The 41,922-nt window shown below is 44.7% G+C and carries 40 protein-coding genes and 12 tRNA genes (1 of these 52 running past the window's edge); 28 read left to right on the forward strand and 24 right to left on the reverse strand.

Annotated features, from left to right (window positions below):
* Positions 1–534: the 3' portion of an adenylate kinase gene (gene adk / locus IX95_RS13475; protein WP_006957391.1), read on the forward strand. Its footprint begins 111 nt before the window's first position; 534 of the gene's 645 nt are visible here — the last part of the coding sequence; its start codon lies beyond the left edge, outside the window; the stop codon is at positions 532–534.
* 132 nt (positions 535–666) lie between these two features.
* Positions 667–1,623, forward strand: a complete 957-nt coding sequence (gene hemH, locus IX95_RS13480) for a ferrochelatase (RefSeq protein WP_006957392.1) — start codon at positions 667–669, stop codon at positions 1,621–1,623.
* 58 nt (positions 1,624–1,681) lie between these two features.
* Here the strand turns inward: hemH and IX95_RS13485 are convergent, their stop codons facing one another.
* From IX95_RS13485 to IX95_RS13500, 4 genes are all read right to left on the reverse strand, one after another.
* Positions 1,682–3,172, reverse strand: a complete 1,491-nt coding sequence (locus IX95_RS13485) for a winged helix-turn-helix domain-containing protein (RefSeq protein WP_038160887.1) — start codon at positions 3,170–3,172, stop codon at positions 1,682–1,684.
* 193 nt (positions 3,173–3,365) lie between these two features.
* Entirely contained in the window at positions 3,366–3,983 is a 618-nt protein-coding gene (locus IX95_RS13490; protein ID WP_021457038.1) for an outer membrane beta-barrel protein, read from the reverse strand.
* A gap of 307 nt (positions 3,984–4,290) precedes the next feature.
* Positions 4,291–4,731, reverse strand: a complete 441-nt coding sequence (locus tag IX95_RS13495) for a DUF411 domain-containing protein (RefSeq protein WP_038160889.1) — start codon at positions 4,729–4,731, stop codon at positions 4,291–4,293.
* A gap of 8 nt (positions 4,732–4,739) precedes the next feature.
* On the reverse strand, positions 4,740–7,433 hold the full coding sequence (locus IX95_RS13500) for a heavy metal translocating P-type ATPase (protein ID WP_038160893.1): 2,694 nt from the start codon (positions 7,431–7,433) through the stop codon (positions 4,740–4,742).
* Between the two features lie 478 nt (positions 7,434–7,911).
* On the opposite strand from IX95_RS13500, the gene IX95_RS13505 reads away from it, so the two are divergent.
* The 5 genes from IX95_RS13505 (at position 7,912) to IX95_RS13525 (ending at position 13,805) form a co-directional block, all read left to right on the forward strand.
* Positions 7,912–9,048 carry a porin gene (locus IX95_RS13505; RefSeq protein ID WP_038160896.1) on the forward strand — a complete coding sequence of 379 codons (1,137 nt, stop codon included), beginning with the start codon at positions 7,912–7,914 and terminating at the stop codon, positions 9,046–9,048.
* A 73-nt stretch (positions 9,049–9,121) separates the two neighbouring features.
* Positions 9,122–9,778 (forward strand): YccT family protein, encoded by a 657-nt coding sequence (locus tag IX95_RS13510; protein WP_038160900.1) that lies wholly within the window; start codon positions 9,122–9,124, stop codon positions 9,776–9,778.
* Positions 9,779–9,897: 119 nt separating this feature from the next.
* Positions 9,898–11,325: a glutamate--tRNA ligase gene (gene gltX, locus IX95_RS13515; RefSeq protein ID WP_038160903.1), complete on the forward strand. Its 1,428-nt coding sequence runs from the start codon at positions 9,898–9,900 to the stop codon at positions 11,323–11,325.
* A 318-nt stretch (positions 11,326–11,643) separates the two neighbouring features.
* Positions 11,644–12,609 carry an OmpA family protein gene (locus IX95_RS13520; protein ID WP_038160908.1) on the forward strand — a complete coding sequence of 322 codons (966 nt, stop codon included), beginning with the start codon at positions 11,644–11,646 and terminating at the stop codon, positions 12,607–12,609.
* Positions 12,610–12,842: 233 nt separating this feature from the next.
* The gene (locus tag IX95_RS13525; protein WP_019274753.1) at positions 12,843–13,805 is read left to right on the forward strand and encodes an OmpA family protein; all 963 of its coding nucleotides are present in this window, start codon (positions 12,843–12,845) and stop codon (positions 13,803–13,805) included.
* Between the two features lie 53 nt (positions 13,806–13,858).
* Here IX95_RS13525 and IX95_RS13530 read toward each other — a convergent pair whose 3' ends face one another.
* Positions 13,859–14,365: a hypothetical protein gene (locus IX95_RS13530; protein WP_006957402.1), complete on the reverse strand. Its 507-nt coding sequence runs from the start codon at positions 14,363–14,365 to the stop codon at positions 13,859–13,861.
* A 215-nt stretch (positions 14,366–14,580) separates the two neighbouring features.
* Here IX95_RS13530 and IX95_RS13535 point away from each other — a divergent pair, with 215 nt between their 5' ends.
* From IX95_RS13535 to IX95_RS13550, 4 genes are all read left to right on the forward strand, one after another.
* Positions 14,581–14,970 carry a glycine zipper family protein gene (locus IX95_RS13535; protein WP_021457046.1) on the forward strand — a complete coding sequence of 130 codons (390 nt, stop codon included), beginning with the start codon at positions 14,581–14,583 and terminating at the stop codon, positions 14,968–14,970.
* 108 nt (positions 14,971–15,078) lie between these two features.
* Complete coding sequence (locus tag IX95_RS13540; RefSeq protein ID WP_038160913.1) at positions 15,079–16,734, forward strand: phosphoethanolamine transferase; 1,656 nt, start codon at positions 15,079–15,081, stop codon at positions 16,732–16,734.
* 97 nt (positions 16,735–16,831) lie between these two features.
* The gene (locus IX95_RS13545; protein WP_038160918.1) at positions 16,832–17,368 is read left to right on the forward strand and encodes a GNAT family N-acetyltransferase; all 537 of its coding nucleotides are present in this window, start codon (positions 16,832–16,834) and stop codon (positions 17,366–17,368) included.
* Between the two features lie 171 nt (positions 17,369–17,539).
* Positions 17,540–18,316 (forward strand): class I SAM-dependent methyltransferase, encoded by a 777-nt coding sequence (locus IX95_RS13550; RefSeq protein ID WP_038160921.1) that lies wholly within the window; start codon positions 17,540–17,542, stop codon positions 18,314–18,316.
* Between the two features lie 78 nt (positions 18,317–18,394).
* Here the strand turns inward: IX95_RS13550 and IX95_RS13555 are convergent, their stop codons facing one another.
* The 4 genes from IX95_RS13555 to IX95_RS13570 all read right to left on the reverse strand — a co-directional run bounded on the left by IX95_RS13555 (position 18,395) and on the right by IX95_RS13570 (position 21,475).
* Entirely contained in the window at positions 18,395–19,216 is an 822-nt protein-coding gene (locus tag IX95_RS13555; protein WP_038160924.1) for a VUT family protein, read from the reverse strand.
* Entirely contained in the window at positions 19,185–19,736 is a 552-nt protein-coding gene (locus IX95_RS13560) for a helix-turn-helix domain-containing protein (RefSeq protein WP_021457051.1), read from the reverse strand. Before IX95_RS13560 ends, IX95_RS13555 begins: the two co-directional genes overlap by 32 nt.
* A gap of 476 nt (positions 19,737–20,212) precedes the next feature.
* Positions 20,213–20,289, reverse strand: a tRNA-Arg gene (locus IX95_RS13565).
* A 52-nt stretch (positions 20,290–20,341) separates the two neighbouring features.
* Positions 20,342–21,475: a flagellar assembly protein FlgT gene (locus IX95_RS13570; RefSeq protein WP_029236009.1), complete on the reverse strand. Its 1,134-nt coding sequence runs from the start codon at positions 21,473–21,475 to the stop codon at positions 20,342–20,344.
* Between the two features lie 164 nt (positions 21,476–21,639).
* On the opposite strand from IX95_RS13570, the gene IX95_RS13575 reads away from it, so the two are divergent.
* A complete protein-coding gene (locus IX95_RS13575) occupies positions 21,640–22,275 on the forward strand; it encodes a FlgO family outer membrane protein (protein WP_019274762.1) in 636 nt (211 codons plus the stop codon).
* A gap of 9 nt (positions 22,276–22,284) precedes the next feature.
* Complete coding sequence (gene flgP, locus IX95_RS13580; RefSeq protein ID WP_038160927.1) at positions 22,285–22,716, forward strand: flagellar assembly lipoprotein FlgP; 432 nt, start codon at positions 22,285–22,287, stop codon at positions 22,714–22,716.
* 66 nt (positions 22,717–22,782) lie between these two features.
* On the opposite strand, the gene IX95_RS13585 is transcribed toward flgP, so the two are convergent.
* The 3 genes from IX95_RS13585 to flgA all read right to left on the reverse strand — a co-directional run bounded on the left by IX95_RS13585 (position 22,783) and on the right by flgA (position 24,365).
* Positions 22,783–23,208 carry a flagella synthesis protein FlgN gene (locus tag IX95_RS13585; protein ID WP_006957412.1) on the reverse strand — a complete coding sequence of 142 codons (426 nt, stop codon included), beginning with the start codon at positions 23,206–23,208 and terminating at the stop codon, positions 22,783–22,785.
* Positions 23,209–23,220: 12 nt separating this feature from the next.
* Entirely contained in the window at positions 23,221–23,535 is a 315-nt protein-coding gene (flgM, locus tag IX95_RS13590) for a flagellar biosynthesis anti-sigma factor FlgM (protein WP_006957413.1), read from the reverse strand.
* A gap of 83 nt (positions 23,536–23,618) precedes the next feature.
* Positions 23,619–24,365, reverse strand: a complete 747-nt coding sequence (flgA, locus tag IX95_RS13595) for a flagellar basal body P-ring formation chaperone FlgA (protein WP_038160931.1) — start codon at positions 24,363–24,365, stop codon at positions 23,619–23,621.
* A gap of 81 nt (positions 24,366–24,446) precedes the next feature.
* On the opposite strand from flgA, the gene IX95_RS13600 reads away from it, so the two are divergent.
* The 13 genes from IX95_RS13600 (at position 24,447) to flgL (ending at position 37,303) form a co-directional block, all read left to right on the forward strand.
* Complete coding sequence (locus IX95_RS13600; RefSeq protein ID WP_006957415.1) at positions 24,447–25,373, forward strand: chemotaxis protein CheV; 927 nt, start codon at positions 24,447–24,449, stop codon at positions 25,371–25,373.
* 10 nt (positions 25,374–25,383) lie between these two features.
* Complete coding sequence (locus IX95_RS13605) at positions 25,384–26,211, forward strand: protein-glutamate O-methyltransferase (RefSeq protein ID WP_006957416.1); 828 nt, start codon at positions 25,384–25,386, stop codon at positions 26,209–26,211.
* A gap of 220 nt (positions 26,212–26,431) precedes the next feature.
* The gene (gene flgB / locus IX95_RS13610; RefSeq protein WP_006957417.1) at positions 26,432–26,830 is read left to right on the forward strand and encodes a flagellar basal body rod protein FlgB; all 399 of its coding nucleotides are present in this window, start codon (positions 26,432–26,434) and stop codon (positions 26,828–26,830) included.
* Positions 26,831–27,247, forward strand: a complete 417-nt coding sequence (gene flgC / locus IX95_RS13615; RefSeq protein ID WP_006957418.1) for a flagellar basal body rod protein FlgC — start codon at positions 26,831–26,833, stop codon at positions 27,245–27,247.
* 16 nt (positions 27,248–27,263) lie between these two features.
* On the forward strand, positions 27,264–27,977 hold the full coding sequence (flgD, locus tag IX95_RS13620; protein ID WP_019274764.1) for a flagellar hook assembly protein FlgD: 714 nt from the start codon (positions 27,264–27,266) through the stop codon (positions 27,975–27,977).
* Between the two features lie 28 nt (positions 27,978–28,005).
* A complete protein-coding gene (gene flgE / locus IX95_RS13625; RefSeq protein ID WP_038160934.1) occupies positions 28,006–29,310 on the forward strand; it encodes a flagellar hook protein FlgE in 1,305 nt (434 codons plus the stop codon).
* A 216-nt stretch (positions 29,311–29,526) separates the two neighbouring features.
* Positions 29,527–30,276, forward strand: a complete 750-nt coding sequence (locus IX95_RS13630; protein ID WP_019274766.1) for a flagellar basal body rod protein FlgF — start codon at positions 29,527–29,529, stop codon at positions 30,274–30,276.
* A gap of 21 nt (positions 30,277–30,297) precedes the next feature.
* Complete coding sequence (flgG, locus tag IX95_RS13635; protein WP_006957422.1) at positions 30,298–31,086, forward strand: flagellar basal-body rod protein FlgG; 789 nt, start codon at positions 30,298–30,300, stop codon at positions 31,084–31,086.
* A 24-nt stretch (positions 31,087–31,110) separates the two neighbouring features.
* Positions 31,111–31,890, forward strand: a complete 780-nt coding sequence (gene flgH, locus IX95_RS13640) for a flagellar basal body L-ring protein FlgH (protein WP_006957423.1) — start codon at positions 31,111–31,113, stop codon at positions 31,888–31,890.
* Between the two features lie 51 nt (positions 31,891–31,941).
* Positions 31,942–33,033 carry a flagellar basal body P-ring protein FlgI gene (locus IX95_RS13645; RefSeq protein ID WP_038160937.1) on the forward strand — a complete coding sequence of 364 codons (1,092 nt, stop codon included), beginning with the start codon at positions 31,942–31,944 and terminating at the stop codon, positions 33,031–33,033.
* 11 nt (positions 33,034–33,044) lie between these two features.
* The gene (gene flgJ / locus IX95_RS13650) at positions 33,045–33,959 is read left to right on the forward strand and encodes a flagellar assembly peptidoglycan hydrolase FlgJ (protein WP_038160940.1); all 915 of its coding nucleotides are present in this window, start codon (positions 33,045–33,047) and stop codon (positions 33,957–33,959) included.
* 263 nt (positions 33,960–34,222) lie between these two features.
* Positions 34,223–36,097: a flagellar hook-associated protein FlgK gene (gene flgK, locus IX95_RS13655; RefSeq protein ID WP_021458638.1), complete on the forward strand. Its 1,875-nt coding sequence runs from the start codon at positions 34,223–34,225 to the stop codon at positions 36,095–36,097.
* Positions 36,098–36,109: 12 nt separating this feature from the next.
* Complete coding sequence (flgL, locus tag IX95_RS13660; RefSeq protein WP_038160943.1) at positions 36,110–37,303, forward strand: flagellar hook-associated protein FlgL; 1,194 nt, start codon at positions 36,110–36,112, stop codon at positions 37,301–37,303.
* Here flgL and IX95_RS26525 read toward each other — a convergent pair.
* A complete protein-coding gene (locus IX95_RS26525; RefSeq protein WP_160175000.1) occupies positions 37,286–37,447 on the reverse strand; it encodes a hypothetical protein in 162 nt (53 codons plus the stop codon). The two genes, flgL and IX95_RS26525, sit on opposite strands and share 18 nt — an antisense overlap.
* Positions 37,448–37,678: 231 nt before the next feature.
* Between IX95_RS26525 and IX95_RS13665 the strand changes: the two genes are divergently transcribed.
* Both IX95_RS13665 and IX95_RS13670 read left to right on the forward strand, forming a co-directional pair.
* Positions 37,679–38,818 carry a flagellin gene (locus tag IX95_RS13665; protein ID WP_038160946.1) on the forward strand — a complete coding sequence of 380 codons (1,140 nt, stop codon included), beginning with the start codon at positions 37,679–37,681 and terminating at the stop codon, positions 38,816–38,818.
* A gap of 503 nt (positions 38,819–39,321) precedes the next feature.
* Positions 39,322–40,455: a flagellin gene (locus IX95_RS13670; protein ID WP_006957429.1), complete on the forward strand. Its 1,134-nt coding sequence runs from the start codon at positions 39,322–39,324 to the stop codon at positions 40,453–40,455.
* Between the two features lie 166 nt (positions 40,456–40,621).
* Here the strand turns inward: IX95_RS13670 and IX95_RS13675 are convergent.
* From IX95_RS13675 to IX95_RS13725, 11 genes are all read right to left on the reverse strand, one after another.
* Positions 40,622–40,706, reverse strand: a tRNA-Leu gene (locus IX95_RS13675).
* Positions 40,707–40,752: 46 nt separating this feature from the next.
* Positions 40,753–40,829, reverse strand: a tRNA-Met gene (locus IX95_RS13680).
* Positions 40,830–40,842: 13 nt separating this feature from the next.
* A tRNA-Leu gene (locus IX95_RS13685) sits at positions 40,843–40,927 on the reverse strand.
* Positions 40,928–40,980: 53 nt separating this feature from the next.
* Positions 40,981–41,055, reverse strand: a tRNA-Gln gene (locus IX95_RS13690).
* A gap of 31 nt (positions 41,056–41,086) precedes the next feature.
* Positions 41,087–41,171 (reverse strand) — tRNA-Leu (locus IX95_RS13695).
* Between the two features lie 29 nt (positions 41,172–41,200).
* Positions 41,201–41,285: transfer RNA gene (locus IX95_RS13700), tRNA-Leu, on the reverse strand.
* A gap of 47 nt (positions 41,286–41,332) precedes the next feature.
* Positions 41,333–41,409: transfer RNA gene (locus IX95_RS13705), tRNA-Met, on the reverse strand.
* A 13-nt stretch (positions 41,410–41,422) separates the two neighbouring features.
* Positions 41,423–41,507: transfer RNA gene (locus tag IX95_RS13710), tRNA-Leu, on the reverse strand.
* 52 nt (positions 41,508–41,559) lie between these two features.
* A tRNA-Gln gene (locus tag IX95_RS13715) sits at positions 41,560–41,634 on the reverse strand.
* Positions 41,635–41,664: 30 nt separating this feature from the next.
* A tRNA-Leu gene (locus IX95_RS13720) sits at positions 41,665–41,749 on the reverse strand.
* A gap of 53 nt (positions 41,750–41,802) precedes the next feature.
* Positions 41,803–41,877: transfer RNA gene (locus tag IX95_RS13725), tRNA-Gln, on the reverse strand.
* Between the last annotated feature and the right edge of the window lie 45 nt (positions 41,878–41,922).

Raw genomic sequence — 41,922 nt, forward strand, 5'->3', positions numbered from 1 at the left:
GCTATCAAGGCAGGTACAGAGCTTGGTAAACAAGCTAAAGCTGTTATCGATGCTGGTCAGCTAGTTTCTGATGAAATTATCCTAGGTCTAATCAAAGAGCGTATTGCTCAAGATGACTGTGAAAAAGGTTTCCTACTAGATGGTTTCCCGCGCACGATTCCTCAGGCTGATGGTCTGAAAGAAATGGGCGTTGATGTCGATTACGTTATTGAATTTGACGTTGCTGATGACGTTATCGTTGAACGCATGGCTGGTCGTCGTGCTCACCTACCTTCTGGCCGTACTTACCACGTAGTATACAACCCGCCAAAAGTAGAAGGCAAAGACGACGTAACAGGTGAAGACCTGGTTGTGCGTGATGACGACAAAGAAGAAACTGTTCGTGCTCGTCTAGGCGTTTATCATGAGCAAACTGCACCGCTTATCGACTACTACGGTAAAGAAGCGGCAGCAGGTAACACTAAGTACCTTAAGTTTGATGGTACTAAACAAGTTGCCGAAGTTAGCGCTGATATTGAGAAAGCACTGGCTTAATTTTGCTAACGGCAGAATTTAAAAGTTTGATATAGTGGAAGCGACCCAGATGGGTCGCTTTTTTATCGCTACATATTGATCGATAAAGAAGTTTCCAACGTAAAGCCTCTTTTAAAGTGTCGACAGGGTCCTATGCAAAACAATAAAAAACAGGGTGTGCTACTGGTTAACCTAGGTACACCAGATGCACCTACAGCTCCTGAAGTAAAGCGTTTTCTCAGCCAGTTCTTGCATGACCAACGTGTTGTGGATATGACACGTTGGTTATGGTGTCCGATCCTACATGGCGTCATTTTGCCTATTCGCTCACCCAAAGTTGCTAAGTTGTATGAGAGTGTTTGGATGGAAGAAGGCTCTCCTCTCATGGTTTACTCTAAGCGCCAAGCTGAGAAATTGGCTAAATCGATCGATATCCCAGTTGAACTTGGCATGACTTATGGTAATCCGAGTCTTCAGTCTGGGATGGAATCCTTGATAGAAAAGGGCGTGGAAGAGGTGATTGTATTGCCACTTTACCCACAATACTCGGGAACAACCACTGCCGCAGTTTCTGATGGTTTAACCAAAGCATTTAAAAATATTCCGGTGATGCCAGGGTATAAAATGCTCCGCGATTATCATGACCATCCAACTTACATTAAAGCGTTGGCAGAGAGTGTAAGGCGCTCTTGGGCAGAAAAAGGACGTGGTGACTATTTACTGTGTTCGTACCATGGTATTCCTCAGCGTTACGCAGACAACGGGGATATATATCCCAAGCACTGTGAGGCGACCACAGAGTTATTAAGACTGGAATTAGGTTTGAACAAAGAGCAGATTGGAATGACCTATCAATCCCGCTTCGGTCGTGAAGAATGGCTGCAACCCTACACCGATAAAACGCTGGAAAAGTTGCCTGAAAAAGGCATTAAGAAGCTGGATATCATGACGCCCGCCTTTTCTTCGGACTGCCTTGAGACTTTGGAAGAGATTTCGGAAGAATGCAGAGACGTATTTCTTGAGCAAGGAGGGGAAGTCTTTAACTTCATTCCATGTTTGAACGATGATGATCTCCATATTCAGATGATGGTTGAACTTATTGGTCGCTAGACAGCTCAGTTTGATTAGAAAATCCACCTCACGAGGTGGATTTTTTGTGCCTCAATAATTAATCGTAAGGTTGGCAGAATTGCTCAATACCTTGCCATAGAACAGACTGCGGCTCTTGAATGTACTTGACGTCTTTTAGTGCCTCACGCCAAAGGTCGAGGCATGACTGTTGTCTGTCGGGGCTAGAGTAATGATCGAGTACCCGCTCAGCTTCAATGGTACTGGTAAGTGCTGAAATAGCTTTGAGATAGTGGGCAACATACATTTGCTTGTTGCCTATTTTTCGGTTGATGTTGGCTTGCAGTAACAAGATCAGCGCATTTTCTGGTATCTCGGTTACATATTCTCGTTGCAGCATTCTTAAACTGCGTTCAACTTCACCCGAACGATAAGTAAGGAGTGCTAGCAGCATATGTAGATCTGGTGGAGGAACTGGAGTTTGCTTCCTCACCTTTTTTATCCAGCTCTTTAATCCGTCACTAGATTGCTGAGTGAAAAGTAACTCTCGAGTATAAAACAGTACTTCAATCCCAGATAGCTGGCGGGAGAGCAGTTGTTCAAGAGTCAGCTCTGATACAGATACAATTTGGCTAGACAACTTCGAAGATAATGGCTTTATCGGCTGTGGGAGCTTGAAGTACTCACTTAAATCCACATTAAGTTGGTTAATCGTTGCAGCTAAGTAGGGAGGCTGAAGATGATATATTTTGCGCCATGCGACTCGGCCAGAAGCAGAGTGGTGAAGAAGGCTCTCCAAGTTCAACACTCCGTTTGTATCTTCCCACAGATTAAAGCTCAGAGTGTAGTCTGAGTCATAAAAGGCTTCAGAGCCGGGGAAGTTTTCATGTTCGCTTAGGCTTTGTAGGTAGTAGGTTGGCGAACTCATATTCGATAGATGGATATACGGAGAACAGCTTTGTGAGTGCAGGATCAGTGCTTTTAATTTGAGAACGGTTTGGTTCAGGCTCTGTTCTTCATGATTGATACTATCGAGAAGCAGCCTAACCTGAGGGATATGCAGAGTATTACTTTTTTTGTCTTCTTCAAAATGAGACCAAGTGTGGATCGCGAACACTACAGCGATCGCACTCAAAATCAAATTTAAACTCCAGGAAAAATAGCGCAGCGCTGTTTGCTTTTTTTCAACGCTCTTTTTAGCGGTTTGCGGAGCTTTGTTCGAGTCCGATGTTTTTGCTACAAGCTGAACGCCGCTTTCTGGAATGTAATAGCCCCGTTTTGGGTAAGTGATGATGATCTTAGATGGATCGGCTTCTTCAGAGTGTTCACGGAAGAGGTTCCGCAATAAGCTAATTCTGTTGGTGACCACATTTTTGGAGATGTACTGACTTTCCCAGACCGACTCTATAAATTCTTCAATTGACGTTGGGTTCCCAACGTTTGTGAGTAAAATTTCCAGTAACGCCAAGTTTCTTGGTTCAAGAGATATTTCTCCTTGTTTGGAATGGAGAGTTTTATCCGCTGGATTATAGGTAAGATCTGCAATAGCAATATTGCATTGTTCTGATTTAGCTTTTTCAAGTAGATTCATGCAGTGCTATCGAAGTACGTCGTGATTGAACAGAGGACGCGAATTCTACCGCAATATCAATGTTGCTTATAAGTCCTGAATGTGACATTAGGTGTCTTAAAAATGAGAACTTGAACCGAGATTGTTTAATTTTAAATGATAGAGATGGGAAATTCAGGTGTGGAGAGTCCAACCACACCTGATAGACGTTAGCTTAGAAAGAGTAGCTAGCGTTTAGGTAACCAGTGTTTGAGGCATCGAAATTAACCTCAATGTTGTTGCCGCTGAAGTTCAATTTGTGTTCATTGCTGAAGTATTGGCTGTGGCGGTAACCTAGTTCCATACTGAAGTTGTCTGTGAAGTGGTAGCCTAAACCTAGGTTTAGCCCAGCAGTCAGTCCTGTATTTGAGCTGTCAGCTGGCGTTACCCCCATTGCTGAAAGTTCAAGCTCACTTTTATAAACACCTAAATTGGCGCCAGCAAGAAGATAAAACTGTTCAGTAACATTATGTAGGTAATCAGCACCTGCACCAATCTCGTTGCTAGAAATCGCGGCTTTCGCTACTGTAATTCCAAACGTTTGGTACTCAACACTACTCTCACCATTAGTTTGAATGTAACCGTATGCTCTCAGGTTTTTGTTGAAGTAGTATCCGCCTTTAAGGCTAAGAAAACCTGTATCCTCAATATCCTGATAAGCTGATGCGCTTGAATCTTGGCCTGAAGTTGTATACGAACCTCCGCCAAGCTCTAGTGCAACGTAGCTTTGATCCGCAAGTGAAGGCATTGAAACCAGTGCAGCTGTTGCCGCTAAAAGTAGAGTTTTTTTCATAGTTTTACGCTCAAGTAATTGTTTGTATTGAGTTGTGATTGCCTGGACTGATTTGATGAGAAACAGTAGTTGCCATCAATTAGCAGCAATATTAGAAATGCGGTACGCATGCTCGCTTTTTCGCCGGAGGGAAGTTAACGGAGGATGTTGAAATAGGCGAAAAATAAATTTACAAATAGTTGAATAGAATTACATTTTTCATCTAACTGCTTGCTATTTCAGGCTTTTTTGTGGTCTGTGTAAAGTGGAAACGCCTGAAAAAATCAGGCGTTTAAAAATATAAAAGCATCAACAGAAATGGTTATTACTAATTTCCAGGGTAAGAGCGATATTCGAATACCTGACCTTGTTCGTTAAACGCATAAACAGAATAGGCATCTTTTTCATTGCCGTATTCCATACCAGGCGAACCCATCGGCATGCCAGGAACGGCTAAACCTTTAGCATTTTTAGGTGGGTTCTCTAAAAAGGCTTTAATGTCCTTTGCCGGAACGTGCCCCTCAAATACAAAACCGTTAATTTCAGCTGTATGGCATGAGGCCAATTGTGGCTTTATCCCCAGCTTTTGTTTGATTGGGTTCATATCATCGTGCAATTTTTCTTCAACCGTGAATCCAGCTTCCTGCATGTGTTTGGTCCATTCTGTGCAGCATCCACAATATGGTGACTTGTGGTTGAGCACGTCTGCCGCCAGCACGTGACCGGACAGTAAAAGAAGGGACGCAAAGGAAATAACTTGAGTTTTCATACACACCTCTATGAACGAATCGAAGATTTAAAGAGCCTTAATCGGTTGGCATTGCTCACGACTGTGATTGATGAGAGCGCCATTGCTGCACCAGCGACGACTGGACTGAGCAAAAATCCGAATGCCGGATACAGTACGCCAGCTGCGACTGGAATACCTAAAGAGTTATAAATGAACGCACCGAATAAATTCTGTTTCATATTTTTAATTGTTGCTTTGGAAAGTTCGATGGCTTTAACAACGGCCAGTGGTGATGAGTTAAGCAAGGTCATTTGTGCACTTTCGATTGCGACGTCGCTACCGCTACCCATTGCGATACCGATGTCTGCGAGCGCGAGAGCCGGTGCATCGTTGACGCCATCACCAATCATAGCAACCCGCTTTCCGCTTGCCTGAATTTGAGCTACATGACCTGCCTTTTCATCAGGCAGTACTTGAGATATCACCTGTTCGATCCCGAGTTGTTTAGCTATCGCCTTAGCAACATGCTGGTTGTCACCAGTTAACATGACAGGAGTAATCTGCATTGCGAGCAGGGCATCCACAGCTTGTTTCGCGTCTTGTTTAATTGGGTCGGCAATGGCGATTAATCCTGTTACCTGATTTTGCTGAACGACGATCACTGGAGTCCAGGCATTGTCTGCACAGCGCTGCAGTTCTTGTTCAAGTTCTTCAAGCTTGAGTTCTTGTTTCTGAGCATAAGGCAAAGAAACCACCGCGATACTTTCATTTTCTAAAACACCAGTCACTCCCATGCCGCGCATGTTATTGAAATCGCGAACTTCACCCAAACTAAGCTGAGCTTCTTGAGCTTGCTTTACGATGGCTTTTGCCAGTGGATGCTCTGAATATTGCTCTAAGCTAGCCGCTACGATTAGCAGCTGTTGATCGTCCTGATTAACAGCAAAGATATGCTGAACGTCAGGTTTTCCCTGAGTTAATGTACCTGTCTTATCAAATACAACCGTATCGATATTGCTTGCAGATTGAAGCACATCCGCATCTTTGATTAAGATCCCCATTTCAGCGGCTTTACCAATACCAACAGTCACCGACAGCGGGGTCGCTAAGCCTAGCGCACAAGGACAAGCAATGATCAGTACGGTGGTGGTAACGACCAACATGTAGCTCGCTTTCGGGTCAGGGCCAACCATAAACCACACTAGTGCAGAGAACAGAGCAATAGCGACAACGACAGGGACAAAGACAGCCGAAATTTGATCTGCCAGTTTGGCGATGGCTGGTTTGCTGCTTTGAGCTTCCCGTACCATGGTAATAATGCGCGACAGCATAGTATTGCTGCCGACTCCCGTTGCTTCAATGACTAAGCTGCCATCCTGATTTAACGTGCCTGCAGAAATCGTATCGCCTGATTGTTTGTAGACGGGGACAGGTTCACCAGTAAGCATAGATTCATCGAGGTAAGACTCACCTGAAACGACGTGCCCGTCGATAGGAGCTTTTTCACCAGGTTTGATTCGCAGCTGCATGCCTTCTGTTATCTGGTCAATTGCAATCACTTGGTCGCCAGACTCGGTAATCAGTATCGCTTCATTAGGCTGAAGGTTAATCAGAGCCTGCAATGAGCGAGTGGTCTTCGCTTTGGCTTTTGCCTCAATGTAATGACCTAAAGAAATCAGACCGACAATCATCGCGCTGGCTTCAAAGTAAACATGACGTGATGCTGGTGGAAACCAATCTGGGAAAGCCACTACTAACATTGAGAACAGCCAAGCGGCACCCGTACCCAACGCAACGAGGGTATCCATGGTTGCACGCTTGTGAGTAAGAGCTTGCCAAGCGTTGGAGAAGAAGCTTTTTCCCGCGGTAGCAAGAAGCCAGAAGCAAATAATCCCAACGACGCCCCAAATTAACTGATCCTGACTGGTACGGATCATCATATTGCCACCCAACACACCCCAAAGCATGAGTGGTACGCCGATCACAATACCAGCCCACGCACTTTTCTTATGATGTGCTTGCACGGCCATTTGTTGGGCCTGTTGCTTCTCTTGTTGTGTTGCTGGATCGTCAACAATTTCAGCCTGATAGCCAGCTTCTTCTACTGCATTGGCTATAGCGTTTATGGTTTTGTTGTCTTTAGAGGTACTGAAAACTAAGGCACTTTGCTCCGCAAGGTTAACCTGAGCTTTGTCTACGCCTTCTACCTGAGTCAGTGCTCGCTCTACAGATGCCACACAACTGGCGCATGTCATTCCTAATATCAAAAAATGAAGGGTTTCTTTGTTATTGGAAGAGTGAAGGTGCGAGCTTGGCTGAGTGGCTTGTGGTTGAGTCTCTGGCTCTTCTATTTCTGATTCAGACTCGCTGGCTTGATAGCCAAGAGAGGCGACAAGATCTTTCACTTGTTGCTGTGTTAGTAACGTCGAAAGAGAAAGCGTGGTTTTCGATACATCAAATTGTCCAATATCGTCACTTTCTTCTAAAGCAGACTCAAGCTTGGCCACACATTTACCGCAGCTTAGTCCTGATAGGTGGAACTGATACTGATGACCTGCCTGATACCCCAGAGATTGAATTGATTGTTCTAAATCTACAAAGGGGCTGTCGCTATCCAGAGTGATATGTTGTGGCGTTAAATCATGGATGTTAACCCGATGCTGAGAGGTAAGTTCTCGCTCAACTTTCCGAGCGCAACCCATACAGCTTAAACCTGATAGTGGAATATCGAACTGACGCATAACATAACCCTCAACGATGAACTGTTGCTGAGAATAAACCTTACCTCAAGGGGAAGGTCAAGCACTGTCAATGAAGAAATACCAAAACGTCAAAACCCTCGATAGAACAGTGTTTTCTTTGTCTTATCTTGCGAGACATTTCAAATTTTTTATAGGGAATATATCAATTGAGGTAAATCACTCAAAATTGGGCGTGATCCGATAGGCAAATATAGTGAGAGCAAGGTTGTTAAAAAGATTAATAGTTCAGTTTTGACGTTTTTATTTCTTTGCCTTTGATTTCAATGTTCTGATTTTAATGGATTTATTGTTTTTTTTCTTTTTAGACTTTGACGCTAATCAGATATTGATCCTTGCAATTTTTTGGCAAAAAAAAAGTTTGCCAACATATCCCTGTCCATAAATAGTTCCCTTCAAAACATGAACTTAAAAGTGCCTGAAGGGAGCGGCGAAAAACATAATGACTAGGGGTTAACGTATGTCTAATTATAAAAAGACACTTGTTGGTGCGGCAGTTTCCAGTGCGATTCTGGCATTTTCAGGTGCAGCAGTAGCGGATACAAATTTAGAAGCAAAGTATGAACAAGGCATTTACGGTTTGATTGCGATGCAGGTGGCCAACCGTGACTACGACAACTCACCAGCAAATGATGGTGTTCAGTTCAACAACGAATCCCGTTTAGGTTGGCGTGGTACTGCCAAGTTTGACAGCTTAGAGGATTGGACCTTTTTGTGGCAAATCGAGTCGGGTTACGTCGATGAGTCTTTTGCTGGCGAAGATGGGGGCAATGGCTACCTAGGTCGACGTGATACTTTTGTCGGTTTTGAACATGACTCGATCGGTCAGATCAGGCTGGGCCGCGTGTTAACTCCTATGTATGAACTGATTGACTGGCCAGCGACTAACCCTGGAATGGGCAACGTCTGGGACTGGGGCGGAAACATTGGTGGTAATAACTTTAACGATCGCCAGTCTGACACCATTCGTTGGGATACCAAAGAGCTGTGGACTGGCTTCACCATGGATATCGCCGTGGGTGCTGGTGCAGACCGTGCTGGATCGACAACGAGTACTGAAGCTGGGAGCAACTATTGGCATGGTATGGCCGCACACCAGAAATTTGATGGTGACTGGGGTTGGGTTCAGTTAGATCTCGCTTATGAAATGAACTACGACACCATGCAAGGTGATAATGAGAAGTACTGGGACAACCAAACCTACCTAATGGGCGCTCAAGGTGGTTTCAACAATGGCATTGGTTATTTCGCTTACTACCGTATTGCTGAAGCGCAAGATACGTTGGGCAGTGACGAGACTGAAAACTCTTACTCTGTTGGATTGACTTACAACTTTGGTGAAGGTGATAAGTGGCAAGCTAAGATTGCTCGAGCGGAAAACCTCGGCCTAGAAGTCGATGGTCAAGACATTGAGGGGACTAAAGATAACGTAACCTCTATGCAACTAATGTATGCGGTTGATACCAATGCGGTGGTTTACGCGCGTTACGCTATCAATGATCTGGAAAATACGGGTAAAACAGGGGAAGGCTACCAAGGTCGTTGGAAGTCTGACAGCTTTGATGAAGCGTCTGTCGGTATTGAATACTGGTTCTAAATTAGCCTCATTTTATGATAAGGCGGCGGTTTGCCGCCTTTCGTGGTTCTAAAAATTTTAGTGTGAGAAAAGTATGAAAAATTGGTTGCCTGCAATCTTACTGGGGGCTGTCGCTTTGCCTGTCAGCGCGAATGAACTCAAAATTATTGATGAGATTGAACCGTTAGCACTTAATGGCAAAGAGATGTCAGCAAGCGATTTCCAAAGTCGACAAGTTATCAATCTAAAAGAAGGCGAGAATCAGTTGCTGTTTGGGTTAGACCAGATTGTGGTTGAAGATGGCCGTCGTAATAAGCTGGTATTTCCTTCAGTCGTGATGCGCTTTGAATCCTCTCAAGAACCACTCACTTTAAGCTACCCGGTATTTCGTCAAATAGATCAGGCGAAGAAGTTCCGCCAAACTTTGGATTTCTCACTGGTTGATAAAAATGGTAGCCCTGTTGATTACCAAGTGGATTTGATTCAGGTGAAAGGTTTCTCTTCGTTCAAAAACTATGAAGCTGCGATAGAAGAATACAATCAAACTGACGCTATAGCATCGCTCTCGTCTCAAGCTCATGGTAGCGATAATCACAATACGCAAGCGGTCGCTGCGTCTACCATCGACTCAGCCTCGACTTCAGAGGTAAAAACGACGGCGAGTGCAGATTTACAACGCGAGTTTCTTAAGATGACACCGCAACAGCGCCAAGAGTTTATCTCATGGGCAGTAAAACACCTTAATGAATGATGAATTCTGCTCAAGACGGATTGTAGATTTGTACATCAGTGCTAAAATACGCGCAATTTTGGCACCATTCATGGCCTCTATTGAATGGTGCAGTCATTTAGACAATCAAGGTATTTTACATGACGGTTAAAACTCGTTTTGCTCCTAGCCCAACAGGCTACCTTCACGTTGGTGGTGCACGTACTGCACTTTACTCTTGGCTTTTTGCTAAAAACCAAGGCGGTGAATTCGTTCTACGTATCGAAGATACGGATTTAGAGCGTAACTCTCAGGAAGCAGTCGATGCGATCCTTGAAGGAATGAAGTGGATGGGTCTTGAGTGGAATGAAGGCCCTTACTTCCAGTCAAAGCGTTTTGACCGTTACAACGAAATGGTTGATAAGCTACTAGCAGAAGACAAAGCCTACAAATGTTACGCGTCTAAAGAGCTGCTAGACGAAATCCGTGCCGAGCAAGAAGCAGCAAAAGAGATGCCTCGTTACGATGCGAATCATCCGAAAGTCGTTGCAGCAAACGCAGCAGCGAAAGAAGGTGATGCGTTTGTTATCCGTTTCCGTAACCCGAAAGAAGGCAGCGTAGTCTTTGAAGACCAAATCCGTGGCCGTATTGAGATCGCTAACGAACAGCTAGATGATCTAATCATCCGCCGTACTGATGGCGCCCCAACTTACAACTTCGTTGTTGTTGTCGATGATTGGGATATGGGTATCACTCACGTTGTTCGCGGTGAAGATCACATCAACAACACGCCTCGTCAAATCAACATTTACGAAGCGCTAGGTGCACCCGTACCAACATTTGCTCACTGTGCAATGATCTTAGGTGATGACGGCGCGAAACTGTCTAAGCGTCACGGCGCAGTATCAGTGATGCAATACCGCGATGAAGGTTATCTACCAAATGCACTAAACAATTACCTAGTGCGTCTTGGCTGGTCTCATGGTGATCAAGAGATCTTCTCTCAAGAAGAGATGATCAACCTATTCTCTCTAGATGCTATCTCTAAGTCAGCGTCAGCGTTTAACACTGAAAAGCTACTTTGGTTGAATAACCACTACATCAAAACTTCGGCTCCTGAGTACGTGGCTGAGCACCTACAATGGCACCTAGACAACCAGAATCTAAACATTGGAAACGGCCCTGCAATCACCGAAGTGATCAAGCTTGTGGGCGAGCGTTGTAACACTCTAGTAGAGCTTGCAGAGCAAATCCGCTACTTCTACGAAGATTTCTCTGAGTTTGAAGCTGGCGCCGCTAAGAAGCACCTGCGTGGTGTTGCTAAAGGCCCGCTAGAATTGGCTTTAGCAAAAGTTGAAGCGCTAGAAGAGTGGACAACAGCAAACATCAAAGATGGTGTGATTGCAGCCGTTTGTGAAGAGCTAGAAATCGGCATGGGTAAAATTGGTATGCCACTGCGTGTTGCAGTTACAGGTGGCGGTCAGTCTCCTTCTGTTGATGCTGTCATGGAGCTTGTAGGTAAAGAGCGCGTCATCGCTCGTATCAAGATGGCGATTGCGTTTATTGAAGAGCGTGAAGCTAACGCATAAAAACTCAAATATACGGCATATAAACCGCAGCTTCAGGCTGCGGTTTTTTTGTGTCTCAACTTTAATGAGACAATTTAAACCTTAGATAACACCTTAATCGGCCTGTGATTATGGTTCCAGTTTCTTATTCACAATGCGCCGGGACGACGCAAAATTATCTAATTAGATGAAATTAAATAAAAACTCACAAAGTTATTTGTTATTTATCTCGTTAAGGTGTAGTGTCCGCACATCTGTACGGTAACTCTCTATGTATTTGTTTTTGTACGGATTGTCTATAGCGTCGCAAATCTAGCGCGTATTAATAAGGTATGAAAAATGAAAAAATTAGCAGCGGTAGTTTCTGGCACACTCCTTCTTGCATCAGCGTCAGCGAATGCGCAGTTTTATCTAGGTGCAAAAGCAGGGGCGAGTTGGGTAGATGATTTATGTACAACGGGCGAGTGCGATGATAACTCTTGGGCACTTGGCTCATTTGTTGGTTACGAATTTAACGATTACCTGGCGCTCGAAGCTGGCCTAGATACGCTAGGTGAAACGACGAGCTCGGGTTATAAAGATGCAGGTTTAGTCTCGTACTCATTGGCGCCGCGTTTTAGCCTGCCTTTAACAGAAAACATTGATGCATTTGCCAAAGCTGGTGGCGCTTACGTTGAGTATGGAAACAAGAGTGACAGCTCTTTTGTTGGTGGTGTCGGCTTGAGCTACAGCGTGTTGCCAAACATTGATATCCAAGTTGAATACCAACGTCTGACTGACATTGATATTGATACGCATGGTATTTCTGGTAACGCCGTTACTCTGGGCTTTACCACTAAGTTTGGCGGAAGCGATGAGCAAGCTGAAGCACCGGCACAAGAAGAAATGCTGGTAGAGGAAACTGTCGAAGAGACAGTTGTTGTTAAGCCTGTATTCCAAACGTTTGAGTCAGAAGTGGTTTACTCAGTGAGCTTCAAATTTGATAGCGCGGAGCTAACACCTGAAAGTGAGATGGCTCTTAAAGAAGTGGCTTCTTTCATGGGCGAATACCCACAGGCAACCGTTGATGTTGTTGGTTACACAGATACCAGCGGCCCGGCAGCATACAACCAGAAGTTATCTGAGCAGCGCGCTCAGTCAGTAGCCGATGTGATTGCAGAATACGGTGTGAACCAATCACGTATTCATGTTGAAGGCGCAGGCGAGAGCAATCCAATCGCGACCAACGAAACACGTGACGGACGCATTGAGAACCGCCGTGCAGAAGTTACCGTGAACGAGTTTGAATATGAAGTTCAGCCATAGTTTGGACTGAATCAATCATTCTTGAACCAAAGCCCTGTTTTGACAGGGCTTTGTCATATTTATGAGAAAGTTACTTGCTAGTATGCAAAAGGTGAAATTAATCCATAAACCGATTTGTACATTCTATGGGTCAGGGTGTACTGTTAATGTTGCCATACTGTAACTAGATGAATGTTATCGTGTGGGTTGTCAGTTATGACGCGCGTGCGTTGTCGGTATATAAGGAAAAAACAATGAAAAAATTAGCAGCGGTAATTTCCACCACACTTCTTCTTGCTTCCACATCTGCAAATGCCCAGTTTTATCTTGGTGCTAAAGCGGGTGCATCTTGGCTCAATGATTCATGCTCGACTGGCCCTTGTGATGATAACTCTTGGGCGCTAGGTTCATTTGCAGGTTACGAGTTCAATGACATGATTAGTCTTGAGCTGGGCCTTGATACACTGGGGGAAACCACTGGTTATGGTTACACAGATGCAGGTTTGAGTTCTTACTCTCTTGCACCGCGATTCACCATGCCGCTTTCACAAAAGTTTGATGCGTTTGCTAAAGTTGGTGGTGCCTATGTGGAATACGGAAACAAAGATGATAGCTCTCTTCTTGGTGCTTTAGGTGTCACCTATGCCTTTATGCCTACCATCGATTTCCAACTTGAGTATCAGCGTTTAACTGACATCAACATTGATACACATCGCTTTAAAGGCAACGCTTTAACGCTGGGTTTTATTGCTAAGTTTGGTGGCAGTGATGAGCCTACAGCACAACCTGTACAAGAAGAGTTAATGGTTGAGGAAGTAGTTGAAGAAGAAGTGGTTGTTGAACCTATCGTTAAAACGTTCGAGACCAAAGTTGTTGACTCTAGCAGCTTCGCTTTAAATAGCGCAGAGTTGAAACCAGAAAGCAAAGCGATGCTAGCTGAATTGGTCGCGTTTATGACGGAATTCCCGCAATCTACGGTTGAAGTTGTTGGTTATACTGACTCTAGTGGTGCTGCGTCATACAACCAGAAACTGTCCGAGCGACGTGCTCAATCAGTGGCTGATGCGCTAGAAGAGCAGGGAATTGATGCTTCTCGAATCAGTGCTCGTGGTGAAGGGGAAAATAACCCAATCGCTTCTAATGAAACACAGCAAGGGCGTGAACAAAATCGCCGTGTAGAAATAATGGTGCCAGCGTTTGAGTATGAAGCTCAATAACTAATTGATGTTCTGATTAATGACAACGCCTCGAATGAAAATTCGGGGTGTTTTTATTTGAGGTCAATACTGTTTAGTCTTCCCATAAATTCGAGAATTTCTAGGTTGTCTTTATTGGCTTCCAGTAACGCTTTCTTAGTTTTGGTGTATGCAGCCAATCTACCGTGCTTTTTGATTGAACATACGACGCTTTGATAGATTAGCTTGCCGCTTTTGTCGTAAGTTCGCCAAGCAGCAATATAGCATTCATCTTTCGCGTCAGGATTGGTTTTGGTTGGGCGTGGTTTAAAGATGATCTTAGGTTCTACAGAGTGAGGCAAACGGGTCATTAAGTAAGGGTCTTTGAGCAACTTACGCCAAAATTTCCCCCACATTTCACTTCCAAGCTCGTTACGAAGTTTAATTGCCTTCTGCAGCCCTTTCTTCTCGCCGATCCGAACATAACCCACAGAACGGTGCAGCACCGTGTCATCAGGTGTATGGATGTGGATTTTGAAAGCGGTTTTGGCTTTAGATATAAAGCGATGACCAGTGTTGGTGGTCAAGTTACTTTTCTTCATTAAATTCTTATGAATAATTTTATTAATAACTATTTTAGTTGAATGTCAGCAATTGTTGAAGCCCCGATTTTTCTCTCACGAACTAGCTCGAGTAGTCCCTTCTCGTTTCATTGATATGCGCATGACATAGGCTGACATTCCATTACTCAAGTACGACAGAAATCGATAATAAAACACTGTACATTTGTTCTCAGATTTATGAGGGAGTATTTGAAATGTTGAGAACATTTTCTGTGATAGCGCTGTCTGCCGGCTTGGCAGCATGTGCTTACAACCAAAAACCTGTAGTGGATATGGCTGGTGTCGATCAGCAGCAATACGATGCCGATTTTACGTATTGCCAAGGGTACGCTGAGCAAGTCGACAAAGGAGAAGCGGCGAAAACCGAAGCGACAAACGGTGCAGTATCAGGCGCGGTCATTGGAGCCGTGGCTGGCGTTATTCAGGATGGTGTCGGAGGCGCGGTTGTTGGTGCTGCGGCTGGTGGCGCTGTCGGCGCGGGTGCTGGGGCTTTGGGTGGCGCTAATGACTCGACGAAAACTCAGTCTTTGGTCTTACGTAAGTGCTTAGCCAACAAAGGTTATACCGTGTATGACCTTGAGTGATTGCTTTTTAAGGCACCACAAGAGTATGACGCCAAGCAATACAAGTCCTGTGCGAGTAGCGCAGCGACGCGTTGCTCCCTGTCCGGTTAACACAAATGATGTAATGCTATGAACGGATTGAATACTGATAGGTCGAAAGGCATCAGCTATGCCATTTTTACCGCCTTACTTGCACTGTACTTTGCCATTGTCGTTAATTTGCCGTTTTACAAAGAGTTGCACACGATATACAGCCACACAGATACCGTAAATCTTGGCTTCTTGCTGTCCATTCCACTGTTTCTGTGGGCATCTCTGAACTTTCTGTTTAGTTTCTTTAGTTGGCCGTATCTGACTAAGCCTTTCTTCATTGTACTGCTGATTTGCTCAAGTATTGTCAGTTATGCCGGATACAATTATGGGGTGTTATTCGATCTGTCGATGATGACTAACCTGTTTGAGACCAATCAAAGTGAAGTACTGTCTTATCTCAGCGTATACTCTATTGGGTGGGTCGTGGCGATGGGAGTGATTCCAGCACTGGCCGTCGTTAAAATTAGATTTAAAACGCCTCACCCACTGGGTTTGATCCAAAGCAAGTTGCTTTCGATGGTGATCTCTATCCTTGTAGTGACGGCTGTTGTTGGGTTGTACTATCAGAATTATGTTTCCGTTGGTCGTAATCATCATACGTTGAATCGAGCATTGATTCCGACCGAGTTTGTTTCCAGCCTCTCTCGTTATATTAAAAGGCATTACTTTGCCACTCCTGTGAAATACCACCAGTTGGGTCTGGACGCACAACAATCTGCCGAGGCTTTAGAAGCCGCCGAGTCGAAACCAACATTAGTGGTATTTATGGTCGGCGAGACAGCGCGAGCACAAAACTACCAATTGAACGGTTATAACCGGGAAACCAATTCATACACTCGGGATATGGGCGTGATTTCATTCCAAGATGTGAGTTCATGCGGCACCGCGACCGCAGTATCGGTCCCCTGTATGTTTTCTAATATGGATCGATCTCATTTTGATCGCCAACTCGCTGATAATCAGGATAACGTCTTAGACATTCTAAAGCGGGCGGGAGTTGATGTGCTTTGGCGTGACAATGATGGGGGTGATAAGCAGGTAGCCAAAAATGTTGCTAAGCAAGAGATTGCGCATGCCCCGGCCGATCCGCAATGCAATGGAAGTACGTGCTATGACATGGCGTTGCTTGAGAATTTCGAACAACATGTCGATTCCCTTAAAGGTAACCGATTGATGGTAATGCATTTGATTGGCAGTCATGGCCCGACGTACTTCCAACGATATCCGAAAGATAGAGCGATGTATTTTCCTGATTGTGAACGCTCCGACATCGAAAACTGTACACCGGAGCAAATCATCAACTCCTACGACAACAGCATCCTTTATACCGATTACGTCGTGAGTCAGGCGATAGACAAACTGAAAGCACTACAGGAACAGTTCAACACGGCACTCATTTATGTTTCCGACCACGGAGAGTCGCTGGGTGAAGAGGGTATCTACTTACATGGCTTGCCTTATAGTCTTGCTCCAAACTTTCAAAAACGAGTGCCTTTCTTGTTGTGGATGTCGCCAGGTTTCAAGCAAGTGAAACACATTAATACGCGTTGCCTTCAGCAAGAGGCTCAACAAACGGGTATCTACTCTCACGACAATGTCTTTCATTCGCTGCTTGGGATGATGGACGTAGCGACACAAGAGTATCAGAGCAAACTTGATATTTTTAGTGCGTGTCGGGTTGAGAATAATTAATCCCACGCGGGAAAAAGTTCGTGAGTAATTCTTGACCTGTCTAAAGCTTCACACTTTATGATGCGTTCATCTTGAAAGAGAAGAAGGAAAAAGATCTATGCATTATTCGTTGTATCACCCGAGTCAGGCTGAAGAGATCAAGCAACTATTTTTAAACACTTTCAGCGATTCTGAGGGGGAAAGTGAGGGGCTGCTTGTATCGAATCTAGCGTTTGACTTGATGAAAAATACCGAAGCCTCCAAGGTTGAGGTCTATGTCGCTACAGAAGAAAGCCGCATTGTTGGGTGTATCTTGCTGTCAACAATGAACTTTGACTCTAAGGCGAGTGCGTATTTATTGTCTCCGGTTGCGATTGCTACCCAGTATCAGGGCAAGGGCATTGGTCAGGCATTAATAGGTTACGCCTTGAAAGAGCTTAAAGAGAAAGGCGTCGAATTGGTAATGACTTATGGTGATCCAAACTTTTATTCTAAAGTCGGTTTTCAACAGGTGGAGACATCTATCATTGCATCGCCGTACCCACTCACTCAGCCGCAAGGCTGGCTCGCAAACTCACTCAATGGTGCTGCATTTGACACAGTTTTAGGCAAGCCTGCTTGTGTCGAAGTGTTCAATCATCCCGAGCTTTGGTAGTTGAGATTCACCAGACGCTGAGTGTTTGGAGCACTTTTATTGAGGCTCTATGTTCTCACCTATTTTATTGTGTAAGTGATAGGTAATAAGCGCTGTATTTGACGTGTATCTTACAGTTACGTAAGGGATTTTGAATTATCATCTTGCGCCTGAAATAGAGATGAATGCGTTATGAATTACAACAAAGAATACCATCGCAATGGAATCGTACAGTTTGATGCTGCGAAAGAGCTGATTCGGCTTTTGCCCACTAAGGTTGGGCGTTTGCTTGATGTCGGATGTGGTTCTGGGAAAGTCGCTCACTTGATACACGATCACTCATCACCCCAAACCATGGTGGCGATAGATGTGTCATCGGAAATGCTCGAACAAGCACTGCGCCTGTACCCTGATAGCCCGATTGATTTTGTGCAAGCAGACATTGTTGATTATGCCTCTGAAGAAGGGTTTGATGTCATCACATCGAATTCTTCTTTTCAGTGGTATCAAGACTATGATGCTGCGCTATCGGCAATTAGAACGGCCCTGAAATCAGATGGTATTTTTGTGCTTCAGACTCCTTATAAACAAGACTGGTGTCCACAGGTCTCAAACCTAATGAGTGAGTTTTTTCGCGACTTTTACCCTCAACTTGGGCAGGACTTCCGCATGGTCTGTATGCACTTAGAGCATGAGAGTGAATACCGTGAAATGTTTGAGTCGAGAGGCTTTAATGTGATTTCAATGATGCCCAAAGAGTTTGAGTATTCTTTTAGTGGGGAAGAGTTCAAACAGTTCTTCATGTCAGGAGCATATAAAGTGTATACCTCGGAGAAAAGTTACTCTCTGCCGGTCCCGCCAGCGTTTTCTGCTGATCTAGAGAATTTTATCGATGAAAGGGTACGCAGTCAGCAATCTATCGAGGTGAGTATTTCTAGGATATTGGCTTGCTTCAGCCGTGACGACTAGATCAGATAGCATAGGTAAGTCATGAACAATAAAAAGCTCGGACAACAGTCCGAGCTTTTTGGTTTTGAAGAAGGCTAATTAAGCATAGTTAGAGTTTTCATCTAACTCAGAAGAGTCATTTTGTTTCTTTGCTTTTAGAATGTTGTAAGTAAACACTAAAGCATAAAGTACAGGAATTAGTGCCACAGCATAGCCGACTTTAAATAAATAATTATCAGCAATCTTTTGTAATAGTGTTAATGATGTTGATGAATTAAAGAATAATCCGATCCAAATAACAGTATATAATGCTTGGCCAATAGTACTTGAAATAATAGAACGTGCCCAAATTGGCGCTTTATGCAACTTCATACTGAGTTTTCTGAAAATAAAGTTGTTAGCTTGGTCAGCAGCAAGAATACATAGGCTATTAATCAGGTACAAATATATAAGTGGCTCGAATACCTCTTTATAAGGAGATTTAATATCAAAGGTAAAAAAGGTAACCGCGATTAATCCAGAGGCGAGTGCACACATTCCTGCGCCAAAATAGGTTGTCGATTTAGCATACTCGTATCTGAGTGTTGCGTTGATCGTATCGAGGACTAGGAAGGTTAATGGGAATATTAAAATACCAGCAGGCTGCCAGGTGCCGAATATTTCAACACTATACGGCGACATAGGAATCGCAACTAAGAGAGAGGCGAGATAAAGCGCGGTAAGGAACCCATACCATTTAATATCAAATTTAGTAATAGGATCCATCGCGTGGATCAAATCTCGATGCTCTTTTTTGAAAAATACAACCAGCCCTTTGTTGATAAGCCCTCTAGCTGGTGAGCTTAAAACATAGTCATTATCTTCGTTTGTGTAATATATTAAGCCATTTTCAACCTTCAACAAGTTTAAGCTTCTTGTCATTGATATGTTCCTTACTTATTTTTGTTATAACCTTGCCAATTGGAATATAGTCTTTTTCAGGTTCATGAGGATACCAAGCTAAGTTGATGAAATTATCAACTCTAAACAGCTCTATAATATCTTCACCGCTCTGAAATAAATAATTTCCAGCACCAAGTTTCTTAGTGCTGACTATATTTATAGATTCATCATTGTAAATGAGTTTGTGAAACTTGGATATTGGCATACCAGTTTCAAAAAAACCAATCTTTTGAAGCTTTGAGTTAACAATTCCTTCGACATCATAATCACGTTCGTAGGTACCAGTGCGTTCAACACCGGTCATCAGCCATTCGTAGGATACATTAAGTGTCTTCGCTATTTGGGTCATGTTCTTATGTGGGTTTTTAATTTTGTTATTAAGAAGCTTGCTCATGTAGCCTCTTTCAATACCCACTTTCCTAGATAGCTCAGCTGCAGAAACGCCTTTAACAAAAAGAATTTCTTTTAACCGCCCGCCAATAGTGGTGACATCTTTCAATATGCTTCTCCGAGTCGTTTTTTATGAACTGTTACACAGTATGAGATTATTTTTTGTTGAAAAAAGTTTCACATTTGACAACAAATTGATGCATATATTACACTTTTTTCCATCGAGAAGCTCAAGTGTCAGTGAGCACTTCTTGTAGGACAATGCTTAGATTGAGATCTAAGCACTCATTTCTCGTGGCTAAACTGGTTTTAGGTATGGGTTATGTGCTCTGACGATTGTTCGAACTTGCCACTTTAGCCAGGTGGCATTATTGGAATCCGCCTAATGAACACCTCGGTATGGAACCAATGTTAATTATCCTTGTTTCAACACTCTTCTTGTTGGACCTCTTCCCTGATTGGGAAGAGGTTTTTTATTGCTTTACAGAGAAGTTGTTGTAATGGATGGAATAGACAGGCGAGAGATAGAATTATAGATACAAAAAAGCCAGACCTACTTGCGTTGGATCTGGCTTGTATATGATGTGGCGCTCCCGACAGGATTCGAACCTGTGACCTATCCCTTAGGAGGGGATCGCGCTATCCAGCTGTGCAACGGGAGCTTGGGTTCATCATACTGAATTAAAACAGGATGTTAAACCTTAACTCACTGATTTAAAGCATCTTGTGCATAACATCGCCAATTTGAATGCTACCTGCAAGCTCAGGTTGATCAACGGTAAGCTCCGCTTCGTTTTCATACACTCGAGACACGGTGAGAGTAATATCTGACTCTGTCACCTTATTACGAGGCAAACCACGTTGATCGATAAAGGAACCTGTGTGCCAAAGTTTGAGTTTATCGCCTTGCTGAACGCCGTGGATACGGCCTAAATCCATGGTAAGGACATTGTTCCACTTTGAAATGATCTCTGGGAGTGTGATCTTACATGACACTTCTGACTCCAGATCTAACATGATGTTGCGGCTGACGCGCAGCATCATGTCACCGTATGTTGACGCCCAGAAGCGGGCACTTTTCGTATCCACTTGGCTGGTTTTGGGGAATGGCCAACGCGCAACTTCACGATAATTGCGGTTATAAACTTCATTGCCTGTTTTTCCATCAAACACGGTCATCTCTAGTGCAAACTGACGGTTGATGATGTCATCTCTTAACAGCTTCTGTTCAATAGTGGCGGTTAAGTCTGTGATGACGCCACCAATGATATATTGAGCGCCGGTGTCTTGCGCGATCATTTTGAGGCGTTCCGGGTAACGTTGGCTGATTTCATAGTCCGTGGTGCCAACAGAGACAAAGTTGGCTGATTGCTGGTCAAGTTGGCGATTAATTACCGTAGCAAAATCGTCCCCCACACTATAAATCTGGCCCATTACTGCTTGTTGAGGTGACTCTACATCGATATTGCCGACCAAAAACGTTTTCTTGTATTGGCTGACATGGCAACCCGTTGCCGATGGGTAGATATCAATACGCGCTTTGACAAACATGACGCCACTGCGGACTTTCTGCTCATCGACCAAGATATAGCGAACTTCGGTATTGCTGAATTGGTACTCTTTACGCTCACTTTCGAGTAGCGGCCTCAAGTTGGAAATGCTGCCGATATCGGCGCCAGAAAAGCTGACGGCTTTATAAATAGCATCTTCCAATGCATGAATACGAGCGACTTCTTCAGAGGAAACGACAGTGGCGGTTCCGGTCACTTCATACCATCCGGCAGACGCTATACTCGCGTACAGCGAGGCGTAAATGGTTGAAATCAGGACAAGAAGCGATTTTTTCATATTCATCTTCCAAGTTGGTTCATTTTTTGCTTATTCTATCTTAGCTGATTTAGGCATTGCCGTTCTGAATGGTTGCAGATTTAGAAAAGCAAAGACTGTTCCACTTTTTATGAGAGATAGGAAATGGAACCAATCAGTGCCTAATATGTATCGGAGATTAGAGAATGAAAAGATGGCTAACGCTAGTGCCAGTGGTGTTTCTCACCGCTTGTGCCTATGCCCCAATATACAACGGTAAAGAACCGTACCCAGGCTCCCAGTTTATGCTGATGGAGAGTCCGCGTCATACTCTTGACTTCTTTATTGAGAGTATGACTGAAGATCTGATGATCTCGAACACAAGTGTGTCTGCGCGGACACCAATTGCCGTCACCTCTTTTGTTGATCTACAAAATATGGACGCGACGAACTGGTTGGGTAATTCGGTATCAGAAGGGTTCATTCACCAATTCCAACGCCGTGGCTTTAAAGTGGTTGATTACAAAACGACGGGATCTATCCAAGTGACGCAGCAAGGAGACTTCGCCTTCAGTCGTGACTGGAAAGATTTATCTCAGGAGCAAGATATCCAATATGTCCTGACAGGGACCATGCTACGTCAAGAAGGCGGTGTTCTAGTTAACGCTCGTGTCGTCGGTATGCAGTCACGTGTGGTTGTTGCCACTGCTCAAGGTTTCTTACCTGCGGATAGAATTGGCCGTGACCTAGACACACTTAACAGTATCCGAACTGAAGATGGTGTTTTGATTCGCTCAGACCCTACAATAAGACAACCTTACACGGTTATTCTGCGTCCATAGGGAGTTGAGATGAAGAAGTTATTTTTACTGGTAGTTGCGTTGATTATGGTTGGCTGCCAACCTTTGCAGAATATGCGCCCAGATGATTGGTTAACAGCGGTTGGCTATGCCAATATCAGTGAGCAGAAAGGCCGTACAGATGAAGAGCGTCAGGTGCGAGCGATGCGCGCCTCTAAGATTGATGCCTATCGAGAACTGGCTGAGCAAGTATATGGTATGCGAGTGAGCGGACGTGCAGATTTACAGGATCAACGTTTAGGGACTGAACTAACCTCAGGTGCTGTAGATGGTGTCATTCGTGGTGCTGAAGTGGTACGCAGTTACAAAGTTGGCGACAGTTACGTTACTGAATTGCGCTTGGACATCAAGAAGATGAACAAGCTCCGTGATTATGGTGAAGTGCAGGTCGTTCCGGAAAAACGTCAACAAACTCTTTTCTAAATTTCTCTCTAAATCTTCGATCAAAAAAAAGCGGCAATCATTGCCGCTTTTTTGTGTTCAGGTTGGTTAGGCCTTGATATTAGTGCCTAAGGTAGTGACATTCTTGGTTTGACCCTCTGCTGTGTATGTCATACCCAGTTTGCCCTGAGTTTGTTGCATTAGGTTATTCAGCTTATTGAAGCTTAATTGTGCGCGTTGCAAGGCTTCACCGTTTACTGCATTCGCTTGTTGGCAATCATGGACGATAGAACGAATTTGATCGACTAGAGGGCTCAACTCTGGATCATTGGTCAAAGTCGCCACATCGGGATGCTGGCTAATACGTTGGTCAGTCTGCTGAAGCTGGTTAATTAAAGTGAGTTTTTCTTTGGCAAGCTGTTCGATTTCTTTAGCCACCCTGCTAGCGATCGCAGCTTTCTCTTTCTCTAACAGCAATGAAAGATCGGTTGCGCTTTTGAGTTGGAACTCAACTAAACTGCTTAGGGCTGCCATGACAGAAACTCGTTACTCAAAACCACCAAGTTCTTTCTCGAACTTGATCATATTATCAGCCAGCTTTTGCGGGTCAACGCTGTAAGAGCCATTTGCAATAGCTTCTTTGATAGCGGCAACTTTTGCTTGGTCAAAGCTTGGCTGGCTAGCAAGTTGGGTATGCATTTCACCGACTGCCTTACCTTGTTTACTTAAGGATACAGAGTCTTGTGCAACTTCTGACTTCTTTGCTGAATCAGTTGCAGAAGGGCTATTTTCATTACGCGCTGTGCTTCTTGTCGACGTTGTTACCGTCTGCCCAGAGCGTATGTTATCAATGCCTGCCATATGTGTGAGCCTTTACGTGTTTAGAATCTTATGTTGTCAATATCGACTAGAGTAGGGATTACTTTAGGCTTTTTTTAAATTGATCAGAAAATAACCGTCACTTCCGAGATCCCTGTGACTCTCCCTTCAATTATACGGTTGGATTTTGTATTTTTCACTCTTATCTGTTCACCATGTGACCCATCTGTGAGGGCTGTGCCCTTGGTTGTGATGGTCATACCAGACTTTACGGCTTTGATTGTGACCGTTTCATTGCGGCAAACTACGCATATATCATTGCTTTCAATAACTTCGCCAGCACGCAGATTTTTCTTTGTTTTTGCGCCAATTACGGCATCAATGTTGGAAAAGCCTTGCCGCCTGAAGCGTTGCAAGTCTACCATATTAATAGTGACATCTTGTCGTGAGATAATCTGGCCTCGGCTAAGCGGCCCAACGAGCGTAACTTGAGGGCCAGAGCGCGTCAGTCTGACAGGAACATATAATTTCCAGTTATCTTCGCTACACTCTACTAACACAGTGATGTTACTGGCGTTGGGGTTGGTAGAGGAGGAAGAGGCGTCTAAATTGCTTGGGCAATCGGTGGCAAAGACACGGCTATCAATATTTGCCGCTCTTGCCTCAAACGTACCGCCTGTAGGCCATTCGATGGTCGATAAGACGTACTCTTCTGCCGCTTGTTGAATACTGATAATTTGCTCAGGCGTGGCTGATGTTGCTGAAAAACTAAAGAAAAAGCATAAAAAGACGATAGACTTATAAAAGTTTTTATAGAAAGCTCTACAATTAGTTATGGAAAATGAGCATAAGTGTGATTTTGAGTATGTCATTCTATTTCTCTAATAGTTTTACATGGCCGTTAGTAGACTACCATTTTTTTTAGCATGAAAGTTTGAGATGGAGATGAGCTTATGTCGGGTATTCTTGATTCGGTGAATCAGCGTACGCAACTCGTCGGTCAAAACCGATTGGAACTCCTAACGTTTCGTCTGATGGGGCGACAACGTTATGGAATTAACGTATTTAAAGTAAAAGAGGTACTTCAGTGCCCTAAGCTTACTTCAATGCCAAACTTGCACCACCTAGTCAAAGGGGTGGCTCATATCCGTGGCCATACTGTTTCAGTTATTGATTTAAGTTTAGCTGTTGGCGGCCGTCCGACTACTGACGTTGAAAAAGCTTTTGTTGTGATCGCTGAATTTAACCGTACGATTCAGGCTTTCCTTGTAACGTCCGTAGAGCGTATCATCAACATGCATTGGGAAGCGATCCTGCCACCACCTGAAGGCGCTGGTAAATCCAACTATTTGACTGCTGTCACCAACATTGATAATGAGCTCGTCGAAATTCTTGATGTAGAAAAGATCCTTGCAGAAATCGCGCCAGTGGATGAAACAATGGACGCTTCAATCGGTGAGGAGATAGCCCAGGTTGAATCAGAGAAAGAGATAGTTCGCCGTATTTTGATAGCTGACGATTCAACGGTAGCGCGTAAGCAGGTTGAACGTGCAATTACATCACTGGGTTTTGAAGCGATTGCTGTTATTGATGGTAAGCAAGCTTATGAGAAGCTGGTAGAAATGGCAGCAGAAGGTAGTATCTATGATCAGATTTCTTTGGTTATCTCAGATATCGAGATGCCTGAAATGGATGGCTATACCTTAACAGCAGAAATAAGGCGTAACCCTGATCTTAAAGATCTTTATGTTATTCTCCATTCATCACTCAGTGGTGTATTTAACCAAGCGATGGTCGAACGTGTGGGAGCCAACTCCTTTATTGCGAAATTCAACCCTGATGAACTTGGTAATGCAGTGAAGACTGCGCTTACTGAATAAAGAGAAGTAAATGACAGCGATAACTATAAGCGATCAAGAGTATCGTGATTTCAGCCGTTTCTTAGAATCTCAATGTGGCATCGTACTAGGTGACAGTAAACAGTACTTGGTGAGGAGCCGGTTAAGCCCTCTTGTGACAAAGTTTAAGCTCAGCTCTTTGTCCGATCTGCTACGAGATGTTGTCACTGGCCGTAACCGAGAGTTACGTGTTGCCGCTGTTGATGCTATGACAACCAACGAAACACTGTGGTTTCGTGATACTTACCCGTTTGAAGTCCTTGCTAATAAATTGTTGCCGGAAGCGGCGGCAAACAAACGACCAATAAAAATTTGGTCAGCGGCAAGTTCTTCTGGTCAGGAGCCGTATTCTATGGCAATGACCATTCTCGAAACCCAACAGCGTAAGCCAGGAATGTTGCCGAGCGTATCTGTAACGGCAACGGATATTTCCGCAAGTATGTTGGATATGTGCCGTGCAGGTGTTTACGATAATCTTGCCTTAGGGCGTGGTTTGTCTCCTGAACGTCGTCGAAATTTCTTTGAAGATGCTGGCGATGGCCGGATGAAAGTTAAAGACAATGTTAAGCGTCTAGTTAATTTCCGCCCTCAAAATCTAATGGACAGCTACGCTTTGCTCGGCAAGTTTGACATCATTTTCTGTCGTAACGTATTGATTTATTTCTCCCCGGACATGAAATCACAGGTTTTAAATCAGATGGCTAACAGTTTAAACCCTGGAGGATACCTACTACTTGGGGCGTCTGAGTCTTTAACTGGGCTAACTGACCGTTTCGAGATGGTCCGATGTAACCCAGGTATTATTTATAAACTTAAATAAGCCGAATCCATTTAACTCAAGCCCAGCTACTCGCTGGGCTTTTTCGTATTTGGATTGTTTCTCTATACTTACAATGACATTCCATTGCTCCACAATTTCACATTTTGGCGTGGTAATTGCTGATGAGCTTATAACAAAGAAATTACGATTCAATTAAAGTTGGTACGCTAATTGCTTTGTTATTCAGTAGTAACGGTCAGTTCTTTATGTAGAGGTTAACATGGCTATATCTTTCGACAATGCATTAGGTATCCACCAATACACGGTGGGCGTACGTGAGCGCAATGCTGAGGTGATTTCCACCAACATTGCTCAAGCGAACACTCCTGGCTACAAATCGAAAGGCATGGACTTCCAAAAGGCATTGCAGGCGGCAACATCGGGGGCAAGCATTGGGCTTAGTCGTACCGACAGTCGGCATATTCCTGCCTCTACGCAAGTGACAGGGGAAGTGCTTTATCGACTTCCGACTCAACCTGACACCGGTGATGGCAACACGGTGGATGTAGATTTAGAGCGTAACTTGTTTATGCAAAATCAAATCAGACACCAGGCATCACTTGACTTCTTAGGAAGTAAATTCAAGAACTTAACTAAAGCATTAAAGGGGAGTAACTAGATGAGCTTGTTTAACGTTTTCAATGTAACTGGTTCTGCCATGAGCGCTGAATCTGTTCGTCTAAATACAACCTCAAGCAACTTGGCAAATGCCGACAGTGTCTCTAGCTCTGCGAAAGATACTTATAAAGCTCGCCATGCTGTGTTTGGTGCTGAGTTAAGTAAGGCTAAGTACGGTCGAGACCATACGGTGCCGGTACAAGTGTTAGGGATAGTTGAAAGTGATAAACCGCTTGATGCGGAGTACAACCCAGAGCACCCTCTCGCAAATGACGATGGCTATATCTACAAGCCAAACGTTAATGTGATGGAAGAAATGGCTAATATGATTTCTGCTTCTCGTTCATACCAAACGAATGTTCAAGTAGCAGATGCAAGCAAACAAATGCTGCTGCGTACGCTGCAGATGGGTCAATAAGGATAGGAGGTAACATATGGCCGGGGGCATTAATAATAATGTTGGTCAGAGTGGCTTGTCCTATGTTGACCAGCTTAAACAGCTTCAGGACAAGAATAAGCCTGATGAAACAACAGGTAAGCAGGATCTTAAACAAGAAGACTTCTTATCGTTGCTCACCAAGCAGCTTGCCCAGCAAGACCCGTTTAAGCCGGTTAGCAATGACCAGATGATTGCTCAGATGGCGTCGTTTGCGACGGTAGATGGCATCGGCAAAATGAACAATCAGTTTGAAACACTGAATGCGTCGATGACTTCTAACCAAGCGCTTCAGGCATCATCACTTGTTGGTCGAGACGTATTAGTCCCGGGCGCAGCAGGGGTGAAGGCTGATGATGGCTCCATGGCTGCTATGGTCAAACTACCTCAATCTGTTGATAACCTAATGGTGCGAGTAGAAGATCAAATGGGGCAGCTGATCCGTACCTTCGATGTCGGTTCTAAACCTGCAGGTGACAACCGCGTTGAGTGGGATGGTAAAGATCAAAACGGTAATCCATTGCCGGCTGGCAAATACAATGTGAAAGCATCAGGTTTGCTGGACGGGCAGGCGAAAGATTTTGAAGTTTCGACTTACGCTAACGTAAATAGCGTCTTGCTTGGTAAAGGTGATGGTAACGTACTACTCAATCTGGCTGGCTTTGAGTCGCCAGTTCGACTTGCTGAAGTACTAGAAGTTGGCAAAGCGTAATTACGCTGGCTAGATAGGAGATTTTGGAATGTCTTATGTTGCATTAAGCGGCTTGTCCGCAGCTCAGTTAGATCTGAACACAACCAGTAACAACATTGCGAACGCGAACACATATGGCTTTAAAGAGTCCCGTGCCGAGTTTGGTGATGTTTACTCTAATTCACTGTTCACCCATGCTAAGACCACGCCTGGTCAGGGTGTACAAGCCGCTAAGGTTGCTCAGCAATTCCATGAAGGTTCAAGTATTTATACCAATAACCCAATGGATTTGCGTGTGTCTGGTACTGGCTTCTTTGCTGTTGCTAAAGATCGTCTGGCACCAACGACCAACGAGTTGACACGTAATGGCGCGTTTCACCTGAACAAAGATAACTACATGACAACAGCGAATGATGAGTTCCTGTTAGGTTATCAGGTCAACAAAGACACGGGCGATGTACTGTCTTACGAGCCTTCGCCAATTAATATCCCGAAAGAGTTTGGTAAACCTAAGCAGACTTCGAATATTGATGTAGGTGTTAACCTGCCTGCTGGTGGAGATTTGAAAGACCCTGCATTGTTTGATTTTTCTGATCCGGAAACCTACAACCGTTCAACGTCTTCGACTATCTATGACTCCATGGGTCAGTCGTACAAGTTGACGACTTACTACTTGAAAGATCAGAACCAAGCCAATACTTGGCAAACGTATTACACCGTTACTGATAGCGCCGGTGAGAAGCCAATCAACATAGTTGGTGGTGATGTAACGGCGCCTACGGGTCATGTTGGTCACACTATGCGATTCAATAATGATGGTACGTTAGCAAGTCTGAACAACGGTCAGAACATTGTTTCTGAGCCACTTGGTACAGGTGCAAACCCAGTAGAGCTAAATGGTGCGGATATCAACCAAACATTATCATTTGGTCTACAGGATGCGACACAGTTTGCCGCTCCATTTGAATTAACCAAGTTTGATGAAGACGGTGCAACGACTGGCTTCCTGACCAAAGTTGATTTCGATGAGAACGGTAGCGTGCTTGGTACTTATTCGAATGGTGAGAACATTATCTTAGGTCGAGTTGCATTAGTCCGAGTGCCTAATGAGCAAGGTCTGGATAAGAAAGGTGGTACTCAGTGGGATTCAACTCAGTTCTCTGGCAACAAGATTTGGGGTGAATCAAACAAGGGCTCCTTTGGTACGATTTCGAGTGGCGTGCTTGAGCAAGCCAATATCGATATGACACAGGAGCTGGTGGATCTTATCTCTGCTCAGCGTAACTTCCAAGCGAACTCACGTTCTCTGGAAGTGCATAACCAAACTCAACAGAACATCCTGCAGATTCGTTAATCATGGTTCTGAGAGTTTAAAGACATTCCGCAATCATCTGAATAGCAGGCTGGTGGCAACAACCAGCTTGCTATTGTTGCCACCTATGGCAATTCTTTTCATCTATTACTCTTCCTGATACAAAACCACTAGTTAAGTTGTTGATAAATAACGATATATAAAAACTGGCATACCATTTGCTTTAATTGATCTGAATTGTGATTATTGGAGCAAATTATGGATCGTGCACTGTTTCTCGCTATGAGTGGCGCAAAGCAGAATATGCAGGCTATGCAGCTTAGAGCGAACAACCTAGCAAACGTCAGTACCACGGGTTTCCGTGCTGATTTGGCGCAAGCCCGTTCTATGCAAGCATACGGTGATGGTATGCCAAGCCGTGTATTCAGCATGACAGAGCGTCCGGGCCATAATTTCCAGCAGGGTAGTGTGATTACTACTGGGCGGGACTTAGACGTCACCATTCAAGATCAAGGTTGGATCTCTGTTCTTGATAACACAGGCAAAGAAGGTCTGACTCGCAACGGCAACATGAAAGTTGACGTCAATGGCATGCTTACCACAGGTAATGGCAACTTAGTCTTAGGAGAGACTGGAGCGCCAATTACGATACCTATTCCAGTCAGCAAAATTGAAGTTGGCACTGACGGTACGATTTCTGTAGTTCCTCAGGGCGCGCCGGCGGATGCGATAGAAATCGTCGATCGAATCAAGCTCACTAGCACCAATAATCAATCACTATACAAAGATGTTAACGGGTTATTCCGTTCCAAAGATCCTAATGCCGCATACGAAATGGATGCCGGCGTCAAACTGCTGACCGGTGCGCTGGAGGGCAGTAACGTCAATGCAATTGGCGAAATGACCAATCTGATTGACCTTCAGCGTCAGTTCGAGATGCAGGTCAAGATGATGAGCACGGCAGAAGAAATGGACAAAGCGTCTGACTCTTTGCTTCGTATGAGCTAACCAGATTATTAGGAGAGAGATATGCATCCTGCATTATGGGTAAGTAAAACGGGTTTGGATGCCCAACAAACCAATATTTCTACGATTTCAAATAACCTGGCGAACGCGTCAACGGTTGGTTACAAAAAGAGCCGTGCGGTATTTGAAGATCTGTTTTATCAGAACATTAATCAGCCGGGTGGTCAGTCCTCACAAAACACCGAGTTACCAAGTGGTTTGATGTTGGGTGCGGGCTCTAAAGTGGTCGCAACTCAAAAGGTTCACACTCAAGGTAATACTCAAACGACCAATAACAGTCTCGACATGATGATTGAAGGTGATGGCTTCTTCCAGATCCTAATGCCAGACGGCAACATTGGTTATAGCCGCAACGGCCAATTTACTGTTAACGATGAAGGTGTCGTGGTGACTTCAGGTGCTGGTTATCCACTAGAGCCAGAAATCGCCATCCCTGAAGATGCAATTAGCATTACGATTGGTACGGACGGCGAAGTGTCAGTGCGTGTTCGTGGTCAACAAGATAATCAGGTCGTAGGGCAAATTGCGACCGTGGATTTTGTTAACCCAGGTGGCCTTGAGCCCATCGGCCAGAACTTGTACTTACCAACGGGTGCTAGTGGCGATCCTCAAGAAGGTGTTCCTGGCTTTGATGGGTTTGGTGACATTCGTCAATCCATGTTGGAAACCTCTAACGTGAATGTGACGGAAGAGCTAGTTAACATGATCGAAGCGCAGCGTGTGTACGAAATGAATTCTAAAGTCATCTCTGCCGTCGACAAGATGATGAGCTTCGTTAACCAGCAACTATAAGCCTGGAATATTGAGGAATTGCTAATGAATCGCTTACTGACCATTTTGGCTATTGCCCTGTTATCGGGCTGTTCGATGCTTGAAGCGCCAATTGAAACATCCGATGTTGTTCAGGGTACGACTACGGTAGATGCTGTTGAAGGGGATAAGTCTCAAGACGAAAGTTCAGGTATCGTTGATACGCTTCGTGGCAGAACCGATCCGGTTGCTGGTGATCCCGCTTGGGCGCCAATTCACCCCAAGCATCAGCCAGAGCACTATGCGGCAGAGACTGGGTCTCTATTCAATACGGTTCAAGCAAGCAGCCTTTACGATGATTCCAAGCCGCGCGGTGTAGGTGACATCATCACCGTGACTTTGGATGAAAATACTAAGGCAGCCAAAAGCTCGGATGCGGATCTGTCGAAAAACAACGACGCATCAATGGACCCGCTTGAAGTTGGTGGTCAACAGCTTAACATCGGCGATTACAACTTCTCATACAATTTAAGTAACGATAACAAATTCAGTGGTAGCGCAGCGGCCAACCAGAGTAACAGCATTTCTGGCTCGATTACTGTTGAAGTGGTTGAAGTACTGGCCAATGGCAATCTTGTGATTCGAGGTGAGAAATGGTTGACGCTCAATACGGGGGATGAGTATATCCGCTTAAGCGGCACGATCCGTCCAGATGATATCTCTTATGAGAATACAATTGCGTCAAACCGCATATCAAACGCAAGAATTCGCTACTCAGGCACAGGTACTCAACAAGATATGCAAGAGCCGGGATTCTTGGCACGATTCTTTAATGTGGCTTTATAAAGCCATCTGAAGTCGAAGTTTTGGCACAGAGTATTTACGAAAGGTATCCCGATGAAGAAGCTGATTCTGTTATTGACGAGTTTGATCATTGCATCCACACCGGCTTATGCCGCACGTATCAAAGATGTGTCACAGGTGGCAGGTGTACGAAGCAACCAATTGGTCGGCTACGGCTTGGTCACGGGTTTACCGGGTACAGGTGAATCAACACCTTTTACCGATCAAAGCTTTAACGCTATGCTCGAAAATTTCGGCATTCAGCTTCCACCTGGTACCAAGCCGAAATCAAAGAATGTTGCGGCTGTGATTGTTACGGCTGACTTAGCGGCTTTTTCTAAGCAAGGCCAGACTATCGACGTCACAGTCACCTCTATCGGTTCAGCAAAAAGCTTACGTGGTGGAACCTTGATGCAGACCATGTTGAAAGGTCTTGATGGGCAAATTTATGCCGTTGCACAAGGCAACTTGGTCGTGAGTGGATTTAGTGCTACTGGCGCTGATGGATCTAAAATCGTCGGTAACAATCCAACAGCAGGTATGATTTCTAATGGTGCGATTGTCGAGCGTGAAGTCCCGTCACCATTTGGTCGTGGCGACTACATTACCTTTAATCTACTTGAGTCTGATTTTACAACAGCGCAGCGTATGGCTGATGCAGTGAATAATTTCCTTGGCCCACAAATGGCTCAAGCGATTGATGCTACTTCTGTCAAAGTCCGCGCTCCACGTGATATCTCTCAACGCGTTTCTTTCCTCTCTGCCATCGAGAACCTTGAGTTTAATCCGGCCGAGGGTTCAGCGAAAATTATTGTTAACTCTCGTACCGGAACGATTGTGGTTGGTAAACATGTACGCCTTAAACCAGCTGCGATTACCCATGGCGGCATGACGGTCGCAATCAAGGAAAACCTTAATGTAAGCCAGCCAAATGCATTTGGTGGTGGTGAAACGGTGGTGACACCCGATACGGATATCGAAGTTACTGAAGAACAGGGCAAGATGTTCAAATTCGAACCTGGCTTGACCTTAGATGATTTGGTCCGCGCCGTAAATGAGGTTGGTGCAGCACCGTCAGATCTTATGGCTATCCTCCAAGCGCTCAAACAGGCGGGTGCGATCGAAGGTCAGTTGATCGTAATCTAAGGAGAAGCGTTATGATTAACAATGGAAAAGACATCGGTTTCATCCACGACATCGCTAATCTCGACAAATTACGTCAGAAAGCGGTGGGCGGGGATGAAAACAGTGAAAGAGAGGCACTGACTGCAGCAGCCAAACAGTTCGAATCCATCTTTACTTCCATGCTGTTTAAATCGATGCGTGATGCTAACTCAACGTTTGAATCAGGGTTGATGGACAGCCAAAATCAGCAGTTTTATCGCCAGATGATGGATGAGCAAATGGCGAGTGAACTCAGTTCCTCTGGCTCTCTTGGGCTAGCAGATATGATCGTAGCCCAACTCACTTCAGGGTCAGTGGAAAACCCTAATGCTGCCAGTCGCGAAGCCGATTTCGAAGCTTTGATGAACAAAATTGACCATGTCCGCCAATCTCGCCGAGAGAATGCAGAGCTTGCTCCTGTTACTACGGCTGCTTCAACACCCACTTCATTCGAGTCTCCAGAGTCTTTCGTGACATCCATGAAGCCGTATGCTGAAAAAGCAGCACGAGCACTGGGCGTGGACTCTTCGTTGTTATTGGCTCAGGCTGCGTTGGAAACGGGGTGGGGGCAAAAAGTGGTCAGTAATGGCCGTGGTAGCAGCAACAACTTGTTTAACATCAAAGCTGATAAGAGCTGGGGTGGAGATAAGGTTGCGACGCAGACCCTAGAATATCATCAAGGTGTGCCGGTAAAAGAAAAAGCGGCTTTCCGCTCGTACTCTAACTTTGAAGAAAGCTTTAATGATTATGTGCGCTTCTTGAATGATAACCCTCGCTACACCATGGCACTTCGCCATCAAGGCAACAATGAGCAGTTTATTCATGGTATTCATCAGGCTGGTTATGCGACTGACCCGCAGTACGCTAACAAGGTTTTAAGAGTAAAAGCGCAAATCGATCAGATGTAAGTAGACTCACCTTCGGGTGAGTTTGTTTTTAAGCGTGAGTGCTTTAACGAGAGCGAAGGCTATAACTTTAACTTGTGGTAAAAATGTTGACAGGAATGGTCTTCAGAAAAGCAAAATAATCCCGCATCCCGCATCCCGCATCCCGCATCCCGCATCCCGCATCCCGCATCCCGCATCCCGCATCCCGCATTTGGCACGTATATTGCTTTTAGTTAACTAAGTTATTCAGTTCTACTGATTTTATTGGGTTTCCTGGGGGCTATATGGCGTCTGATCTTCTGAATCTTGGTTCGCAAAGCGTACTGACGGCTCAGAGACAACTTAACACCACGGGTCATAACATCTCTAATGTAAATACAGAGGGTTATAGCCGTCAGTCGGTGATCCAAGGTGCGAATATGCCACGCCAATACGGCGGGGAAACCTATGGCATGGGTGTGCATGTGGAAAAAGTTCGCCGCTCTTGGGATCAGTTTGCCGTCAATGAGATGAACATCTCAACGACTAACTACGCTCATAAGGTCGATGATGAGGCTAACTTGGAAATGCTATCCAACATGTTGTCATCAGTCGCGTCGAAAAAAATTCCTGAAAATCTCAATGAATGGTTTGATGCGGTCAAGTCACTAGCGGATAGCCCTAATGATGTTGGCGCACGAAAAGTAGTGCTGGAAAAAGCAGATCTTATTACGCAGAACCTCAATGACTTCCACGAAACCATACGCAGACAGTCCGATGTCACCAACAAAAAGCTCGATCTCGGCATTGAGCGAGTAAACCAGCTTGCCCTTGAAATCAGGGACCTGCATCGCTTAATGATGCGTACACCTGGCCCGCACAATGATTTAATGGATCAGCATGAAAAGCTGATAGCAGAGCTGTCTGAGTACACCAAAGTGACGGTAACGCCGCGCAAAAACGCTGAAGGTTTTAACGTTCATATTGGTAACGGACACACCCTAGTATCGGGTACAGAGGCTAGCCAGCTAAAAATGATTGATGGTTATCCTGATGTGCATCAGCGCCGTTTGGCGATGATTGAAGGTAAAGGCATCAAAGCCATCACTACCAAAGATATCGACGGTAAACTTGGTGCGATGCTGACAATGCGTGACGAGAAAATCCCGTACCTGATGGATGAATTAGGTAAGATGGCGACCGCGTTTTCTTATGATGTGAATGCACTTCAATCTCAAGGTCTGGATCTTAGGGGGAATATCGGTGGGTTAGTTTTTACTGATGTGAACTCTGAAGTAGTGGCCAAGTCCCGTGTGGTGACATCATCTAATTCAACTGCCGATCTGGAAGTGTACATTGAAGATACCAATAAATTAGTGGGTGGTCAGTACTCGCTTCAGTTTAACGGTGGTGATTACTATATAACTCGCCCTAATGGTGAGATGTCGATTGTTCCAGTAGTTGGAAACTCAATATCACTTGACGGCATTCGTATTGATATCAACAACGGCCTGCAAGCGGGTGAACGAGTGTTGATCAGACCGACACGAAACGGTGCGGCGCAGATGAAGATGGCAACTAATGACCCATCTGCTATTGCTGCTCAGAGTTACGAAGCCTCGACGACGTTTGCCCAAGGTAGTGCGACTTTCTCTATTGATACTGCGGGCGATTTACGCGAATTCGAAGTGATCATCTCGCCGGACGGGAAGCAGTTTGCCGTCACGGACACCAAAGGCAAGATTCTACTTCAGCCTCAGGCTTACCCGCCAACAGGACCTGTGACTGTACAGGGCACCACGTTTGAGTTGTCTGCAGGGGCGATTGCTAATGACAAGTTCACGGCAAACCTTGTCCCATCCGAAGGTGATAACGGCAACTTACTTAAAATGCAGAATATCCAGACCAACAAACACCTCAATGATGGTGAATCAACGGTATTGGATATCTACCACAACCTGAATACTGACGTAGGCCTGCAAATGTCAACGGCGTCTCGCTTAACCGACGTATCACGTCTGGAGAAAGAAGCCGCGCAAGAAAGGGTCGCTTCTATCTCCGGGGTGAACCTCGATGAAGAAGCAGCCAACATGATGAAGTTTCAGCAGGCTTACATGGCATCATCGCGCATTATGCAAGCGGCGAACGATACCTTTAACACCATATTGGCGTTGAGATAGGGGGGCAGATAAATGATGAATCGTATTTCCAGCTTCCACAACTATCAATCGGTACAGAATGATTTACGCCGCCAGGAAGCCAAAGTTCACCACAATCAAGCTCAGCTAGCTTCGGGTAAGAAGTTAATGCGAGCCAGTGATGATCCGCTAGCAACGCATTACATCCAAAACATTGGTCAACAGAAAGAGCAGTTACGCCAGTTTACCGATGCGATTGTACTTAGTCGCAACCGTCTAGAGCACCATGAAGTAATTATTGCCAATGCGGAACAGTATGCTGATGAAGCTAAGCGTACAGTTATGGAGATGATTAATGGTTCTTTATCACCTGAAGATCGAATCGCGAAGCGCCGTGAGTTGTTGGAAATTTCGAATAATTTCCTCAACCTCTCCAATGTGCAAGATGAATCAGGTAACTATATTTTTGCGGGGACTAAGCCGAAAAACCAGCCGTTTTTCCGTGATAAAGATGGTGATGTGGTTTATGCCGGTGATGATTACCAACGTAAGATGAAGATCTCTAACAGCTTGGAAATGCCAATCAACGATCCGGGCAGCAAACTGTTTATGGAAATCGACAATCCTTATGGAGACTTTGAACCTAAATATGATCTCAAAGGTGTCTCAGAATTGCTGCTTGAGCGAGCGATAAATACCAATCCAGATGACCAATCGACGTACAAAGTCACGTTTGTTGACATGCCTGATGGAAATTATGGCTATCAGCTTGAGCGTGATGGGGCGGTAGTTAAAGCAGATAACTTTGACCCTGCAATTGGGATTAAGTTTGAAGATGTCACGATTCAGGTCAAAGGCCAAATAACCAAAGGTGATGCGATTACCCTAGAGCCGCGAAAAACGTACAGTATCTTTGATACGTTTAAGCAAGCGATGAAATTAGCAGAAGGCTCAGTGTCAGATACGTCAAATACTGCGGAGCTTCATCAGATTACTCAAGAGTTCCACGCGGCATTTATTCATCTGAACAAGGCAAGGACCGATGTCGGTGCTCGCCTGAATACACTGGATATTCAAGAAGAACAACATGACGACTTTAAAATGACCTTGGCAAAATCCAAGAGTAACTTTGAAGACCTCGACTATGCCGATGCCATCATTGAGTTCAATGAAAACTCACGTGCGCTTCAAGCTTCTCAACAAGCATTCGGTAAAACCAAAGATTTAACATTATTTAATTACATCTAGCTTCAATGCCATACGTGCTAAGCCGTATGTGCGAAGTCCAGGTATTGCCCTTTGGTCAGAAACATCGCCTGTATGGCAATGGCAACCAAGTGGCAAATAGGCGGCAAGGTCATTGCCGCCAGAGTGTGGCGATAAAATGAGCATGAGTACTCTAAGGTTCTAATCTCATTAAATGTATGAAAATTATAGATAAAATTATTTTATTATTCGTTTTCTAAAGTTGGCACACTACTTGTATTGATAAAACCAAGAGTTTAACGAACAGGTTTTAAGCAGGCGTTTCCTGCTTAGCAAGTCATTTACGGTCAGTGCTTCCAACTGAGATTAAGCTGGCCGCTTCGCAAAGCACTTGCGAACTCATTAGGAGAGCAAACTATGACCATTACTGTAAATACTAACGTGTCGGCAATGACTGCCCAGCGTTACCTGAACAAGGCCACAGGTGACTTAAACACCTCGATGGAAAGATTGTCTTCAGGTCAGAAAATCAACAGTGCAAAAGACGATGCTGCGGGTCTTCAGATCTCTAACCGCTTGACAGCACAGTCACGTGGTCTGGATGTTGCCATGCGAAATGCTAATGATGGTATTTCCATTGCCCAGACAGCGGAAGGTGCTATGAACGAATCGACATCTATCCTACAGCGTATACGTGACTTGTCGTTGCAATCAGCGAACGGAACAAACTCTGCGTCTGAGCGCCAGGCTCTTAACGAAGAAGTTGAAGCACTGCAAGATGAACTAAACCGTATTGCGGAAACGACATCTTTTGGTGGCCGAAAACTGCTTAACGGCTCATTTGGTGAAGCATCGTTCCAGATAGGTGCGAGTTCAGGTGAAGCAATTATCATGGGCCTAACCAGTATTCGTGCGGATGACTTCCGTATGGGTGGACAGTCATTTGTTGCTGAGCAACCTAAGACTAAAGATTGGGGCGTTCCTCCTACAGCTAAAGATCTCAAGTTTGAGTTCACGACTAAAGATGATGAAGCAATCACGTTAGATATCATTGCGAAAGATGGTGATGACATCGAGGAGTTGGCGACGTACATCAATGGTCAGACTGATAAATTGAAAGCGTCTGTGGATGAAGAAGGTAAGCTGCAGATCTTTGCCGCAGAGCCGAACTTGGAAGGTAACCTAAATATTTCCGGCGGTCTTGCTTCAGAACTGGGTTTAAATGGTGGACCGGGTCTGAATACAACTGTTCAAAATATTGATGTAAATACTGTTGGTGGCGCGCAGAATGCGGTTGGTATTGTGGATGCAGCTCTGCGATACGTTGATTCACAACGTGCAGACTTAGGTGCTAAGCAAAACCGATTAAGCCACAGTATTAATAACTTGGCCAACATCCAAGAAAACGTAGAGGCATCAAACAGTCGAATCCGCGATACAGATTTTGCGAAAGAAACGACCGCGATGACCAAAGCACAAATCCTGCAACAGGCTGGTACTTCGATTCTAGCCCAAGCAAAACAGTTGCCAAATTCTGCAATGTCATTATTGCAGTAGCAGTAGATATCTTCACTAGCATTAACCTAGACGTGGGGCTAGCGAAGATGTTTCGGCAAGCATAGGTGATAAGGTAATTAGAGTTCTCTCTCACACCTGCTCTAATTAACCAAGTGACTTATGCACACGGCAGCCAGGCTGTGATCATTTCTCTCGATCTCCACAATGGCTACCACACTAGCCCCGGTTCTCTCAAAGGAAAAGGGGCTTTTCTTTTGCCTGTTATACAGGCTAGCCTACCTCTGCTATTCTTAAACAAACACCCTTTTACCCCCTCACTCCCCCGGCTGTTTTAGCAAAAACTTTAGCAATAGATTTCATATCTGCTGATTTGATCAACATATTTACTCTTCTCCCTAGTTTTCGTAGGAATTTTTAAAATTGCTCTAAAGATAATCATTTTATCGTCGCTAATAAGGTTACTTTGAGAGAACTTGGTTTACCGAGACGTCGGAAACCTTTCGAAACTTCCGATCTACGGAAAATCAATAGGAGTAACCACTATGGCGGTTAATGTAAACACGAATGTTGCGGCAATGACTGCGCAGCGCTACCTAAATAGCGCATCTAATGCACAGCAATCCTCAATGGAACGTTTATCTTCTGGTTTTAAAATCAACAGTGCTAAAGATGATGCTGCAGGCTTGCAGATCTCTAACCGTTTGAATGTACAAAGCCGAGGTCTAGACGTTGCTGTACGTAACGCGAATGATGGTATTTCCATGGCGCAGACAGCTGAAGGTGCTATGAATGAAACGACTAACATTCTGCAACGTATGCGTGATTTGTCACTACAATCTGCAAACGGCTCGAACTCTAAGTCTGAACGTGTTGCGATTCAGGAAGAGATCACTGCACTGAACGACGAGCTGAACCGTATTGCTGAAACCACTTCATTCGGTGGTAACAAGCTACTGAACGGTACATTCTCAACTAAGTCATTCCAGATTGGTGCTGACAATGGTGAAGCAGTTATGCTGACACTGAACAACATGCGTAGTGACAACAGCATGATGGGTGGTAATAGCTATTCTGCAGCCAATGCCAAAGACAAAGACTGGGCCGTGCAAGCAGGTTCCAATGACTTGACTATTGCATTGACAGATGTATTTGGTGAACAACAAAACATCACAATAAATGCGAAAGAAGGTGATGATATTGAAGAGCTGGCTACGTACATCAACGGTCAGACAGATATGGTCAAAGCATCTGTTGGAGATGATGGTAACTTACAAGTCTTTACTGATAATAACCGTGTCACCGGTGATGTGACATTCGGTGGGGCACTGGCTGGTGAATTGAGCATGGGCCCAGCCCAAGCGGTAACGGTTGATACTATCGATGTCACTACGGTTGCAGGCTCTCAAGAAGCGGTTGCGATTGTCGATTCAGCGTTGAAATTTGTGGATAGCCACCGTGCAGAACTTGGTGCTTTCCAGAATCGATTCAGCCATGCGATCAACAACTTAGATAACATTAACGAAAACGTAAATGCGTCTAAGAGCCGAATCAAAGATACTGATTTCGCCAAAGAAACTACAGCACTAACAAAAGCTCAGATCTTGTCTCAAGCATCTAGCTCCGTTCTTGCTCAAGCAAAGCAGGCGCCCAACTCAGCGTTGGGGCTTCTAGGCTAAGAAAGTAATTTCGCAGCATATTAGAAAGTCATGACTTTAAGTAAAATCCAGCTTCGGCTGGATTTTTTATGTCTGGGGAAAGCGTTTAATCAATGAGTAAACAATGAGTAAAAGGTTTGTTCAGATAAAAGAAAACCCAGCATAAAGCTGGGTTTCACAATAAATATGGTGCGGAAGGAGAGACTTGAACTCTCACACCTTGCGGCGCCAGAACCTAAATCTGGTGCGTCTACCAATTCCGCCACTTCCGCGTCTTAATCTGCAGGATTGTTAGTCAGAACTAGCAATCTAAAATAATGGTGGCTACGACGGGATTCGAACCTGTGACCCCATCATTATGAGTGATGTGCTCTAACCAGCTGAGCTACGTAGCCAAGTAATTAAGTATGGTGCGGAAGGAGAGACTTGAACTCTCACACCTTGCGGCGCCAGAACCTAAATCTGGTGCGTCTACCAATTCCGCCACTTCCGCAACTCAATCTGTAGTTACTAAGATAATTGGTAAAATCTCAATAACGTTGAATATGGCAGGTCTACCTGGATTCGAACCAGGGAATGGCGGCATCAAAAGCCGCTGCCTTACCGCTTGGCGATAGACCTGCAGGGCATAGTCAAAAGACTATTCAATTTATGGTGCGGAAGGAGAGACTTGAACTCTCACACCTTGCGGCGCCAGAACCTAAATCTGGTGCGTCTACCAATTCCGCCACTTCCGCGTAAATTGTTTACGTAGATTATATCAAGATGGTGCGGAAGGAGAGACTTGAACTCTCACACCTTGCGGCGCCAGAACCTAAATCTGGTGCGTCTACCAATTCCGCCACTTCCGCGTCTTGAATCTACAGGACTGTTAGCCTTAGCTAGCAATCTAAATTAATGGTGGCTACGACGGGATTCGAACCTGTGACCCCATCATTATGAGTGATGTGCTCTAACCAGCTGAGCTACGTAGCCAAGTGATTAAGTATGGTGCGGAAGGAGAGACTTGAACTCTCACACCTTGCGGCGCCAGAACCTAAATCTGGTGCGTCTACCAATTCCGCCACTTCCGCAACTTAATCGTAGTTATCAAGACAATTGGTAAAGTCTCAATAACGTTGAATATGGCAGGTCTACCTGGATTCGAACCAGGGAATGGCGGCATCAAAAGCCGCTGCCTTACCGCTTGGCGATAGACCTACGGGGTGATAGCAAAAGCTATCTAGATAATGGTGCGGAAGGAGAGACTTGAACTCTCACACCTTGCGGCGCCAGAACCTAAATCTGGTGCGTCTACCAATTCCGCCACTTCCGCAACTCAATCTGTAGTTACTAAGATAATTGGTAAAATCTCAATAACGTTGAATATGGCAGGTCTACCTGGATTCGAACCAGGGAATGGCGGCATCAAAAGCCGCTGCCTTACCGCTTGGCGATAGACCTGCCGGGCATAGGCAAAAGACTATTCTAATTTATGGTGCGGAAGGA

This window comes from Vibrio sp. B183, assembly GCF_000740665.1.
Taxonomy (GTDB): Bacteria; Pseudomonadota; Gammaproteobacteria; order Enterobacterales; family Vibrionaceae; genus Vibrio; species Vibrio coralliilyticus.

What these genes read in the sequence shown, in the direction of transcription:
- hemH (WP_006957392.1), top strand. Translation starts at nt 667, where the DNA reads ATGCAAAACAATAAAAAACAGGGTGTGCTACTGGTTAACCTAGGTACA.
- IX95_RS13485 (WP_038160887.1), bottom strand. Translation starts at nt 3,172, where the DNA reads ATGAATCTACTTGAAAAAGCTAAATCAGAACAATGCAATATTGCTATT.
- IX95_RS13490 (WP_021457038.1), bottom strand. Translation starts at nt 3,983, where the DNA reads ATGAAAAAAACTCTACTTTTAGCGGCAACAGCTGCACTGGTTTCAATG.
- IX95_RS13495 (WP_038160889.1), bottom strand. Translation starts at nt 4,731, where the DNA reads ATGAAAACTCAAGTTATTTCCTTTGCGTCCCTTCTTTTACTGTCCGGT.
- IX95_RS13500 (WP_038160893.1), bottom strand. Translation starts at nt 7,433, where the DNA reads ATGCGTCAGTTCGATATTCCACTATCAGGTTTAAGCTGTATGGGTTGC.
- IX95_RS13505 (WP_038160896.1), top strand. Translation starts at nt 7,912, where the DNA reads ATGTCTAATTATAAAAAGACACTTGTTGGTGCGGCAGTTTCCAGTGCG.
- IX95_RS13510 (WP_038160900.1), top strand. Translation starts at nt 9,122, where the DNA reads ATGAAAAATTGGTTGCCTGCAATCTTACTGGGGGCTGTCGCTTTGCCT.
- gltX (WP_038160903.1), top strand. Translation starts at nt 9,898, where the DNA reads ATGACGGTTAAAACTCGTTTTGCTCCTAGCCCAACAGGCTACCTTCAC.
- IX95_RS13520 (WP_038160908.1), top strand. Translation starts at nt 11,644, where the DNA reads ATGAAAAAATTAGCAGCGGTAGTTTCTGGCACACTCCTTCTTGCATCA.
- IX95_RS13525 (WP_019274753.1), top strand. Translation starts at nt 12,843, where the DNA reads ATGAAAAAATTAGCAGCGGTAATTTCCACCACACTTCTTCTTGCTTCC.
- IX95_RS13530 (WP_006957402.1), bottom strand. Translation starts at nt 14,365, where the DNA reads ATGAAGAAAAGTAACTTGACCACCAACACTGGTCATCGCTTTATATCT.
- IX95_RS13535 (WP_021457046.1), top strand. Translation starts at nt 14,581, where the DNA reads ATGTTGAGAACATTTTCTGTGATAGCGCTGTCTGCCGGCTTGGCAGCA.
- IX95_RS13540 (WP_038160913.1), top strand. Translation starts at nt 15,079, where the DNA reads ATGAACGGATTGAATACTGATAGGTCGAAAGGCATCAGCTATGCCATT.
- IX95_RS13545 (WP_038160918.1), top strand. Translation starts at nt 16,832, where the DNA reads ATGCATTATTCGTTGTATCACCCGAGTCAGGCTGAAGAGATCAAGCAA.
- IX95_RS13550 (WP_038160921.1), top strand. Translation starts at nt 17,540, where the DNA reads ATGAATTACAACAAAGAATACCATCGCAATGGAATCGTACAGTTTGAT.
- IX95_RS13555 (WP_038160924.1), bottom strand. Translation starts at nt 19,216, where the DNA reads ATGACAAGAAGCTTAAACTTGTTGAAGGTTGAAAATGGCTTAATATAT.
- IX95_RS13570 (WP_029236009.1), bottom strand. Translation starts at nt 21,475, where the DNA reads ATGAAAAAATCGCTTCTTGTCCTGATTTCAACCATTTACGCCTCGCTG.
- IX95_RS13575 (WP_019274762.1), top strand. Translation starts at nt 21,640, where the DNA reads ATGAAAAGATGGCTAACGCTAGTGCCAGTGGTGTTTCTCACCGCTTGT.
- flgP (WP_038160927.1), top strand. Translation starts at nt 22,285, where the DNA reads ATGAAGAAGTTATTTTTACTGGTAGTTGCGTTGATTATGGTTGGCTGC.
- IX95_RS13585 (WP_006957412.1), bottom strand. Translation starts at nt 23,208, where the DNA reads ATGGCAGCCCTAAGCAGTTTAGTTGAGTTCCAACTCAAAAGCGCAACC.
- flgM (WP_006957413.1), bottom strand. Translation starts at nt 23,535, where the DNA reads ATGGCAGGCATTGATAACATACGCTCTGGGCAGACGGTAACAACGTCG.
- flgA (WP_038160931.1), bottom strand. Translation starts at nt 24,365, where the DNA reads ATGACATACTCAAAATCACACTTATGCTCATTTTCCATAACTAATTGT.
- IX95_RS13600 (WP_006957415.1), top strand. Translation starts at nt 24,447, where the DNA reads ATGTCGGGTATTCTTGATTCGGTGAATCAGCGTACGCAACTCGTCGGT.
- IX95_RS13605 (WP_006957416.1), top strand. Translation starts at nt 25,384, where the DNA reads ATGACAGCGATAACTATAAGCGATCAAGAGTATCGTGATTTCAGCCGT.
- flgB (WP_006957417.1), top strand. Translation starts at nt 26,432, where the DNA reads ATGGCTATATCTTTCGACAATGCATTAGGTATCCACCAATACACGGTG.
- flgC (WP_006957418.1), top strand. Translation starts at nt 26,831, where the DNA reads ATGAGCTTGTTTAACGTTTTCAATGTAACTGGTTCTGCCATGAGCGCT.
- flgD (WP_019274764.1), top strand. Translation starts at nt 27,264, where the DNA reads ATGGCCGGGGGCATTAATAATAATGTTGGTCAGAGTGGCTTGTCCTAT.
- flgE (WP_038160934.1), top strand. Translation starts at nt 28,006, where the DNA reads ATGTCTTATGTTGCATTAAGCGGCTTGTCCGCAGCTCAGTTAGATCTG.
- IX95_RS13630 (WP_019274766.1), top strand. Translation starts at nt 29,527, where the DNA reads ATGGATCGTGCACTGTTTCTCGCTATGAGTGGCGCAAAGCAGAATATG.
- flgG (WP_006957422.1), top strand. Translation starts at nt 30,298, where the DNA reads ATGCATCCTGCATTATGGGTAAGTAAAACGGGTTTGGATGCCCAACAA.
- flgH (WP_006957423.1), top strand. Translation starts at nt 31,111, where the DNA reads ATGAATCGCTTACTGACCATTTTGGCTATTGCCCTGTTATCGGGCTGT.
- IX95_RS13645 (WP_038160937.1), top strand. Translation starts at nt 31,942, where the DNA reads ATGAAGAAGCTGATTCTGTTATTGACGAGTTTGATCATTGCATCCACA.
- flgJ (WP_038160940.1), top strand. Translation starts at nt 33,045, where the DNA reads ATGATTAACAATGGAAAAGACATCGGTTTCATCCACGACATCGCTAAT.
- flgK (WP_021458638.1), top strand. Translation starts at nt 34,223, where the DNA reads ATGGCGTCTGATCTTCTGAATCTTGGTTCGCAAAGCGTACTGACGGCT.
- flgL (WP_038160943.1), top strand. Translation starts at nt 36,110, where the DNA reads ATGATGAATCGTATTTCCAGCTTCCACAACTATCAATCGGTACAGAAT.
- IX95_RS26525 (WP_160175000.1), bottom strand. Translation starts at nt 37,447, where the DNA reads ATGCTCATTTTATCGCCACACTCTGGCGGCAATGACCTTGCCGCCTAT.
- IX95_RS13665 (WP_038160946.1), top strand. Translation starts at nt 37,679, where the DNA reads ATGACCATTACTGTAAATACTAACGTGTCGGCAATGACTGCCCAGCGT.
- IX95_RS13670 (WP_006957429.1), top strand. Translation starts at nt 39,322, where the DNA reads ATGGCGGTTAATGTAAACACGAATGTTGCGGCAATGACTGCGCAGCGC.